At 71.2% G+C, this 40,606-nt stretch carries 30 protein-coding genes, 1 tRNA gene, 1 rRNA gene and 2 pseudogenes; 20 read left to right on the top strand and 14 right to left on the bottom strand.

The window, feature by feature from the left end; translation table 11 throughout:
* From rrf to ABZ948_RS20320, 3 genes are all read left to right on the top strand, one after another.
* Nucleotides 1–93: ribosomal RNA gene (rrf, locus tag ABZ948_RS20330) — 5S ribosomal RNA — on the top strand; the annotation flags it as partial.
* 114 nt (nt 94–207) lie between these two features.
* Nucleotides 208–870 carry a DegT/DnrJ/EryC1/StrS family aminotransferase gene (locus tag ABZ948_RS20325; RefSeq protein WP_359761416.1) on the top strand — a complete coding sequence of 221 codons (663 nt, stop codon included), beginning with the start codon at nt 208–210 and terminating at the stop codon, nt 868–870.
* A 74-nt stretch (nt 871–944) separates the two neighbouring features.
* A tRNA-Thr gene (locus tag ABZ948_RS20320) sits at nt 945–1,020 on the top strand.
* 43 nt (nt 1,021–1,063) lie between these two features.
* Here ABZ948_RS20320 and ABZ948_RS20315 read toward each other — a convergent pair.
* Nucleotides 1,064–3,817 (bottom strand): SpoIIE family protein phosphatase, encoded by a 2,754-nt coding sequence (locus tag ABZ948_RS20315; RefSeq protein WP_359761403.1) that lies wholly within the window; start codon nt 3,815–3,817, stop codon nt 1,064–1,066.
* A gap of 376 nt (nt 3,818–4,193) precedes the next feature.
* Here ABZ948_RS20315 and ABZ948_RS20310 point away from each other — a divergent pair, with 376 nt between their 5' ends.
* The 10 genes from ABZ948_RS20310 (at nt 4,194) to ABZ948_RS20265 (ending at nt 19,409) form a co-directional block, all read left to right on the top strand.
* Nucleotides 4,194–9,665 (top strand): HAMP domain-containing protein, encoded by a 5,472-nt coding sequence (locus ABZ948_RS20310; RefSeq protein WP_359761401.1) that lies wholly within the window; start codon nt 4,194–4,196, stop codon nt 9,663–9,665.
* Nucleotides 9,666–9,972: 307 nt separating this feature from the next.
* The gene (locus ABZ948_RS20305; RefSeq protein ID WP_359761399.1) at nt 9,973–10,653 is read left to right on the top strand and encodes a response regulator; all 681 of its coding nucleotides are present in this window, start codon (nt 9,973–9,975) and stop codon (nt 10,651–10,653) included.
* Between the two features lie 126 nt (nt 10,654–10,779).
* The gene (locus ABZ948_RS20300; protein WP_359761397.1) at nt 10,780–13,521 is read left to right on the top strand and encodes a DNA translocase FtsK; all 2,742 of its coding nucleotides are present in this window, start codon (nt 10,780–10,782) and stop codon (nt 13,519–13,521) included.
* Nucleotides 13,522–13,786: 265 nt separating this feature from the next.
* The gene (locus ABZ948_RS20295; protein ID WP_359761395.1) at nt 13,787–14,635 is read left to right on the top strand and encodes a helix-turn-helix domain-containing protein; all 849 of its coding nucleotides are present in this window, start codon (nt 13,787–13,789) and stop codon (nt 14,633–14,635) included.
* Between the two features lie 93 nt (nt 14,636–14,728).
* Nucleotides 14,729–16,207 carry a 30S ribosomal protein S12 methylthiotransferase RimO gene (rimO, locus tag ABZ948_RS20290; RefSeq protein WP_359761393.1) on the top strand — a complete coding sequence of 493 codons (1,479 nt, stop codon included), beginning with the start codon at nt 14,729–14,731 and terminating at the stop codon, nt 16,205–16,207.
* Entirely contained in the window at nt 16,204–17,130 is a 927-nt protein-coding gene (pgsA, locus tag ABZ948_RS20285; protein ID WP_359761391.1) for a CDP-diacylglycerol--glycerol-3-phosphate 3-phosphatidyltransferase, read from the top strand. Before rimO ends, pgsA begins: the two co-directional genes overlap by 4 nt.
* Nucleotides 17,127–17,672, top strand: coding sequence for a CinA family protein (locus tag ABZ948_RS20280; protein WP_359761389.1), 546 nt, complete (start codon nt 17,127–17,129; stop codon nt 17,670–17,672). Before pgsA ends, ABZ948_RS20280 begins: the two co-directional genes overlap by 4 nt.
* 109 nt (nt 17,673–17,781) lie before the next feature.
* Nucleotides 17,782–18,162, top strand: coding sequence for a helix-turn-helix domain-containing protein (locus ABZ948_RS20275; protein WP_003993396.1), 381 nt, complete (start codon nt 17,782–17,784; stop codon nt 18,160–18,162).
* A gap of 223 nt (nt 18,163–18,385) precedes the next feature.
* Nucleotides 18,386–18,856, top strand: a complete 471-nt coding sequence (locus ABZ948_RS20270; protein ID WP_359761387.1) for a Dps family protein — start codon at nt 18,386–18,388, stop codon at nt 18,854–18,856.
* Between the two features lie 268 nt (nt 18,857–19,124).
* Nucleotides 19,125–19,409 carry a hypothetical protein gene (locus ABZ948_RS20265; RefSeq protein ID WP_359761414.1) on the top strand — a complete coding sequence of 95 codons (285 nt, stop codon included), beginning with the start codon at nt 19,125–19,127 and terminating at the stop codon, nt 19,407–19,409.
* A 190-nt stretch (nt 19,410–19,599) separates the two neighbouring features.
* Here ABZ948_RS20265 and ABZ948_RS20260 read toward each other — a convergent pair whose 3' ends face one another.
* The 3 genes from ABZ948_RS20260 to ABZ948_RS20250 form a co-directional block, all read right to left on the bottom strand.
* Nucleotides 19,600–20,364, bottom strand: coding sequence for an SDR family NAD(P)-dependent oxidoreductase (locus ABZ948_RS20260; RefSeq protein WP_359761385.1), 765 nt, complete (start codon nt 20,362–20,364; stop codon nt 19,600–19,602).
* A 36-nt stretch (nt 20,365–20,400) separates the two neighbouring features.
* Nucleotides 20,401–21,228, bottom strand: coding sequence for an Fpg/Nei family DNA glycosylase (locus ABZ948_RS20255; RefSeq protein ID WP_359761383.1), 828 nt, complete (start codon nt 21,226–21,228; stop codon nt 20,401–20,403).
* Between the two features lie 92 nt (nt 21,229–21,320).
* On the bottom strand, nt 21,321–26,300 hold the full coding sequence (locus ABZ948_RS20250) for an ATP-dependent helicase (RefSeq protein ID WP_359761382.1): 4,980 nt from the start codon (nt 26,298–26,300) through the stop codon (nt 21,321–21,323).
* 135 nt (nt 26,301–26,435) lie between these two features.
* Here ABZ948_RS20250 and ABZ948_RS20245 point away from each other — a divergent pair.
* The 3 genes and pseudogenes from ABZ948_RS20245 to ABZ948_RS20235 all read left to right on the top strand — a co-directional run.
* A pseudogene (locus tag ABZ948_RS20245) lies at nt 26,436–27,263 on the top strand (AraC family transcriptional regulator); the annotation flags it as partial.
* Nucleotides 27,264–27,289: 26 nt separating this feature from the next.
* Nucleotides 27,290–28,010: pseudogene (locus ABZ948_RS20240) on the top strand (AzlC family ABC transporter permease).
* Complete coding sequence (locus ABZ948_RS20235) at nt 28,010–28,318, top strand: AzlD domain-containing protein (protein WP_359761379.1); 309 nt, start codon at nt 28,010–28,012, stop codon at nt 28,316–28,318. The pseudogene ABZ948_RS20240 and the gene ABZ948_RS20235 overlap by 1 nt, the downstream one beginning before the upstream one ends.
* On the opposite strand, the gene ABZ948_RS20230 is transcribed toward ABZ948_RS20235, so the two are convergent.
* A complete protein-coding gene (locus ABZ948_RS20230; RefSeq protein WP_359761378.1) occupies nt 28,319–29,263 on the bottom strand; it encodes a hypothetical protein in 945 nt (314 codons plus the stop codon). It abuts the gene before it with no gap.
* Between the two features lie 80 nt (nt 29,264–29,343).
* Here ABZ948_RS20230 and ABZ948_RS20225 point away from each other — a divergent pair, with 80 nt between their 5' ends.
* Complete coding sequence (locus ABZ948_RS20225) at nt 29,344–29,538, top strand: DUF3046 domain-containing protein (RefSeq protein WP_359761376.1); 195 nt, start codon at nt 29,344–29,346, stop codon at nt 29,536–29,538.
* Nucleotides 29,539–29,708: 170 nt separating this feature from the next.
* Complete coding sequence (locus ABZ948_RS20220) at nt 29,709–31,046, top strand: AI-2E family transporter (protein ID WP_359761374.1); 1,338 nt, start codon at nt 29,709–29,711, stop codon at nt 31,044–31,046.
* Between the two features lie 23 nt (nt 31,047–31,069).
* Here ABZ948_RS20220 and ABZ948_RS20215 read toward each other — a convergent pair whose 3' ends face one another.
* Complete coding sequence (locus ABZ948_RS20215; protein ID WP_359761372.1) at nt 31,070–31,624, bottom strand: hypothetical protein; 555 nt, start codon at nt 31,622–31,624, stop codon at nt 31,070–31,072.
* 334 nt (nt 31,625–31,958) lie between these two features.
* Between ABZ948_RS20215 and recA the strand changes: the two genes are divergently transcribed.
* On the top strand, nt 31,959–33,083 hold the full coding sequence (gene recA / locus ABZ948_RS20210) for a recombinase RecA (protein WP_359761370.1): 1,125 nt from the start codon (nt 31,959–31,961) through the stop codon (nt 33,081–33,083).
* A gap of 3 nt (nt 33,084–33,086) precedes the next feature.
* Nucleotides 33,087–33,917 (top strand): recombination regulator RecX, encoded by an 831-nt coding sequence (gene recX / locus ABZ948_RS20205; RefSeq protein ID WP_359761368.1) that lies wholly within the window; start codon nt 33,087–33,089, stop codon nt 33,915–33,917.
* Between the two features lie 66 nt (nt 33,918–33,983).
* Here recX and ABZ948_RS20200 read toward each other — a convergent pair whose 3' ends face one another.
* The 8 genes from ABZ948_RS20200 to ABZ948_RS20165 all read right to left on the bottom strand — a co-directional run bounded on the left by ABZ948_RS20200 (nt 33,984) and on the right by ABZ948_RS20165 (nt 40,516).
* On the bottom strand, nt 33,984–34,400 hold the full coding sequence (locus tag ABZ948_RS20200; RefSeq protein WP_359761366.1) for a rhodanese-like domain-containing protein: 417 nt from the start codon (nt 34,398–34,400) through the stop codon (nt 33,984–33,986).
* Nucleotides 34,397–34,945 (bottom strand): cupin domain-containing protein, encoded by a 549-nt coding sequence (locus ABZ948_RS20195; protein ID WP_359761364.1) that lies wholly within the window; start codon nt 34,943–34,945, stop codon nt 34,397–34,399. Before ABZ948_RS20195 ends, ABZ948_RS20200 begins: the two co-directional genes overlap by 4 nt.
* A gap of 100 nt (nt 34,946–35,045) precedes the next feature.
* Nucleotides 35,046–35,117, bottom strand: coding sequence for a putative leader peptide (locus tag ABZ948_RS20190; RefSeq protein WP_310851512.1), 72 nt, complete (start codon nt 35,115–35,117; stop codon nt 35,046–35,048).
* A gap of 107 nt (nt 35,118–35,224) precedes the next feature.
* Nucleotides 35,225–36,832, bottom strand: coding sequence for an FAD-dependent monooxygenase (locus ABZ948_RS20185; protein WP_359761362.1), 1,608 nt, complete (start codon nt 36,830–36,832; stop codon nt 35,225–35,227).
* Nucleotides 36,833–37,109: 277 nt separating this feature from the next.
* Nucleotides 37,110–38,018 carry an amino acid ABC transporter permease gene (locus ABZ948_RS20180; RefSeq protein WP_359761360.1) on the bottom strand — a complete coding sequence of 303 codons (909 nt, stop codon included), beginning with the start codon at nt 38,016–38,018 and terminating at the stop codon, nt 37,110–37,112.
* On the bottom strand, nt 38,015–38,692 hold the full coding sequence (locus ABZ948_RS20175; protein ID WP_359761358.1) for an amino acid ABC transporter permease: 678 nt from the start codon (nt 38,690–38,692) through the stop codon (nt 38,015–38,017). The genes ABZ948_RS20180 and ABZ948_RS20175 overlap by 4 nt, the downstream gene beginning before the upstream one ends.
* 128 nt (nt 38,693–38,820) lie before the next feature.
* The gene (locus ABZ948_RS20170; protein WP_359761356.1) at nt 38,821–39,666 is read right to left on the bottom strand and encodes a glutamate ABC transporter substrate-binding protein; all 846 of its coding nucleotides are present in this window, start codon (nt 39,664–39,666) and stop codon (nt 38,821–38,823) included.
* Between the two features lie 73 nt (nt 39,667–39,739).
* A complete protein-coding gene (locus ABZ948_RS20165) occupies nt 39,740–40,516 on the bottom strand; it encodes an amino acid ABC transporter ATP-binding protein (RefSeq protein ID WP_359761354.1) in 777 nt (258 codons plus the stop codon).
* Nucleotides 40,517–40,606: the final 90 nt, after the last annotated feature.

The following is a 40,606-nucleotide window of genomic DNA, read 5'->3' as shown; positions in this document are numbered from 1 at the left end:
ACGCCCGGTTACATTCCGAACCCGGAAGCTAAGCCTTACAGCGCCGATGGTACTGCAGGGGGGACCCTGTGGGAGAGTAGGACGCCGCCGAACAATCATTGACAGGGTTGGACCTGGAACTTCGGTTCCGGGTCCAACCCTTTTTTGTTGTGCGTCACTTGAAGTTCACGTTGCGCAACCAGCATCCACAGCATGGGTACTGCTGCCATGCTCAGGGCTGCCGGTGTCGGACTCGGTGACGAGGTTGTCGTGCCGGCCTTCGGGAACGTCGAAGTCGCCGAGGCCGTCGCCACGGCCGGGGCGCTGCCGGTGTTCGCCGACATAGATCCCCTCACCTACTGCCTTGATCCCGCTGCCGTGGAAGCGGCCGTAACTCCGCGCACCGCGGCCGTGGTTGTCGTACACCGCTTCGGGCGGCTCGCCGACATCGCGCGGCTGCACGGGGTGGGACAGCGGCACGGACTGCTCGTACTGGAACAGGGCGAGTCCGAGGCGCCGTACGACGAGATAGCCCAGCGCCGGGAACGGGCCGCCTATCTCGATGCGAAGCTGCGCGGTGTGCGGACACCCGACGACGGTGACGGGCACACCTACCAGCAGTACGTCGTGCGGGTCCCGGGCAACGGGCGGCCCGACCGGGACGCCTTCGCACGGGCCGTACGAGGCAGGGGAGTCGAAGCGCGGGTGCCGGTGAAGACCCCGGTGCACCGGCTGCCCGAATTCCGGCGCTGTGTGGCCCTTCCGGAGACGGAACGAGCTGCCGACGAAACGCTCGCGCTGCCGGTGGACGCCGGCCTCACCAAGCGGGACATGCAGCGGATCGTGTCCGCCTGCAATGCCCTCGGAGGGCTTCTCCAGCCCGCCTTCTGACGTGGTTGGGAGCACGGGTCTGTTCGGGGTATGATCTATTCCGTTGCCGCGCGGGAAACCCCGCAAAGCGACAGGCCCCTATAGCTCAGTCGGCAGAGCGTCTCCATGGTAAGGAGAAGGTCAACGGTTCGATTCCGTTTGGGGGCTCCAGCAAAAAAGGCCCCACCCTCGCGGGTGGGGCCTTTTGCATGCCCTAGTCCTTGTGGAGACCCGGGACGCGCATTGCCAGGATCGCCATGTCGTCCGACGGGGCGTCCGACGCGAAACGCTCCACCGCGCGCATGATGCGGGCCGCGACCGCGCCGGCCGTAAGACCCGTGCAGGTCGTGAGGACATCAGCGAGACCGTCGTCGCCCAGCATGCGGGCGCCCTCACGGCGTTCGGTGACGCCGTCCGTGACGCACAGCAGGACATCGCCCGGGTCGAGCGTGACCGTCTGCTCGTACAGCTCCAGATCGTCGATGACACCGAGGAGCGGCTGCGGCTCCGCGGCCGGCTCGACCGTGCCGTCCTGGCGCAGGCGCAGGGGGAGCGGGTGGCCGGCGCAGACCACCTTCAACTCGGCGCTGCCGTCCTCCTGGGGACGCATCTCCCCGTAGAGGAGCGTGAGGAAGCGGCTGCGGGCGCCTTCGTCGAGGATGGCGGAGTTGAGGCGCTCCAGGACCGTCGGGCCGCTGAGACCCTCGCGGGCCAGCAGGCGCAGGGCGTGGCGGGCCAGGCCCGTCACCGCTGCCGCGTTCGGGCCCGTGCCGCACACGTCGCCGATGGCGAAGCCGTAAGCGCCGTCGCGGATGGGGAAGACGTCGTAGAAGTCGCCGCCGACCTCGTTGCCCTCGCCGGCCGCGCGGTAGATGACCTCGACCTCGACGCCCTCGATGTCGGGGAGCTCCGGAGGCAGGAGGCTGCGCTGGAGGGACTGGCTGATCGCCGTGCGCTCCGAATAGAGCCGGGCGTTGTCCAGGGCCAGAGCGGCCCTGCGGGACAGGTCCTCGGCCAGTTCCAGGATCTCCTGGCGGAAGTGCTCGTCGGTCGGCTTGCCCAGGGTCAGCATGCCGATGACGCGGTTGCGGGCGACCAGGGGAAGGACGACCGTCTCGCCGCCGACGGCGCCGGCCGTGGCGAGCGTCGGGCCGATGCCGGGCGTGACCTGGTGGGTCGGGCCGCCGCTCAGGCCCAGACTGCGCATGGAGCTGCGCAGGGCCGCCTGGTGGGCGACCTCGGCGGGGGCCGTCCAGACGCGGGCGCCGGGCGTCGGGACCGGGTCCGGCGGCGGGACCTTCGACAGCAGGGACTTGATGCCGTCGATGAGCTCCTCGTCCTCGTGCAGGACGTACGAGAGGTACGGCTCGGAGGCCTGGTCGGCGATCGTGTAGACGGCGCACCAGGTGGCGAGGGTCGGGACGGTCATCTGGGCCATCAGGGCCAGGGTCTGGTCGCGGTCCAGGGTGCCGGCCAGCAGGTCGGAGGCCTCGACCAGGAAGCTCAGGGAGCCGCGGCGCAGGCGTTCCAGTTCGCCCAGGCGGGCCGATTCGACGGCGAGAGCGATGCGGTCGGCGGCGAACTGCAGGCGCAGCGCCTCCTCGTTCGAGTATCTGCCCGGAGCCTCGGCGGCGACGCCGAGGGAGCCGGTGAGGCGGCCCTCGACCTTCAGCGGAACCGTCACGACCGAGCGCATGCCCGTGCCGTTCAGCAGCGGCACCGCGCCCGAGACCGCCGTCAGGTCGTCGTGGACGGCGGGCATACGGGCCGAGCCGTAGCGGCCCGGGCCCGCCTCCACGGGGACGCGGGCGAAACGCTGGCGGGCCGAGGGCAGGCCCGTGGAGGCGCGGACCTCCAGTTCCGTCTCGTCGTCCGTGGCGAGCAAGAGAAACGCCGAGTCGCCGTCGAGCATGTCGCGGGCGCGTTCGACCGTGCGCTGCAGGAGGCCGTCGAGATCGTCGGGGGCCGGGGAGCCGATGAAGACCTCGAAGGGGTCGGTGCTCTGGCCCTCGGAGCCGGTCGAGGTGTCCGAGGAGGGGACGCGCAGGGGTGTCTGAAGAACGGCCCGTTCGTGGTCGCGGACCAGGAGGCACACGGTTGACGGTTCGCCGCCGGTGTCGCGGACCCGCAGGTGGGAGGCGTAGACGGGGGTCACGCGGCCGTTGGCGTCGCGGATGCCGTAGCTGCCCTCCCAGCGGGAGAGGCGGAGGGCCTCCGCGATGCCGGTGCTGGTGCCCGGGGTGTGCGGCCAGGCCGCGAGGTCGGTCAGGGGCTTGCCGGTGACCTGCTCGGCCGGGTAGCCGAAGAGTTCCTCGGCGTCCTCGTTCCAGGCCGTGATGTGGCCGGTGCGGTCGATCTGGATGACGGCCACGCGGACCCGGCCGTCGGCGAGGGGGAGGAGGTCGGCGGGGAGGGCCGGGCCGGCCGCGCGGGTGCCCACCACGCGCGCGGGGAGGTCGAGTTGGAACCAGACCGTCTTGTGGGTGGGCGTGTACTCGACGCCCCAGCGGCCGGCGAGGGCCGCGCAGAGCTGGAGGCCGCGGCCGCCCTCGCGGTCGGGGCTGCCCATGTTGACGGCCGCGCCCTGCAGCGGGATCTCCCGCTCGGGGTAGCGGTCGGCCACCTCGATGCGCACGCCCTCGTCGCTGCGCAGGCACAGCACGTCGGCGGAGGTGCCGGCGTGGACCACGGCGTTGGTCACCAGTTCGCTGGTGAGAACGACGGCGTCGTCGACGATGTCCGCGAATCCCCAGCCCTGGAGGGTGTCGCGGACGAAGGAGCGGGCGCTCGCGACCGATCGCCCGACGGGCTCGAAACTGGCGGCCGCGCGCGCGGTGATCACAGAACTCCTCGACCGGTTCTCGACGTGCTGGGCTGCGTGGCCGACCGGCTCGCGCCGCTGATGCGGCAGGCCGCCCGTCGGCCGGGGGTCCGGGGGCTGTCCCCCCGGGATCAGTCCGGTGGTCATGTGTGCGGCCGCCCCTCCGATGCCCGCTCGTCTTCGTGCCACCGCCCAGGCCGGACGGACCGGCGCGGCTGGACAGCCGGATGCAAGGTTACTTACCTTCGCGGTCCATGCGGATGCCGGTCTGCAGTGTTTCCGTCCGGAGGGTGTGCGGACGATGTGCGAAGCTGCCGAACTGTTATGGCCTGGTTCGGCCAGGGTGAAACACTGGGCAAGCTTCTTGTGAAGGTCCGGGCCGGCTGAGTGCCGGAGGCGTGCGGCGGGCAGCAGCCCCCTGGAACCGGCCTGGTATGCAGGGCAGAGAATACGCAGTAGTAACTGGTACGCCGAGCGGTACCGCGAGCACAGAGTGACGGTCGACCCCTGCGGGAGGGACACAGTGGAGTCTGGCGCAGCGACGCGTGGCACGAAGACGCGCGCGAAAGGCGGACAGTCCCCGAGGAACCAGGGCAAAGTGCGCAACGGCACCACTGAGGTGGACACGGCAGCCCTGAACCGGCTGATGGCGGCCCTGGTGTCCATGCGGGACGGGAATTTCCGCAAGCGGCTCACGGTGTCCGGCGACGGCGTGATGGCCGAGATCGCGGCGGTCTTCAACGAGGTGGCCGACCGGAATCTGCACCTGACGGGCGAGCTGTCCCGGGTGCGGCGGATGGTGGGCCGTGAGGGCAAGCTGACCGAGCGGCTGGAGACGGGTGCCTGCGAGGGCTCCTGGGCGACCGCGATCGACAACTCGAACGCCCTGGTGGACGACCTGGTGCGGCCGGTCTCCGAGGTCGGCCGGGTGCTGTCGGCGGTGGCCGAGGGTGACCTGTCGCCGCGTATGGAGCTGCGGACGCAGGTGGCGGACGGGAACAGTCAGCCGCTGCGGGGCGAGTTCCTGAAGGTCGGGCGGACCGTCAACAATCTGGTCGACCAGCTGTCGACGTTCACCGACGAGGTCACGCGGGTGGCCAGTGAGGTGGGCACCGAGGGCAAGCTGGGCGGACAGGCCCGGGTGCGCGGTATGTCGGGTTCGTGGCGGGACCTCACGGACTCCGTCAACACGATGGCGTACCGGCTGACAGCCCAGGTGAGGGACATCGCGCTGGTGACGACGGCGGTCGCCAAGGGTGATCTGTCCCGCAAGGTCACCGTGCAGGTGGCCGGCGAGATGCTGGAGCTGAAGAACACCGTCAACACGATGGTGGACCAGCTGTCGGCGTTCTCCTCCGAGGTGACCCGAGTGGCCCGTGAGGTGGGCACCGAGGGCGCGCTGGGCGGTCAGGCGCAGGTGCCCGGGGTCGCCGGTGTGTGGAAGGAACTGACCGATTCGGTGAACACCATGGCCGGGAACCTCACGGCCCAGGTGCGCGGGATCGCCGAGGTGACGACCGCGGTCGCCAACGGTGACCTGTCCCGGAAGGTGACCGTCCCGGCGCGCGGCGAGGTCGCGCAGCTCGCCGACACGATCAACCAGATGACCGAGACGCTGCGGATCTTCGCGGACGAGGTCACCCGCGTGGCCAACGAGGTCGGCGCCGAGGGGCGGCTCGGCGGTCAGGCGAACGTGCCGGGTGCGGCGGGGACGTGGAAGGACCTCACCGATTCGGTGAACACGGTCTTCCGGAATCTGACCACTCAGGTGCGGGACATCGCCGCCGTGACGACGGCCGTGGCCAATGGTGATCTGTCGCAGAAGGTCACCGTGGACGTGGCCGGCGAGATGCTGGAGCTGAAGAACACCGTCAACACGATGGTGGACCAGCTGTCCGCCTTCGGTGCCGAAGTGACCCGTGTGGCGCGGGAGATCGGTGTCGAGGGTGAGCTGGGCGGTCAGGCGCAGGTGCCGGGCGCGGCCGGGACGTGGAAGGACCTGACGGACTCCGTCAACACGGCGTTCCGGAACCTCACCGGTCAGGTGCGGAACATCGCCCAGGTGACGACGGCGGTGGCCAACGGCGACCTCTCGCAGAAGGTCACGGTCGACGTCTCCGGCGAGATGCTCAAGCTGAAGAACACCGTTAACACGATGGTGGACCAGCTGTCGAGCTTCGCCGACCAGGTCACCCGGATGGCCCGGGACGTGGGCACGGAGGGGCGGCTCGGCGGTCAGGCGCGGGTCGACGGCGTGTCGGGCACGTGGAAGGAACTGACCGACTCCGTCAACTCGATGGCCGGCAACCTCACCTCCCAGGTGCGGAACATCGCGCAGGTGACGACGGCCGTGGCGCGGGGCGACCTGTCGCAGAAGATCGACGTGGACGCGCGCGGCGAGATCCTGGAGCTGAAGAACACCATCAACACGATGGTCGACCAGCTCTCGGCCTTCGCCGACCAGGTGACCCGGGTGGCGCGCGAGGTGGGCACGGACGGGCGGCTGGGCGGTCAGGCGCAGGTGCCCGGCGTCGCCGGTGTGTGGCGCGACCTGACCGACTCCGTGAACGGCATGGCCGGGAACCTCACCGCGCAGGTGCGCAACATCGCCCAGGTGGCGACGGCGGTGGCCCGGGGTGACCTGTCCCAGAAGATCACCGTGGACGCGCGCGGCGAGATCCTGGAGCTGAAGAACACCCTGAACACGATGGTGGACCAGCTGTCGTCGTTCGCCCAGGAGGTCACGCGAGTGGCCCGTGAGGTGGGTACGGAGGGCATCCTGGGCGGCCAGGCCGAGGTGCAGGGCGTCTCCGGCACCTGGAAGGACCTCACCCAGTCCGTGAACGGCATGGCCAACAACCTGACCATCCAGGTGCGCAACATCGCCGAGGTCACGACCGCGGTCGCCCGGGGCGATCTGTCGAAGAAGATCACCGTCGACGCCAAGGGCGAGATCCTCGAGCTCGTCACGACCGTCAACACGATGGTCGACCAGCTGTCGTCCTTCGCCGAGCAGGTGACCCGGGTGGCCCGTGAGGTGGGTACGGAGGGCATCCTGGGCGGGCAGGCGCACGTGCCGGGTGTCACGGGCATCTGGAAGGACCTGAGCGACAACGTCAACCTGATGGCGAAGAACCTCACCACTCAGGTGCGGAACATCTCGCAGGTCTCGGCGGCGGTCGCCAACGGTGACCTGACACGGCAGGTCACCATCGAGGCGCGCGGCGAGGTCGCGCAGCTCGCCGACACGATCAACACGATGGTGAAGACGCTGAGTTCGTTCGCCGAGCAGGTCACCAAGGTGGCCCGTGAGGTGGGCACGGACGGCATCCTCGGCGGCCAGGCGCACGTACCCGGTGTGGCGGGTACGTGGAAGGACCTGACCGAGTCCGTGAACCAGATGGCGTCGAACCTCACCGGTCAGGTGCGCAACATCGCCATGGTGACCACGGCCATCGCCAAGGGTGACCTGACGAAGAAGATCGACATCGATGCCCGCGGCGAGATCCTGGAGCTGAAGACGACCATCAACACGATGGTCGACCAGCTGTCGTCCTTCGCCGAGGAGGTCACCCGCGTCGCCCGCGAGGTGGGCACGGAAGGGCAGCTCGGCGGTCAGGCACGCGTGCGTGACGTCGACGGCACCTGGCGGGACCTGACCGAGTCCGTGAACGAGATGGCCGGGAACCTGACCCGGCAGGTGCGTGCCATCGCGCGCGTGGCCACCGCGGTGACCCGGGGCGACCTGAACCTGAAGATCGACGTGGACGCGTCCGGGGAGATCCAGGAGCTCCAGGACTACATCAACAAGATGATCGCCAACCTGCGCGACACCACGATCGCCAACAAGGAGCAGGACTGGCTCAAGGGCAACCTCGCCCGGATCTCCGCGCTGATGCAGGGCCGCCGCGACCTGGAGGACGTGGCCTCGCTGATCATGAGCGAGCTGACCCCGGTCGTCTCCGCGCAGCACGGGGCGTTCTTCGTGGCGATGCCGCTCGTCGACGGCGAGGACATGAGCGCCACGGACGAGAACCAGTACGAGCTGCGCATGCTCGGCAGCTACGGCTACTCGATGGGCTCCATGCCGACGTCGTTCCAGCCCGGTGAGGCGCTGGTCGGGACGGCTGCCGAGGAGAAGCGCACGATCCTCGTGGAGAACGCGCCGAGCGGCTACCTGAAGATCTCCTCGGGGCTCGGTGAGGCGCCGCCCGCGCAGGTGATCGTGCTGCCGGTGCTGTTCGAGGGCAGCGTGCTCGGCGTCATCGAGCTGGCGTCCTTCACGCCGTTCACACAGATCCAGAAGGACTTCCTCAACCAGATCGCCGAGATGATCGCGACGAGCGTCAACACCATCTCGGTCAACACCAAGACCGAGCTGCTGCTCGCGCAGTCGCAGGAGCTGACCGAGCAACTGCGCGAGCGCTCCGCCGAGTTGGAGCAGCGGCAGAAGGCCCTCCAGGCGTCCAACGCCGAACTGGAGGAGAAGGCCGAGCTGCTGGCCCAGCAGAACCGCGACATCGAGGTGAAGAACACCGAGATCGAGGAGGCGCGGCAGGTCCTGGAGGAGCGCGCCGAGCAGCTCGCGGTCTCCATGCGCTACAAGAGCGAGTTCCTCGCGAACATGTCGCACGAGCTGCGCACGCCGCTGAACTCGCTGCTGATCCTCGCCAAGCTGCTCGCCGACAACGCCGAGGGGAACCTGTCCCCGAAGCAGGTCGAGTTCGCCGAGACGATCCACGGGGCCGGTTCGGACCTGCTCCAGCTCATCAACGACATCCTCGACCTGTCGAAGGTCGAGGCGGGCAAGATGGACGTCTCACCGACGCGGATCGCGCTCGTCCAGCTCGTGGACTACGTGGAGGCCACCTTCCGGCCGCTGACCGCGGAGAAGGGCCTGGACCTGTCCGTGCGGGTCTCGCCCGAGCTGCCCGCGACGCTGCACACCGACGAGCAGCGGCTGCTGCAGGTGCTGCGGAACCTGCTGTCGAACGCGGTGAAGTTCACCGACTCGGGTTCGGTGGAGCTGGTCATCAGGCCGGCGCGGGACGACGTGCCGCAGAAGATCCGGGAGCAGCTGCTGGAGACGGGCTCACTGACCAACCCGGAGGCCGATCTGATCGCGTTCTCCGTGACGGACACCGGCATCGGTATCGCGTCCAGCAAGATGCGGGTGATCTTCGAGGCGTTCAAGCAGGCCGACGGCACGACCAGCCGCAAGTACGGCGGCACGGGCCTCGGGCTGTCCATCTCGCGGGAGATCGCCCAGCTGCTCGGCGGTGAGATCCACGCCCAGAGCGAGCCGGGCCGTGGCTCGACGTTCACGCTGTACCTGCCGCTGCACCCCAGTGAGCTGCCGCCGCAGGGCTACCAGCAGCAGCTGCCCGCCCTGGAGGCCGGTGACCTGGTGGCGTCGACGTCCGACCTGTCCGAGCTGTCGGAGGTCGAGGTCGAGACGCCGGCCGAGGTGAAGTCGTACCGCGAGACGCAGAACGGGCCGGCCGCCCTGTTCCGGCGGCGGCGCAGGATGCCCGAGCTGGAGGCGCGCCCGGCGCAGCCGGAACAGTGGGCGCCCGCGGAGCAGGAGGCGGCGCCGAAGCCGCACCGCGGTATCCGGTTCGGCGGCCAGAAGGTCCTGATCGTCGACGACGACATCCGTAACGTCTTCGCGCTGACCAGCGTCCTGGAGCAGCACGGACTGTCCGTGCTGTACGCCGAGAACGGCCGTGAGGGCATCGAGGTCCTGGAGCAGCACGACGACGTGGCGGTCGTCCTGATGGACATCATGATGCCCGAGATGGACGGGTACGCGACGACCACGGCGATCCGCAGGATGCCGCAGTTCGCCGGGCTGCCGATCATCGCGCTCACGGCGAAGGCGATGAAGGGCGACCGCGAGAAGGCGATCGAATCGGGTGCTTCCGACTACGTGACCAAGCCGGTCGACCCCGATCACCTCCTGGCGGTGATGGATCAGTGGATGCGAGGGGAATGAGGGGAACGTTGGACTCTTACGCAACCGTGCCGGGAAGGTTCGGTGTTCACACGGAGTTGCCGACTCGGTGTGCGCATAGTCGTGTAGAAGTACGAGATCTGGGGAACCTTCTGGTCTCCTGCTGCGTTTCTGCTACGTGCACAGTGACATCGCGGTGACAGGGTGTGGCGACGGGCAGGGTGCGGCTACGATGACCGGCACAAGGACGGGCGGCGCAAGGGAGTCGTCCCCTGGGGCGGCACCCACCGGTGCGACCCCAGGTCCTGCGGACAGGGGAGGCCCCACGCCGGGGCGAGGAGGGCGGGCCATGGTGCAGAAGGCCAAGATCCTCCTGGTCGATGACCGGCCGGAGAATCTGCTGGCGCTGGAGGCGATCCTCTCTGCGCTCGATCAGACGCTGGTGCGGGCATCGTCCGGGGAGGAAGCGCTCAAAGCGCTGCTCACGGACGACTTCGCGGTCATCCTGCTGGACGTCCAGATGCCGGGGATGGACGGCTTCGAGACGGCCGCGCACATCAAGCGGCGGGAGCGGACCCGGGACATCCCGATCATCTTCCTCACGGCGATCAACCACGGCCCGCACCACACCTTCCGGGGCTACGCGGCGGGCGCGGTCGACTACATCTCCAAGCCGTTCGATCCGTGGGTGCTGCGCGCGAAGGTCTCCGTCTTCGTCGAGCTGTACATGAAGAACTGCCAGCTGCGTGAGCAGGCGTCGCTGCTGCGGCTCCAGTTGGAGGGCGGCGGCAAGGAGGCGGACGGCGAGGCCAAGGAGTCGGCCGGGCTGCTCGCCGAGCTCTCCGCGCGCCTCGCGGCCGTCGAGGAGCAGGCCGAGGCGCTGACCAAGCAGCTCAACGACGAGTCGACGGACGCCGCCGCGGTGGCCACGGCGGCTCATTTGGAGCGCAAGCTCACGGGGTTGCGGCGGGCGCTGGACGCGCTGGAGCCGGGCACCGGGAGCACGTCCTCGGTGTCCACGCAGAACTGACGCGCGGGCAGGCGGGGTTGCCGCCCGTGAGCGCGCGTCAGTTTCTGGCCTCTCCCGGAGCGACACGAACGGGTGAAGCCGTAGGCACACGTGTCCCCTGTCGTCTCCACCGGTAACCTCACACCCATGGCCTCACGTCCCTCCGCAGCCAAGAAGTCGCCCGCGAAGAAGGCGGCCGCTTCCGCGAAGGCTCCGGCGAAGAAGGCCGCTGCCAAGAAGGCACCCGCGAAGAAGGCGCCCGCCAAGAAGGCCGCGGCGAAGAAACCCGCGCCCAAACCGGCACCCAGCCCGACCGGGGGCATCTACCGGCTCGTGCGCGCCGTGTGGCTCGGCGTCGCGCACGCGGTCGGTGCCGTCTTCCGCGGCATAGGGCAGGGCGCCAAGAACCTCGACCCGGCCCACCGCAAGGACGGCGTCGCCCTGCTGCTGCTCGCCATCGCGCTGATCGTCGCCGCCGGCACCTGGGCCGACCTGAAGGGCCCCGTGGGCGATCTGGTCGAGATCCTGGTGACCGGTGCCTTCGGCCGGCTCGACCTGCTCGTGCCGATACTGCTCGCCGTCATCGCCGTCCGCTTCATCCGCCATCCGGAGCAGCCCGAGGCCAACGGCCGGATCGTCATCGGCCTGTCCGCGCTCGTCATCGGCGTGCTCGGCCAGGTCCACATCGCGTGCGGGTCGCCCGCGCGTGGGGACGGCATGCAGGCCATAAGGGACGCCGGCGGGCTCATCGGCTGGGCCATGGCGACCCCGCTGTCCTACGCCATGGGCGACGTGCTCGCCGTGCCGCTGCTCGTGCTGCTGACGATCTTCGGGCTGCTGGTCGTCACGGCCACCCCGGTCAACGCCATTCCGCAGCGGCTGCGGCTGCTCGGCATGCGGCTCGGGATCGTCCGCGACCCGGCCGAGGACGAGTTCGGCCTCCCCGAGGACGACGAGCGGTACGAGGAGCAGTGGCGTGAGGCGCTGCCCGCGCGCCCGCGCGGCAGGCGTGCGCCGGCGCCCGCGGCGTACGACCCCGACAGCGCCGAGCAGGAGGCGCTCCAGAAGCGCCGTGGCCGGCCCCGGCGCTCGGCCGTGCCGCAGCCCGACATGGACCGGCCCAGGGACGCCGTGGACGTCGCCGCGGCGGCTGCCGCCGCGCTCGACGGCGCCGTGCTGCACGGGATGCCGCCCTCGCCCATCGTCGCCGACCTCACCCAGGGCGTGCGGGTGGGCGATCAGGAGCCGACCACGCCGACGCCCGTCCCGGCCGCCCGGCCCCAGCAGGACAAGGCCCAGCAGGACAAGCCGGAGCCGCAGAAGCCGAAGGCGGGCGTCCGCGACCTCACCAAGTCCCCGCCCTCCGAGCCCCGCGATCTGCCCCCGCGCGCGGAGCAGCTCCAGCTCTCCGGCGACATCACGTACTCCCTGCCCTCGCTCGACCTGCTGGAGCGCGGCGGCCCGGGCAAGGCCCGCAGCGCCGCCAACGACGCCATAGTCGCCGCGCTGACCAACGTCTTCACCGAGTTCAAGGTCGACGCCAGCGTCACCGGCTTCACCCGCGGGCCGACGGTCACGCGCTACGAGATCGAGCTCGGCCCCGCCGTGAAGGTCGAGCGGATCACCGCCCTCGCCAAGAACATCGCCTACGCCGTCGCCAGCCCGGACGTGCGGATCATCAGCCCGATCCCCGGCAAGTCCGCGGTCGGCATCGAGATCCCGAACACCGACCGGGAGATGGTCAACCTCGGTGACGTCCTGCGTCTGGCGGAGTCCGCCGAGGACGACGACCCGATGCTGGTCGCGTTCGGCAAGGACGTCGAGGGCGGCTACGTCATGCACTCGCTGGCGAAGATGCCGCACATGCTGGTCGCCGGCGCCACCGGCTCCGGAAAGTCGTCCTGCATCAACTGCCTGATCACCTCGATCATGATGCGGGCGACCCCCGAGGACGTCCGGATGATCCTCGTCGACCCCAAGCGGGTCGAGCTGACCGCCTACGAGGGCATCCCGCACCTGATCACGCCGATCATCACCAACCCCAAGCGGGCCGCCGAGGCGCTCCAGTGGGTCGTCCGCGAGATGGACCTGCGCTACGACGACCTGGCCGCCTACGGCTACCGGCACATCGACGACTTCAACCGCGCGGTGCGCGAGGGCAAGGTCAAGCCGCCCGAGGGCAGCGAGCGCGAGCTCCAGCCGTACCCGTACCTGCTGGTCATCGTGGACGAGCTGGCCGACCTGATGATGGTGGCGCCGCGGGACGTCGAGGACGCGATCGTGCGCATCACCCAGCTCGCGCGCGCGGCCGGCATCCACCTGGTGCTCGCCACGCAGCGGCCCTCGGTGGACGTCGTCACCGGTCTGATCAAGGCGAACGTGCCGTCCCGGCTCGCCTTCGCCACCTCCTCGCTGGCCGACTCGCGGGTCATCCTCGACCAGCCGGGCGCCGAGAAGCTCATCGGTAAGGGTGACGGACTGTTCCTGCCGATGGGGGCCAACAAGCCCACCCGTATGCAGGGCGCCTTCGTCACCGAGGAGGAGATCGCGGGCGTCGTCCGGCACTGCAAGGAGCAGATGACGCCCGTCTTCCGGGACGACGTCGTCGTCGGCACCAAGCAGAAGAAGGAGATCGACGAGGACATCGGCGACGACCTCGACCTGCTGTGCCAGGCGGCGGAACTGGTCGTCTCCACGCAGTTCGGTTCGACGTCCATGCTCCAGCGCAAGCTGCGCGTCGGCTTCGCCAAGGCCGGGCGGCTGATGGACCTCATGGAGTCCCGGAACATCGTCGGGCCGAGCGAGGGTTCCAAGGCACGTGACGTTCTTGTGAAGCCTGATGAGCTGGATGGCGTGCTCGCCCTGATCCGGGGGGAGTCTGAAGGGTAGGGAAGCGGGACACGGTGGTCGCCTCGCGGGGCGGTGTACGGCAACCGGGTGTCCGGATCGTGACTCACCCGTAAGGGATCATCGAGCAACCGTTTCCGTTCGGCGTACGTCAAGTTGAGGGAAGCGAAAAGCAGCGACCCCACCATCGGGATGTCGGGCCATTCCGATGGCGTACAAAGTGCCACTGCCCGGTTGCCCCACCCTTTTGTACCCCCCCTAGACTGAACCTCCAGCACAGGCGGCTACACGCTCGAAAGGCGCCCCCGTGTCCATCGGCAACTCCCCTGAAGACGAGCGTCCGTTCGAAGACGAGCGCGTCGAAGAAGACCGCGAGGAAGCCCGCCCCTCCATCGGCCGTGCCCTGCAGCAGGCTCGTATCGCCGCCGGGCTGACCGTCGACGACGTCAGTAGCGCCACCCGTGTCCGCATGAACATCGTGCACGCCATCGAGGCGGACGACTTCACCGCCTGCGGTGGGGACGTGTACGCCCGCGGACACATCAGGACCCTGGCCAAGGCCGTCCACCTCGACCCGGCCCCGCTGCTCGCCCAGTACGGCGACGAACACGGCGGGCGTCCGGCACCGACCCCGGCAGCTCCCCTCTTCGAGGCGGAACGTATCCGTCCGGAGCGGCGGGGGCCCAACTGGACCGCGGCCATGGTCGCCGCGATCGTCGCCGTCATCGGCTTCGTCGGGTTCACGATGTTCCAGGGCGGCGACGACGGCTCCGGCGAGGCCAACGTGGCCGAGGGCTCCACGCCCGGCGACTCCGCCACTCCCACCACCAAGACCAAGAAGCCCGCCGCCCCCAAGCCCGAGCCCTCGGACAGCGCCATCGCGGCCGCGCCGCAGGACAAGGTGACGGTCCAGGTGGCCGCCGCCGACGGCCGCAGCTGGATCGCCGCCCGTGACCACAACGGCCGGATGCTCTTCGACGGCGTCCTCAAGCAGGGCGACTCCAAGACCTTCCAGGACAGCTCCAAGATCCACCTGGTCCTCGGGGACGCCGGCGCGATCGACCTCTTCGTCAACGGCAAGAAGATCGAGGACGACTTCCAGCCCGGCTCCGTCGAACGCCTGACGTACACCAAGGGCGACCCCGAAGCCGGGTGACTCGTCCGAAGGGGTGCAGCACATACGGGGTTGGCCATGATCGGCCAACCCCGTCGACGTGGGGTGTCAGCGGGACGAAGTAGTCTTGAGCCCATGCCTGAACGCCGTACCGTCGCACTCGTCACCCTTGGCTGCGCCCGTAACGAGGTGGACTCGGAGGAGCTCGCAGGCCGTTTGGAGGCGGACGGCTGGCAGCTCGTGGAGGACGCCGAGGCCGCGGACGTCGCCGTCGTGAACACCTGTGGCTTCGTCGAAGCCGCCAAGAAGGACTCCGTCGACGCCCTCCTGGAAGCCAACGACCTCAAGGGACACGGCAGAACCCAGGCCGTCGTGGCGGTGGGCTGCATGGCCGAGCGGTACGGCAAGGAACTCGCCGAGGCCCTCCCCGAGGCCGACGGCGTACTCGGCTTCGACGACTACGCGAACATCTCCGACCGCCTCCAGACCATCCTGAACGGCGGCATCCACGCCGCGCACACCCCGCGCGACCGGCGCAAGCTGCTGCCGATCAGCCCCGCGGAGCGGCAGGAGTCGGCCACCGGCGTCGCGCTGCCCGGGCACGCCCCCGCCGACCTTCCGGAGGGCCTCGCTCCGGCCTCCGGCCCCCGCGCGCCCCTGCGCCGCCGGCTGGACGGCTCCCCGGTCGCCTCCGTGAAGCTCGCCTCCGGGTGTGACCGGCGCTGCTCCTTCTGCGCCATCCCGTCCTTCCGCGGCTCCTTCATCTCCCGCCGCCCGAGCGACGTGCTGAACGAGACCCGCTGGCTCGCCGAGCAGGGCGTGAAGGAGATCATGCTGGTCTCCGAGAACAACACCTCCTACGGCAAGGACCTGGGCGACATCCGCCTGCTGGAGTCGCTGCTGCCCGAGCTCGCCGAGGTCGACGGCATCGAGCGGGTGCGCGTCAGCTACCTCCAGCCGGCCGAGATGCGCCCCGGCCTCATCGACGTCCTGACGTCGACCCCGAAGGTCGCGCCCTACTTCGACCTGTCCTTCCAGCACTCCGCGCCCGGCGTGCTGCGCGCGATGCGCCGCTTCGGTGACACCGACCGGTTCCTGGAACTGCTCGACACCATCCGCAGCAAGGCGCCCGAGGCCGGCGTGCGCTCCAACTTCATCGTCGGCTTCCCCGGCGAGAGCGAGGCCGACCTCGCCGAGCTGGAGCGCTTCCTTAACGGCGCCCGGCTGGACGCCATCGGCGTCTTCGGCTACTCCGACGAGGAGGGCACCGAGGCGGCGACGTACGAGAACAAGCTCGACGAGGACGTCGTCGCCGAGCGGCTGGCCCGCGTCTCCCGGCTCGCCGAGGAGCTCGTCTCGCAGCGCGCCGAGGAGCGCGTCGGCCAGACGGTGCACGTGCTCGTCGAGTCCGTGGACGAGGACGGCGTGTACGGCCGCGCGGCGCACCAGGCGCCCGAGACGGACGGCCAGGTGCTGCTCACGAGCGGCGAGGGTCTGGGCGTCGGCCGTATGGTCGAGGCCAAGGTGGTCGGTACGGAGGGTGTCGACCTGGTGGCCGAGCCGCTGCAGAGCTCGTTCGCGTCGCCTGCGTGGAGTGAGGAGGCGGGCAGATGACCGGTGTCCCGGCATCCGCGGCGGGAGGCCCCTCCGGCGCGAGGAGGGCCGCGGCAGGCGCGGCCTCCGCGGCCTCGGGGAAGGTTCCCGGGGCGGCGGTGGGGCGTGCGGCCGCGCGGTCGGCCGAGGGCGGGGCGACCGGAGCGGGGCCCGGCGCGCCGGCCGGTGCGGGTCATGGTGGTGCGGGTCACGGCGGTGCGGCCGGTGCGGGTCACGGCGGTGCGGCCTCGGGTGAGGCCGGGGCCGGCGTGGACGAGGCCCCGGAGAGCGTCGACGACGCGCAGGGCGAGGACAGGCCGGCGCGGGGCGGGAAGCTGGCGGCGGCCGCCGTCAACCAGGCCAGTGTCTGGAACATCGCCAACCTCCTGACGATGCTCCGGCTGGTCCTCGTACCGGCCTTCGTCGCGCTGATGCTCGCCGACGGCGGATACGACCCGGCGTGGCGGTCCCTCGCCTGGGCGGCCTTCGCCATCGCCATGATCACCGACCTCTTCGACGGCCACCTGGCGCGCGCCTACAACCTGGTCACGGACTTCGGGAAGATCGCCGACCCCATCGCCGACAAGGCGATCATGGGGGCGGCGCTGATCTGCCTGTCCGCGCTCGGCGATCTGCCGTGGTGGGTGACCGGGGTCATCCTCGGGCGGGAACTGGGGATCACCCTGTTGCGTTTCCTCGTCATCCGGTACGGCGTCATCCCCGCCAGCCGCGGAGGCAAGCTCAAGACGCTCACCCAGGGCGTGGCCGTGGGCATGTACGTGCTGGCGCTGACGGGGTGGCTGGCCACCCTGAGGTGGTGGGTGATGGCCGCGGCGGTCGTACTGACCGTGGTGACCGGGCTCGACTATGTGAAACAGGCCATTGTGCTGCGCAGGCGGGGAATCGCCGAGCGCAAGGCCGCGTTGGAGGAGAAGGAAGCGTGAGTTCCACGGCCACCGACGTGGTGCGACTACTCACGGTGAAGGGCGAGACGCTCGCCGTCGCGGAGTCGCTGACCGGTGGCCTCGTTGCGGCGGAGATCACATCCGTCCCCGGGGCGTCCAAGGTCTTCCGGGGCTCGGTGACCGCCTACGCCACCGAACTGAAGCAGGAACTGCTCGGTGTCGACGCCACCCTGCTGGCGGCGCGCGGAGCGGTGGACCCGCAGGTCGCGGCGCAGATGGCGGTCGGCGTGCGCAAGGCCCTCAACACCGACTGGGGCATCGCGACCACCGGTGTGGCGGGCCCGGATCCGCAGGACGGACAGCCCGTCGGGACGGTCTTCGTGGCCGTGGACGGACCCGCCGGGGCCGATTCCGGTTCTGCCGGCGGCGGAAAAGTGGAGGGTCTGCGGTTGAACGGCGACCGCGCGGAAATTCGTAGAGAGAGTGTACGGAGCGTACTCGCACTGCTCCTGGAGGAGCTTGCGAGCGAACAGACTGGGAATGAGCGGGCACAGGATACGGAACGGAACGGGGGGTTTTGATGTTTGCAGCCCTGAGTGAACACGACATCGCTCCCCGCACGGCCGCGGCGCAAGGCGGTACGGTGGGGCGTAATGGATGCGGCTACGCGGTCCGAGGAGGGAGCCACCGATGATTCTGCTCCGTCGCCTGCTGGGTGACGTGCTGCGTCGGCAGCGCCAGCGCCAGGGCCGTACTCTGCGCGAAGTCTCCTCGTCCGCCCGAGTCTCACTCGGCTATCTCTCCGAGGTGGAGCGGGGGCAGAAGGAGGCTTCCTCCGAGCTGCTCTCCGCCATCTGCGACGCGCTGGACGTACGGATGTCCGAGCTCATGCGGGAAGTGAGCGACGAACTCGCCCTCGCCGAGCTGGCCCAGTCCGCTGCGGCCACCCCCAGCGAGCCTGTGCCCACGCCGGTTCGGCCGATGCTGGGCTCCGTTTCGGTGACCGGTGTGCCACCGGAACGGGTGACCATCAAGGCGCCCGCCGAGGCGGTGGACGTCGTCGCCGCGTGAGCGTTCGCGCGTGCGCGGCATGAACGAACGGTGCTGATCGGGCGCCGAGACGTGGTGAGGCCCCGGCCGGGGTTCTCTGGGAGATCCGGAGGGATATCGGTCGGGGTTTTCGCTTGCCTGGGGGCCGCCTGACCCCGACGTGCCCGGTTTGTGTGCGTTTGCCGGTGGGGCGTGCGGCCGTCATCGTTGAGGGGATGGCGGGGGGCAGTCCACGGAGGTGCGGATGTACGTCGTGAAGAGCCCGTTGTCGGACGCGAGCCTGAAGACCGTCTCCGAGGCGCTGCAGGGTGCCCTCGTCGACCTGGTCGACCTCGCCCTCGTGGCGAAGCAGATCCACTGGAACGTGGTGGGGCCGCGCTTCCGTTCCGTGCACCTCCAGCTCGACGAGGTCGTCGACACCGCGCGGCAGTACTCCGACACGGTGGCGGAGCGCGCCGCCGCGCTCGGGATCCCGCCCGACGGGCGGGCCGCGACGGTGGCCGTCGGCAGCGGTATCGGTGTGACGCCCGAGGGCTGGGTCGACGACACGACCGCCGTGGGGACGCTCGTCGAGGCGCTGGGCGCGGTGATCGCGCGGATGCGGGAGCGGGTGGAGGCGACCGGTGAGCCGGATCCGGTGAGCCAGGACATCTTCATCGGGATCACCGCGGACCTGGAGAAGCATCACTGGATGTTCCAGGCCGAGAACGGGTGACCGGAGCGGGTGCGGCGGCCTGCGTGGCAGTGGGAGCTGCGGCCTCTGTGGGGGCAGCGGGCGCGGCGGCCTCTGTGGAGGCGGCGGCCTGCGTGGCAGTGGGCGCGGGGCCGGGCGGGGGTGTCGCCGCTCGGCGGGGAGGGGTGCGCGGTGCGCCTGTGTGCCCGTGGTGCGCCCTGTCCGGGGGGTCGGGCGGCCGAATAGCGTCGGGCCGGAGGTGGCGGCCATGGCGGGGATAGAGCGCCGCCGGGGGGTCTGGCGCTGGGGGATGCGCGGGGGCCTGCTCGGGCTGGGGGCGCTGTGGTGGTGGGCCGTGCTCCGGCTGGCGGTGGCGCCCGGTGCGGGGGTGCTGGAGGCGGCCGTCGCGGCCGGTGGGTGGGGGCTGAGTGTGTTGCCGGTGCATTGTGTGCCGAAGGGGCGGGCGCGGGGGGTTGTCGGCTCGGGGTGGTGGCGGAGGTTCTGGGGAGTGGGGGGTCGGGGTGTGGTGTCGCGGGGGTGGGGTGGGGTGTTCCGTCGGGAGGGTGTGGTGTCACGGCGGGGCGGGGTGCGGTGACGCGGCGGGGATGAGGGGTTGTGGGGGCCGTCGATGGCGTGGCTCGTGGGCCGGCAGAGGGCTGGGCTCAGGGCAATCGGACGGCGGCTGTATCGGACGGCTGGCCCGGCGGCGTCGGCCGGGCCGTGGGGGTGTGTGCCGTCGCTGGTCGCGCGGTGGGGCGGTGGTCGGCTCATCGGTGAGGCCGGGGCTACCACGGCATCGCCACGCCCCCGTTCGGGCGGAGGATCTGACCCGTTGTGAAGGCCGAGGCGTCGGAGGCCAGGTGCAGGACCGCGTGGGCGATGTCCTCGGGCTCGCCGACCCGGCCCAGGGGTGACATGCGGGCCATGGCGGACTCCGTGCGCGTCTGGGCCTCGCTGTCGTGGCGGTCGGTCATCGGCGTACGGATCCAGCCCGGTGCGACCGCGTTGACGCGGATGCCGTGCCGGCCGACCTCGGTCGCGAGAGTCTTCGTCAGCTGGACGACCGCCGCCTTGGCCGCGCCGTAGCAGAGCAGTCCGGGGCCGCCTGTGTCGACGGCGCCCGAGGCCATGGTGACGATGCTGCCCCGGGTGCCGCGGGCGATCATCAGTCGGGCCGCCTCCTGGCAGGCGTAGAGCACGCCCTTGAAATTCACGTTCAGTACCCGCTCGAGGTCCTCGTCCCGGGTCTCCAGTACCGGGCTGCTGTGCATGACGCCGGCGATCGCGGCCAGGACCTCCAGGCGTGCGCAGGAGGTGATGGCCTGCCGCAGCCGGGAGCGGTCGGTGACGTCGAGGACGTGGGTGCGGGCGGTGCCGCCGGCGGCCTTGATCGCGGTCGCCGTCTCGCGCAGGCCCTCGGCGTCGCGGTCCGCGCAGTGCACGGTCGCGCCCGCCTCGGCGAGCAGGAGCGCCGAGGCCCGGCCGATGCCGCTCGCGGCGCCGGTGACGAACGCGGTCCGGCCGGTGAGGTCGTACGCCGTGACGGGCATACCGGGACCGTACGAGCGTTTCTGACGGCCCGTCAATTAGTGGGACCGGGTCCGGATGCGTCCGGTCGGCGCGGGGGCGGGGCCGGGCTGGCAGGCGGGGCACCAGTAGGTGGGGCGTTCGCGGGAGCCGTCGCCCTGGTCAGCCACCCGGACGGAGGTGCCGCAGCGCAGGCAGGGGCGGGGTGCCCGGCCGTACACGAAGAGGTCCTGGCCGCGGCGGCCTGTCGTGCTGCGGATCGGGCGGTCGCGGTTGGTCTCCAGCAGCTTCTTGGCGAGCGCGGGCAGCTTCGCGGCGCGCTCGGCGGGCAGGTCGCCCGCGGGGAGCCAGGGGGTGACGCCCAGGAGGAAGCACAGCTCGCTCTTGTAGACGTTGCCGATGCCGGCGAGGTTGCGCTGGTCGAGCAGGGCCTCGCCGAGGGGGCGGGCCGGGTCCTGGAGGAGGTTGGCGAGGGCCCGGTCGGGGTCCCAGTCGGGGCCGAGGAGGTCGGGACCGAGGTGGCCGACCGCGCGGTGCTCGTCGGTGGTGCGCAGGAGTTCCAGAACGGGGAGTCGGTAGCCGACGGCCGTGCGGTCGGTGTTGCCGAGGATCGCGCGGATCTGGTGGCCGGGTCCGCCGGTCCAGCGCCGGCCGTTGTCGTAGACCTTCCAGGAGCCGTCCATCCGCAGGTGGGAGTGGAGGGTCAGGCCGCCCTCGACGCGGGTCAGGAGGTGCTTGCCTCGCGGGGTGACGTCGAGGACGACACGGCCCGTGAGGTCGGCCGTGGCGAAGCGGGGCACCCGGAGGTCGCTGCGGGTCAGCACCTTGCCCGCGAGGGCGCTGTGCAGCCGTCTCGCGGTCTGCCAGACCGTGTCTCCTTCGGGCATACGTCAAGGGTGGCACGGGCACTGAGCGGGTGCCGGGGTGCCGGGGTGCCGGGGTGCCGGTGGGCGCCGGGGCGCCGATGGACCGTGGGCCGTCAGGCGCGCAGGCGGAGTCCTCGGGGTGTCGCGATGAAGCCCGCTCCTTCCAGGAGGGTGCCGATGGGGGAGGTCAGGGCCTGGGCGCCGTTGACGCGCTCCACCGTGACCGTGCCGAGGGAGCCCGCTCGGGCGGCTGCCGCGAGTGCCTCCGCGGCAGCGGTCAGGCGGGGGTCGCCGGCGGGGTCGCCGTCCGGGTCGGCGGCCCAGGCGAGCAGGGTCTTGCCGCCGCGCTCCATGTAGAGCGTCAGCTTGCCGTCGACCAGCACCACCAGGGAGCCCGCCTTGCGGCCCGGCTTGTGCCCGGCGCCGGTCGGGGGCTCGGGCCAGGCCAGGGCAGCGCCGTACGCGTTCGCCGGGTCGGCGGCGGCGAGGACGACGGCGCGGGCGGTGGCGTCCGGGCGGTTGCGGCGGCCCGGGAATCCGTCGTACCCCGGGCGTCCGCCGTTCTGCCAGGGTGGGGTCCCCTGCGGGGCGCGGTCACGGGGCGAGACCCACTCGTCCGGGGACGGCTCGGGGGTGCGGAAGGCGTTCTGGGTGCGGCCGCCCTGGTCGAAGAAGCCGTCGCGGGCGAGGCCCTGGTCGAGGAAGCCGTCGTGGCCCTGGTTGGGGAAGCCGTCGTGGCCCGGGTCGTCGGTGTGGTCGGTGGAGGGGGTCGAGTCGTACGGGTCGGCGAAGTCGTGGGCCGTGAAGGGGTCCGGGTCCCGGCCCGGAGGGGGACCGGGCAGGGCCTCGCCCCGGTCGCGGGCGTTGGACACCGCGCGCAGGCGGTCCACGGCGCCGTCCATCGCGAACTGCGCCGCGCCCAGGCCCTCCACCACGTAGCCGCGGCGGGCCTGGCCGCTCTCCTCGAAGGCGGACAGGACGCGGTACGTCGCCGAGAAGCCGCCCTCGACGCCCTCCGCCGCGACCGCGCCCCTGGTGACCACGCCGTGCCGGTCGAGGAGAGTGCGGGCCAGGGCGTGCGCCCGGACCGTGGGGTCCGGCTCGTGGGCCGGGAGCAGGGACCAGCGGCCGGCGACGGTCGGCGGTCCTGAGCGGGACGCCGGGCGGGCCGCGGCCGTCAGGGAGCCGTAGCGGCCGCGCGGGACCGTGCGCTTGGCGCGGTGGGCCGTGGAACCCGCCGTACGGCCCGAGCCGAGCAGGGAGCGCATGGGAGAGAGCGTGTCGTTCGTCAGGCGGCCGGACCAGGCGAGGTCCCACAGGGCGTCGGCCAGCTGGGGATCCGTGGCGTCGGGGTGGGTGGTGGCGCGGACCTGGTCGGCGATCTGACGGAAGAACAGGCCGTAGCCCCCGGAGAGCGCGTCGAGAACGGACTGGTGGAGGGCCGTCAGCTCCAGGGGGTGCGGGGGCGGCAGGAGCAGGGGGGCCGCGTCCGCCACGTAGAGGGAGACCCAGCCGTCCTTGCCGGGGAGGGAGCCGGCCCCGGCCCAGACCACCTCTCCGGCGGCGGTGAGCTCGTCCAGCATCGCGGGCGTGTAGTTCACGACCCGGGAGGGCAGGACCAGCTTCTCCAGGGCGGAGGCCGGCACGGACGCGCCCTGCAGCTGCTCGATGGCGCGCACCAGCCCGTCGATGCCGCGCAGGGAGTGCCCCTTGCCGATGTGCTGCCACTGGGGGAGGAACTGGGCGAGCGCGGCCGGCGGCACCGGCTCCAGCTCGTGCCGCAGGGCCGCGAGGGAGCGGCGGCGCAGTCGGCGCAGCACCGCCGCGTCGCACCACTCCTGGCCGATCCCGGACGGGTGGAACTCGCCCTGGACGATCCGGCCGGCCGCGGCGAGCCGCTGGAGGGCGCCCTCGGTGACGGCGACGCCCAGGCCGAAGCGGGCCGCCGCCGTGGCCGACGTGAACGGTCCGTGCGTGCGGGCGTAGCGCGCGAGGAGGTCGCCGAGGGGGTCCTTGACCGGCTCGGTGAAGGCCTCCGGGACGCCGACGGGCAGTGCCGTGCCCAGGGCGTCGCGCAGGCGGCCCGCGTCCTCGATCGCCGCCCAGTGGTCGGCACCGGCGATGCGGACCCGGATGGCGCGGCGGGCACCGGCCAGCTCTTGGGCCCACTGCGGCTCGGCGCCCCGCTCGGCCAGCTCCGCGTCCGTGAGCGGGCCGAGGAGGCGGAGGAGGTCGGCGACCCCCTCGGCGTCCTTGACGCGGCGGTCGTCCGTGAGCCACTGGAGCTCGCGCTCCAGCTCCGTCAGCACGTCCGCGTCGAGCAGTTCGCGCAGCTCCGCCTGGCCCAGCAGCTCGGCGAGCAGCCGGGAGTCCAGGGACAGGGCGGCGGCGCGGCGTTCGGCGAGCGGGGAGTCGCCCTCGTACAGGAACTGGGCGACGTAGCCGAAGAGGAGGGAGCGCGCGAAGGGGGAGGGCTCGGGCGTGGTGACCTCGACGAGGCGCACCTTGCGGGACTCCAGGTCGCCCATCAGCTCCACGAGCCCGGGGACGTCGAAGACGTCCTGGAGGCACTCGCGGACCGCCTCCAGGACGATCGGGAACGAGCCGAACTCGCTGGCCACCTGGAGCAGCTGGGAGGCGCGCTGGCGCTGCTGCCACAGCGGGGTGCGCTTGCCCGGGTTGCGGCGCGGCAGCAGCAGCGCGCGGGCGGCGCACTCGCGGAAGCGGGAGGCGAACAGGGCCGAGCTGCCCACCTGGTCGGTGACGACCTGGTCGACCTCGCCCTTGTCGAAGACGACGTCGGCGGCGCCCACGGGGGCCTGCTCGGCGTCGTACTCCCGGCCCATCCTGACCGGGTCCTGGTCCAGTAGGTCCAGGCCCATCAGGTCGGCGTCCGGCAGGCGCAGGACGATGCCGTCGTCGGCGTGCATGACCTGCGCGTCCATGCCGTACCGCTCGGAGAGCTTGGCGCCGAGGGCGAGGGCCCAGGGGGCGTGCACCTGCGCGCCGAAGGGGGAGTGGACGACCACGCGCCAGTCGCCCAGCTCGTCGCGGAAGCGCTCCACGACGATCGTCCGGTCGTCCGGGACGTGGCCGCAGGCCTCGCGCTGTTCGTCCAGGTACGACAGGACGTTGTCCGCCGCCCAGGCGTCCAGTCCGGCGGCGAGCAGACGCAGCCGGGCGTCGTCCTTGGACAGTGAGCCGACCTCACGCAGGAACGCGCCGACCGCCCGGCCCAGTTCGAGCGGGCGGCCCAGCTGGTCGCCCTTCCAGAAGGGCAGCCGACCCGGCACGCCAGGGGCGGGGGAGACCAGGACGCGGTCGCGGGTGATGTCCTCGATGCGCCAGGAGCTCGTGCCCAGCGTGAAGACGTCGCCGACGCGGGACTCGTAGACCATCTCCTCGTCGAGCTCGCCGACCCGGCCGCCGCCCTTCTTCGGGTCGGCGCCCGCGAGGAAGACGCCGAACAGGCCGCGGTCGGGGATCGTGCCGCCGGAGGTGACGGCGAGGCGCTGGGCGCCTGGGCGGCCGGTGATCTCACCGGTGACGCGGTCCCACACCACGCGCGGGCGCAGCTCCGCGAACGCGTCCGACGGGTAGCGGCCGGCGAGCATGTCGAGGACCGCCGTGAAGGCCGACTCGGGCAGCGAGGCGAAGGGGGCGGCCCGGCGGACGGCGGCGAGGAGGTCGTCGAACTGCCAGGTGCCCATCGCCGTCATCGCGACGAGCTGCTGGGCCAGGACGTCCAAGGGGTTGGCCGGGACCCTCAGGGACTCGATGGCACCGGTGCGCATCCGCTCGGTGACCACCGCCGCCTGGACGAGGTCGCCACGGTACTTCGGGAACACCACGCCGGTGGAGACCGCGCCCACCTGGTGGCCCGCCCGCCCCACGCGCTGGAGACCGGAGGCCACCGAGGGGGGTGATTCCACCTGCACCACGAGGTCCACCGCGCCCATGTCGATGCCCAGTTCGAGACTGGACGTGGCCACGACCGCGGGCAGGCGGCCCGCTTTGAGGTCCTCCTCGACCAGGGCACGCTGCTCCTTGGACACCGAGCCGTGGTGGGCCCGGGCGATGACCTGAGGCGCGCCCTGGGAACCGCCCGAGCCGCCCATCATCTCGGCGGGGGAGTGGTGCTCCTCCAGGGGCTCGCCCGTGGCCCGCTCGTACGCGATCTCGTTCAGGCGGTTGCACAGGCGCTCCGCGAGGCGCCGGGAGTTGGCGAAGACGATCGTGGAGCGGTGGGACTGGACCAGGTCGGTGATCCGCTCCTCGACATGCGGCCAGATCGACGGCCGCTCGGCGCCCTCCGAGCCGTCCGACACCGGGGAGCCGCCCAGCTCGCCCAGGTCCTCGACCGGGACCACCACGGAGAGGTCGAACTCCTTGCCCGACTCCGGCTGGACGATCTCCACCTTGCGGCGGGGGGAGAGGAAGCGGGCGACCTCGTCGACCGGGCGGACCGTCGCCGACAGGCCGATGCGGCGGGCCGGCTTCGGCAGGAGGTCGTCCAGCCGCTCCAGGGAGAGCGCGAGGTGGGCGCCGCGCTTGGTGCCGGCGACCGCGTGCACCTCGTCCAGGATCACCGTCTCGATGCCGGTCAGCGCCTCGCGCGTGGCCGACGTCAGCATCAGGAACAGCGACTCGGGGGTCGTGATCAGGATGTCCGGCGGGCGCGTCGACAGGGCGCGGCGCTCGGCGGCGGGGGTGTCGCCCGAGCGGATGCCCACCCTGACCTCGGGCTCGGGCAGGCCCATCCGCACGGACTCCTGGCGGATGCCGGTCAGGGGGCTGCGGAGGTTGCGCTCGACGTCCACCGCCAGGGCCTTCAGGGGAGACACGTACAGCACCCGGCAGCGCTTCTTGGAGTCGGCCGGGGGAGGGGTCGAGGCCAGCTGGTCCAGGGCGGCGAGGAAGGCGGCCAGGGTCTTGCCGGAACCGGTGGGGGCGACGACCAGCACGTCCGAGCCCTCGTGGATGGCCCGCCACGCGCCCGCCTGGGCCGTGGTGGGCGCGGGGAAGGCACCCGTGAACCAGGCGCGGGTCGCGGGGGAGAAGCCGTCCAGGGCTCGGTGCGCGTTGCTGGGCATGCGTCCATCGTGCACCCCGGCACTGACAACGGCGGGCCGCCGCGTGTCCGCCGGCCGTTTCGGCGGGGGCGGGGCCGTGTTCGACGAGGGCGGGGCCGGGCCCGCGGGAGTGTCGCCGCCGCGGACAATGGTCCTGTGAGCGAGCGAGCGCGGCATTGGCGGTACGACGAGCTGCCCGGGGTCGATCTGCTGCGGGCTCGGTACGTGCGGAAGACGTTCGTGCGGCACACCCACGAGAACTTCGTGATCGCCGCCATCGCCGACGGGGTGGAGGTGTTCCACCACGGCGGAGGCGATCAGTACGCGGGGGCCGGGGCCCTCGCGCTGGTCAACCCGGACACCCCGCACACCGGGCGGGCCGGGGTGCCCGAGGGGTGGCGGTACGGGGCCGTGTACCCGTCGGCGGACGTGGTGGCGGAGATCGCCGCCGAGACGACGGCTCTGCGCGGGACGCCCGGGTTCGTCAGCCCGGTGCTGGACGACCCGTATGCCGTCGGTCTGGTGCACCAGGTGCTGCGGGCCGCCGACGAGGGCAACGCGCTGGCCGCTGACACGCTGCTCAGGGTCGCCGTGACCAGGTTGCTGCGGTTGAACGGGGGACCGCTGCCGCAGCGCAGGGTGCGGACGGCCGGTGCCCGGATCGCGGCACGCGCGCGTGGTGTGCTGGAGGAGCGGATGGCGCGGCCGCCGACCCTGGAGCAATTGGCGGCTGACCTCGGGACCAGCCCGTTCGCCCTGCTGCGGGCCTTCCGCGACGCCTACGGGATGCCGCCGCACACGTGGCTCACGGACGCGCGGGTCCGCAGGGCGCGGCGCCTGCTGGACGCGGGCACGGCCCCCTCGGAGGTGGCCGTGACCGTGGGGTTCACCGACCAGCCCCATCTCAACCGGCACTTCAGCCGGATCATCGGAGTCCCTCCGGGGGCCTACCAGCGGGAGCGCAAGAACGTACAAGACCCGCCGTAGGGGCCGGCCGTAGGTTGCGGTGCGTGGCAGAACCGACAGCACTCACAGACACAGCACCAGGCGGGAAGCCGGACAGCGCGGTCGTGCGGGACGCTCTGGGCGTCGGGGTCGCCGTGGGGCTGTCCGGGTTCGCCTTCGGAGTGACCTCGGCCGGCAGCGGCCTCTCGCTGCTCCAGACCTGCGTCCTCAGTCTCCTGGTGTTCACCGGGGCGTCCCAGTTCGCCCTGGTGGGGGCTCTCGCGGCCGGGAGCGGCCCGTTCACGGCCGCCGCCGGGGCCTTCTTCCTGGGCGTGCGGAACGCCTTCTACGGCTTGCGTCTGTCGCAGTTGCTGGCCCTCCCGCGCGCGGTGCGGCCGTTCGCCGCCCAGTGGGTGATCGACGAGACGGCCGCCGTCGCGCTCGCCCAGCCCACCCGGCGCGGTGCCCGGCTCGGCTTCCTGGTGACCGGGCTGAGCCTGTACGTGCTCTGGAACGTCACCACGCTGCTCGGCGCCCTGGGCGCCGGTGCCCATCGGGGACACCGACGCGTGGGGGCTGGACGCCGCGGGGCCCGCGGTGTTCCTGGCGCTGCTCGCGCCGATGCTCAAGAGCGTCGCCGAGCGGGCCGTCGCCGGGGTCGCCGTGCTGCTGGGGCTCGGGCTGCTGCCCGTACTGCCCGCCGGGGTGCCGGTGCTGACGGCCGCGCTGGCGGCGCCGATCGTGCTGTGGGCGGACGGCCGGCGCAGGGGACGGGAGGACTCGTGATGAACGTCTGGATCGCGATCGGTGTGACCGTCCTCGGGTGCTACGCCGTGAAGCTGGCCGGGCTGCTGGTGCCCGCGGGAGCCCTGGAGCGCCCCGTCGTCAAGCGTCTCGCCGCGCTGCTGCCCGTCGCGCTGCTCGCGGCCCTCACCGCCCAGCAGACCTTCGCCGACGGGCAGACGCTGGTGCTGGACGCCCGGGCCGCCGGGCTCGCGGCAGCGGCCCTGGCACTGGTGCTGCGCGCGCCGTTCCTGCTCGTCGTCGCGGCGGCCGTGGTGGTGACCGCGGGCGTGCGCGCCCTGGGAGCCTGATCAGCCGATGGCCCGCCCGTACGCGCGCAGGGCGTGCAGGGCCTCGATCGTCACGATCGGACGGGCCTCCAGCGCGGGTGCCGGGGCCCACTGGCGCCAGCGCACCGGCCAGCCGCCGTCCTCCCCCTGCTGGGCCGCGAGGTGGTCCAGGGAACGGGCCATCTCGTCGTCCGTGAACCACGCGCGCGCCAGCGACCGCGGTGTCCTCGCGTAGTCGTACGGGAAGTGGTGCTCGCCCGGGGCGTACCCCGGGGAGACCGGATACGCGTCCAGGTTCTCCGGGTCCAGGGCCGCCAGACCCTGTGCCCGTACCAGGCGGCCCAGGCGGTCGGCGGCCGCCTCCGCGCGCGTGCGGTCGGGGGCGGAGTCCAGGAACGCCACGGCGGCCTCGATCTCGTACGGGTGCGACTTCTCCAGGGACTCGACCGCCTGCCAGCAGAAGTCCGTGGCCCGGAACAGCCAGGCGTGCCACACCTCGTTGCGGTGCAGCAGCCCGACCACCGGGCCGGTGGCCAGCAGGTCGCTGGGCGGGTCGTCCACGACCGGCACGAAGGGGGCCGTCGGATAGGCGCGCTGGCTGGGGTGGATCGCCGGGAGCGCGCCGTCCGCCGTGGAGACGGACGTCAGATAGCGGCACATGCGCTCCACGCGCTGGCCGGCGCAGCGTCCGACGGCGTCCAGGACGCGCAGGGCGTGGGCGGTGTGCAGCGGCTGGCTGACCGGGCCGCGCAGATCGGGCTCCAGGGCGTGGCCGTACCCGCCGTCGTCGTTGCGGTAGGCGTCCAGGGCGGTTTCCACCGGATCGGCGGCGCCGCCCCGGAAGTGATGGGCGAAGAGGCGTTGCTCCAGCACGCGCGCGGTGAGCCAGACGAAGCGTTCGGCGCGCGCCACGGGGGTGTGCGGCGGGGGCGTCGGGGGGAGTGCGGTAGCTCCTGTTTCGGCCATGGGTCAGACCGTAGGACGGAAAAGGGCGCCGGCAGGCGGTCCCGGCTCAGGCCCACCCCCAGGGGCGGGATACTGGGGTCATGCGGTTGACGGTCTTCTGGCAGCGGATGGCGGAGCACTTCGGTGCGGGCTACGCCGACACCTTCGCGCGCGACCACGTGATGTCGGAGCTCGGCGGACGTACCGTGCACGAGGCGCTGGCGGCCGGCTGGGACGCCAAGGACGTCTGGCACGTGGTCTGCGCGGTGATGGACGTGCCCAGGGAGAAGCGCTGACCGCTGCCGGCCGACCTCGCTGACGGCTGGCCCTTCCAGGAGACCGTCGGTCCTTCTAGGAGACCGTCGGCCGTCTTGGCAGACCACCGGCCGGTCACGAAGATCGCCGGCCGGTCACGAAGATCGCAGGCGGGCAGACGGCTGTCGGTGGCGTGGGCCAGACTTGGTGCGTGGCACCCTCTGACGAGACCGGGCAGGCAGCCCAGCAGTCCCCCTTCGGTACGACCCCGCCCGCCCGTCCCCCGGTCGGCGGGGCCGCCGGGCCGAACGGCCGCATGCCGCGCTGGCTGCCGCGCGCCATGGTGCTCGCCCTCACTCTCGTCGCCGTGTTCCAGCTGGGCAGCTGGGCCTTCCACCAGCTCACCGGCCTGCTGATCAACATCCTCATCGCGTTCTTCCTGGCGCTCGCCATCGAACCCGCGGTGAGCTGGATGGCCTCGCGCGGCATGCGCCGAGGGCTGGCCACGTTCATCGTCTTCATCGGCGTGATGATCGTGGCGGCCGGCTTCGTCACGTTGCTCGGTTCCATCCTCGCGGACCAGATCATCAAGATGATCGAGGGCTTCCCCGAGTACCTCGACTCCGTCATCAACTGGATCAACACGCACTTCAAGACCGACCTGAAGCGCGTGGACATCCAGGAGGGGCTGCTCCGTTCCGACTGGCTGCGCAACTACGTGCAGAACAGCGCCACGGGCGTGCTGGACGTGTCCGCCCAGGTCATCGGCGGTCTCTTCCAGCTCCTGACGATCGCGCTGTTCTCGTTCTACTTCGCCGCCGACGGCCCGCGACTGCGCCGCGCGCTCTGCTCCGTCCTGCCGCCCGCCCGGCAGGCCGAGGTGCTGCGCGCGTGGGAGATCGCGGTGAACAAGACCGGCGGCTACATCTACTCCCGCGGCCTGATGGCGCTGATCTCCGGCATAGCGCACTTCGTCCTGCTGCAGGTCCTGGACGTGCCCTACGCGCCCGTGCTCGCCGTGTGGGTGGGCCTGGTGTCGCAGTTCATCCCCACCATCGGCACGTACCTCGCGGGCGCCCTGCCCATGCTGATCGCGTTCACGGTGAACCCCTGGTACGCGCTGTGGGTGCTGATCTTCGTGGTGATCTACCAGCAGTTCGAGAACTACGTGCTGCAGCCCAAGCTGACCTCCAAGACCGTCGACATCCACCCCGCGGTCGCCTTCGGCTCGGTCATCGCGGGCACCGCGCTCCTCGGTGCCGTCGGCGCGCTGATCGCCATCCCCGCCATCGCCACGCTCCAGGCCTTCCTGGGGGCGTACGTGAAGCGGTACGACGTCACGGACGACCCACGGGTGCACGGCCATCGCCGCCGCGGGGAGGGGCCGGGCGTGATCACACGCGCGAGGCTGCTCTGGGCCCGGCGGCCGGGGGCGGAGCAGCCAGGTGCGGAGCGGCCAGGGGCGGAGCGGCCAGGGGCCGAGCGGCCCAAGGGCCCCGGCTCAGGCGAGAGGCCCGAGGCCCCGGGCTCCGGCGAGAGCTCCTCCTGAAGGGCTGGGAGCCACCCGGCCCCTCACGGTGTCGCGGCCCGCAGGAGGCTCGCGCGCTCGTCGGGCCCGAGGAATCCCTCGGGCAGCGTCCTGCCGTCCAGCAGACCGTGCACCAGGTCGGCATGGTCGGCGAACACGGCCCGGCACTGTGCGCGTTCCGGGTGGTCACGGTCGCTGCCGAAGACCCGGACCGCCCGCTCGCCGCCGCCGTCCACGGGCAGTGAGAACTCCGCGACGACGAGCAGGAGCTCGACCAGCCCGGTCCGCGCCGGTTCCTTCGGACCGGCCGCCAGACGGAGCAGGAACGGCAGGGCCGCCGGCATGGCGGGGCCCATGTGGAAGACACCGTCCATCAGGACGTTGCCGAGCACCCGCTCGGCCTCCGGAGCCGCGGCCGGATCGAGCAGTGCGCGCAGCAGGGCCGGGACCGCGGCGGGACAGCCGGGGAACTCCGTCCAGGCGACGTCCTCGCACCCGCGCAGCGCGGGGTGGGCCCGGCCGGCCCGCGGTGCCCGCGGGAACTCCTCGAGGAACCGTGCGACGGCGGCCTCCTTGGCCGCCGCGTCGATCTGGCACATCCGTCCCGCCCTCCCCGAATCGGGCCTCGGCTGTCGGGGCACGGTACTCCGGCAGGGGTACGGTGCGGTCCGTGCCGGGAGGGCTGCGTGGTCCGTGCCGGAAGCTGCCGCGTGGTCCGTGCCGGAAGGGCCGCGTGGTGCGCTTGACACGAAAATCGAACATCCATTCTTATGGAGTCTCCGGTGAGGCTCAACGAAGGGCGTTTCGACGTACTTTGGGTGGAGAAGTGCCCGAGTTATCCACAGGCCGGACGGGCGTCGGGGCGCATTGTCAGTGGCAGGCGTTAGCGTCTTTGACGTGAAGCGATCGACTCAAGCAAATCGGGTGGAACCCATGGCAGGAACCGACCGCGAGAAGGCCCTGGATGCCGCGCTCGCACAGATTGAACGGCAATTCGGCAAGGGCGCGGTCATGCGCATGGGCGAGCGGTCCAAGGAGCCCATCGAGGTCATCCCGACCGGGTCCACCGCCCTGGACGTGGCCCTCGGCGTGGGCGGCCTGCCGCGCGGCCGCGTCGTGGAGATCTACGGACCGGAGTCCTCCGGTAAGACCACCCTCACCCTGCACGCGGTGGCGAACGCGCAGAAGGCCGGAGGCCAGGTCGCCTTCGTCGACGCGGAGCACGCCCTCGACCCCGAGTACGCGAAGAAGCTCGGCGTCGACATCGACTACCTCATCCTCTCCCAGCCGGACAACGGCGAGCAGGCCCTGGAGATCGTGGACATGCTGGTCCGCTCCGGCGCCCTCGACCTCATCGTCATCGACTCCGTCGCCGCGCTCGTCCCGCGCGCGGAGATCGAGGGCGAGATGGGCGACAGCCACGTGGGTCTGCAGGCCCGCCTGATGAGCCAGGCCCTGCGGAAGATCACCAGCGCGCTCAACCAGTCCAAGACCACCGCGATCTTCATCAACCAGCTCCGCGAGAAGATCGGCGTGATGTTCGGCTCCCCGGAGACCACGACCGGTGGCCGGGCGCTGAAGTTCTACGCCTCGGTGCGCATCGACATCCGCCGCATCGAGACCCTGAAGGACGGCACCGAGGCGGTCGGCAACCGCACCCGCTGCAAGGTCGTCAAGAACAAGGTCGCGCCGCCCTTCAAGCAGGCCGAGTTCGACATCCTCTACGGCCAGGGCATCAGCCGCGAGGGCGGCCTCATCGACATGGGCGTGGAGCACGGCTTCGTCCGCAAGGCCGGCGCCTGGTACACGTACGAGGGCGACCAGCTCGGCCAGGGCAAGGAGAACGCGCGCAACTTCCTGAAGGACAACCCCGACCTGGCCAACGAGATCGAGAAGAAGATCAAGGAGAAGCTGGGCGTCGGCGTGCGCCCCGAGGAGCCGGCCGCCGAGCCGGGCGCGGACGCCTCGGTCTCCGCCACGCCGGACGACGCGAAGACGGTGCCCGCTCCGGCGGCGGCCAAGGCGGCCAAGACCAAGGCCGCTGCCGCCAAGAGCTGACCCGTGACACGGCGAACCGACTGGGCGGAGTACGAGTACACCGCCTCCGGTGCCCCACGGGGGAGGGGCACCGGAGGCGATGCGGGCTCGGCCGTGGACCGGGAAGTCACGCACGGGGCGGACGGGCACGAGGAGGACGGGGACGGGGAGGCGCCCTTCGGGGGCGAGCAGCGGTACCTGAGCGGCTCACGGGGGGACGGCTCACGGAGCGGCTCCCGTGCCGGCGGGGCGCGTCGTGGGCGCGGGCGGCGCCGACGCGGCTTCGGTGAGGCGTCCGACGCCGAGGACGGAGGTGACCTCTCCTCGTCGAGGGCCGAGCAGGGGGCACCTCCAGGGGACCCGGTCGAGCAGGCTCGGGCGATCTGCCTGCGCCTGCTCACCGGGACCCCGCGGACCCGCAAGCAGCTCGCCGACGCCCTGCGCAAGCGGCAGATCCCGGACGACGCCGCCGAGGAGGTGCTGTCGCGCTTCGAAGAGGTCGGCCTCATCAACGACAGCGCCTTCGCGGACGCCTGGGTGGAGTCACGCCACCACGGCCGAGGGCTGGCCCGGCGCGCGCTCGCCCGGGAACTGCGCACCAAGGGCGTGGACTCGACCCTCATCGACGAGGCCGTCTCCCAGCTCGACTCCGAGCAGGAAGAGGCGACCGCGCGTGAACTCGTCGCGCGCAAGCTCCGCTCCACCCGAGGGCTCGACCGCGACAAGCGGCTCCGCCGTCTGGCCGGCATGCTCGCCCGCAAGGGCTACCCCGAGGGCATGGCCCTGCGCGTGGTCCGGCAGGCACTGGAGGAGGAGGGCGAGGACACGGACTTCCTGGCGGACGAGGGATTCTGAGCCGGAGGCCGACGCCGAGCGGCGGCGGCTGCCGGCTGCGTCCGACTCGTCACACAGACCTCCGGTTCACTCCACCGGAAGCCCCGCACCACGCCAGGCCTGGAACCCTCCGACCAGATCCGTGGCCCGGTGCAGCCCCAGCTGCTGCAGGGACTGGACGGCCAGGCTGGAGGCGTACCCCTCGTTGCAGATCACGACGATGCGCAGGTCGTGGCTCGTCGCCTCGGGGAGGCGGTGGCTGCCCCGGGGATCGAGCCGCCACTCGAGCTCGTTGCGCTCGACGACGAGGGCGCCGGGGATGAGACCGTCCCGTTCGCGCAGGGCGGCGTAACGGATGTCCACCAGCAGCGCGTCACCGGCCCGGGCGGCCTCGTAGGCCTCCCGCGGCTCGATCCGCTCGTAGCCCGCGCGTATGCGCTCCAGCAACTCGTCGATCCCGACGGGAGGTTGGACCTCGCCGTTCGCCGGCACAGGAGTACTCACTGCCAGTCCTCCGGTCGCTCCACCTGCTCGAGGCGCAGGATCGGCCCGCTGCGGCTGTAGCGGCGGATCTGCGGCAGGGGCGGGTAGTAGGCGTGGACGGAGATCGCGTGCCGGTCGGAGGACTCGTTGAGGACCTCGTGGACGTGGTGGCGTCCGAAGGAGCGGCCCTGACCGGCCGGCAGCCGGCGTTCCCGGTCGACGCCGTCGGTGAGTTCCAGGGTCTTCCAGCCGTCGGTGGGCAGCCGCGCGGCGAGCGCGTTCTCCTTTAGTTCGCCCGCCGCGGTCAGGAAGGCGCCGACGGAGTCGGCGTGGTCGTGCCAGCCGGTGCCCGTGCCGGGCGGCCAGCCGATCAGCCAGGCCTCGCTGCCGCCGGGACCGTCCAGCCGCACCCAGGTGCGGCCTTCCGGGTCGAGCGGCAGGGAGGCGATCAGCTCGCTGTCGGCGGCCGTGCGCCGGACGAAGTCGAAGAGGTCGGTCTGCGTGGGAGCCGAACGGGCCGAGGAGGCAGAGGGGGCAGAGGGGGGCGCAGAAGGGGATACAGACACGGGTGCCGTCCTGAGGGTCCTGATGAGGGTTCGCGAAAGAGGCGCGGCAGCCGGCGCGAAGAGAGCGCGGCGCGCGCACAGGAGGAGGAAGGATGCGAGGTCAGCAGGACGGACGACACACACAGCCCGCATACCGGAGGAGGTCCATATGGACCCTCCGCCACAGGCGCACACAGGTGTCGGTCACGCACTGGAGTACACCATGACCATCCGGGCCGGTCAACTCACTGTCACCATGCGGACGCACGGTGACAGTGAGCACGTCACCCGGTGCCGACGTCAGCGTGAGCCCGCCGAAGCACCGGCTTCCGCCTGCGCCTTCACGGGCCCGCCGACCGTGGCCTGCGCCGCCGCGTACAGGTCTTCCGGACGCACTCCGCCCAGGGCGGTGACGAGGTGCCCGTCGGGGCGGACCAGGAGCACCGTGTGCGCGGCGGCGCCCGGGTAGCTCTCGGCGACCAGCAGTTCGGCGGGGTGCGGCAGCGCCGCGACGGCCGCCGCGAGCCTCGGCATGATGCCCGCCCTGGCCCAGTGCTTGCGCTCCCACACGCCCGTGCCCGGCGCGATCAGCACCACGAGCAGGGCGCCGCGGCCGAGCCGGTCCCGCAGCCGCACGAAGGTGCCGTCCTCCGCGGTGACGCGGACGTCCGTCACCGGCGCTCCGCGCGGCGTGTCGACGGGAACCTCCCCTTCGAGGCGTTGGGGCGCGAGCGGCGAATCGGCGTACGCCCCCGGCGCACCCAGCTGGCCATGCCCCAAGTGACCGTCCGTGAGGAGCGCGTCATGGCCCCGGGACGAGCCGGGGACGTAGGAGCGCAGGCCCCCACCGCCGCGCAGCAGCGGCAGTGCCTGGTCGGCGGCGCGCAGCCGGGCGGCGACGACCGCCCGGCGTTCGGTCTGGTAGCTGTCGAGGAGCGCCTCGTGCGGACCGTGGTGCCAGGCCAGGGCCAGTTTCCAGGCGAGGTTGTCTGCGTCCAGCAGCCCCTCGTCCAGCCCGTGCGTGCCCAGCGCCCCGAGCAGGTGGGCCGCGTCCCCGGCGAGGAAGACGCGGTCGGCGCGCCAGCGGCGGGCCAGACGGTGGTGGACCGTGTGGACGCCGGTGTCCAGCAGCTCGTAGGGCGGGGTCGTACCGCCCGACCAGCCGGCCAGGGTCTCCCGGATGCGGGTCAGCAGGAGCTCAGGGGTGACCAGGTCCTTGCCGGGCGGCAGCAGCCAGTCCAGGCGCCAGACCCCGTCCGGCAGGGGGCGTGCGGTGACCTCGCCGGCCGACGGGCCCGACATGCGCCAGGGCGGCATGCGGTGCAGCAACGCCTCGTTGTGCCAGGGCAGTTCCGTACGCAGGGCCGCGACGGCGTGGCGTTCCACCGCCGTACGGCCCGGGAAGCGGATGTCCTGGAGCTTGCGCACCGTGGAACGGGGGCCGTCGCAGCCGACCAGGTAACTGCCGCGCCAGTACGTCCCTTTGGGGCCACGGGTGTGGGCCGTGACGCCCGAGGACTCCTGTTCGATGCCGTCGAGGCGGCTGTCCACAGCGATCTTGACGAGCCGTTCGTGCGCGAGGGCGGAACGCAGGATGCCCGTCAGGGCGTGCTGGGCGATGTGCAGCGGGATCGGCTCGCTGCCGTCGAAAAAGACCTCGCGCATCACCTGCTTGCGCCGTACCGACCGCCATCCGGCCCATTGGGCACCGACCTCGTCCAGGGGCACCCCGGTCAGGCGTTCCATGAGGGCGGCGGTGTCCTCGCGCAGCACGACCGTGCGCGCCGCACGGGGTTCGTCCTTGCCCGGCCCCTCGTCGAGGACGACGCACGGCACCTCCTGACGCGCCAGCGCCAGGGCGAGCGTGAGCCCGACGGGCCCCGCTCCGACGATGATCACCGGGTCCACGGCGCGGCGCCCCCTGCCCGCGGTGATGTCCTGAGAGACGTAGGTGAACAGGAAGTTGGAGCAGGGTGCACGATCACAGAACGTATGCAACCCATTGCCGGTGCTTGCGTCAAGTGACCGGCGGTCGGTGGCGATCATGCCACTGCCCCAAGGGTAGCCGGGCGGCGCGCCTGTCACGTGATGGGGAGTCAGGATTGGCTCAGGACGGCTCATGGCTCGGCACGACTGTGGCCCGCCGGGGATCCGGCGGGCCACAGTCGCAGCGGTTGTCGAGTGGTCAGATCCTGCCCTCGCCACCCGTGCCGAAGGTGTCGCCCACCTCAGCCGCGTTCACGTCGTCGACCTTGTCGGCGCCGAGAACAGCTCCCGTGCTCCGCTTGCTGCGACGCAGCCTGCCCTCCAGCCAGGAGGCGAAGGACGTGAGGATGAAGTTCAGCACGATGAAGATGACCGCCACCACGATGAAGCTGGGGATGACGTTCGCGTAGTTGGCCGCCAGGGTGCTCCGCGTGTTGAGGAGCTCGGTGAATCCGAGCATCACGCCGCCCAGCGCGGTGTCCTTCACGATGACGACCAGCTGGCTGACGATGGCCGGCAGCATGGCGGTGACGGCCTGCGGCAGCAGGATGCTGGTCATCGTCTGGCTCTTGCGCAGGCCGATCGCCATCGCCGCCTCCGACTGCCCCTTGGGCAGGGAGAGGATGCCCGCGCGCACGACCTCGGCGAGGACCGACGCGTTGTAGAGCACCAGGCCCGTGACGACCGCGTACAGGGGCCGCTCATCGCTGGGGATGCCCGTGGAGCGGACGTAGAACTCGTTGGCGAACAGCATCAGCAGCAGCACCGGGATGGCCCGGAAGAACTCGACCACGGCGCCGGCCGGAATGCGTACCCAGCGGTGGTCGGACATGCGTGCGATGCCGAGGACGGCGCCCAGCGGGAGGGCGATGACCATCGAGAGCGCTGCGGCCTTCAATGTGTCTGCCAGGCCCGGCAGCAGGTATGTCGTCCAGGCCTCCGACGTGATGAACGGCTTCCAAAGGGACCCCTGCAGCTGGCCCTTGTCGTCCAGTGTCTGCCAGACCCACCACAGGAGCAGGGCGAGCAGAACGAAGAAGACCACTGAGAGGAGCAGGTTGCGCCGCTTGGCCTTCGGGCCGGGGGCGTCGTAAAGAACGGACGTCATCGCTTCACCGCCAGTCGCTTGCTCAGCCAGCCGAGGAACAGGCCGGTGGGCAGAGTCAGTACCACGAACCCGAAGGCGAAGACCGCGCCGATGAGCAGCGTCTGTGCCTCGTTCTCGATCATTTCCTTCATCAGGAGGGCGGCCTCTCCCACGCCGATCGCGGCCGCCACGGTGGTGTTCTTGGTCAGTGCGATGAGCACGTTGGCCAGCGGTCCGATGACGGAGCGGAACGCCTGCGGCAGCACCACGAGCCTCAACACCTGGCTGAAGCTGAGCCCGATGGCCCGTGCTGCCTCCGCCTGACCGACGGGCACGGTGTTGATGCCGGAACGGATGGCCTCGCAGACGAAGGCAGCCGTATAGGCAATGAGACCGAGGAGAGCCAGTCGGAAGTTCTTGAGCGCGAAGTCGTCGGCCGCGCCCATCGTCACGCCGAAGATGTCGGCGAGGCCGAGCGACGTGAAGACGATGATGACGGTCAGCGGGATGTTCCGGACGATGTTCACGTAGGCAGTGCCGAAACCGCGCATCAGCGGAACGGGGCTGACCCGCATGGCCGCCAGGAGGGTGCCCCAGATCAGGGAACCGATGGCCGAGAAGACGGTGAGCTGAATGGTGACCCAGAAAGCGCCCAGCACGGACGGGTCGTCATATTTTGAAAGAAAGTCGAACACGATCTCCCGCGCTTCCGGGTGGGTGGCGTAGGTGGCGGACGTGGCGCGCCGCCGTCAGAGAAGTGATGGCGGCGCGCCTGCGGATCCCCGCAGGGACTGCGGGGATCCTGCGTCGGCGGAGTCCCGCGTTACTGGACGATCTGGCCGATCTTCGGGGCGGGCTCGTTCTTGTAGTTCGCCGGGCCGAAGTTCTCCTTGACGGCCTTCTCCCAGGAACCGTCGCTGACCATCTTCTCGAGGGCGGTGTTGATCTTGTCGAGGGTCGCCTTGTCGCCCTTCTTGACGCCGATGCCGTAGTTCTCGTTGCTGAGCTTCAGGCCGGCCAGCTTGAACTGGCCCTTGTACTGGTCCTGCGCGGCGTAGCCCGCGAGGATCGAGTCGTCCGTGGTCAGGGCGTCGACAGAGCCGCTCTGCAGGGCCGCGAGGCACTCCGAGTAGCCGCCGCGCTGCTCCAGCTGGGCCTTCGGCGCAAAGTCGTTCTTGACGTTCTGGGCCGAGGTGGACCCGGTGACCGAGCACAGCTTCTTGTCGTTCAGGTCCGTGGCCTTGGTGATGTCCGAGTCCTTCTTCACCAGCAGGTCCTGGTGGGCCAGCAGGTACGGACCGGCGAAATCGACCTTCTGCTTGCGCTCGTCGGTGATCGAGTAGGTGGCCGCGATCATCTTGACGTCACCGCGGGACAGCGCGTTCTCGCGGTCGGCGCTCTTGGTCTCGACCCACTCGATCTGGTCGGGCTCGTAGCCCAGTTCCTTGGCAACGTACGTCGCCACGTCCACGTCGAAGCCGGAGAAGGAACCGTCGGGCTCCTTCAGGCCCAGACCGGGCTGGTCGTACTTGATGCCGATCTTGATCTTGTCGCCGCCGCCGGAGCCGGAGCCGTTCGAGTCGCCGCCGTTGTCGCCCCCACAGGCAGTGGCAGTGAGAGCGAGGACGAGAGCGGTGGCGGCCGCAGCGGAGACCTTGCGGAGCTTCATGGGGAACATCCTTTGCCGTGAAGAGAAACCGTCGTTGCGGGTGACGCGGAGCGTCGCGGGCGCGACGCGCGCCTCAGTGATGCAGGATCTTCGAAAGGAAGTCCTTGGCACGGTCGCTGCGCGGATTGCTGAAGAACTGGTCGGGCGCAGCCTCCTCGACGATCCGGCCGTCCGCCATGAACACCACGCGGTTTGCGGCCGATCGTGCGAAACCCATCTCATGGGTGACGACGATCATCGTCATGCCGTCGCGGGCGAGCTGCTGCATGACCTCCAGCACCTCGTTGATCATCTCGGGGTCGAGCGCGGAGGTCGGCTCGTCGAAGAGCATCACCTTCGGCTCCATGGCCAGCGCCCGCGCGATCGCCACGCGCTGCTGCTGGCCGCCGGAGAGCTGTGCCGGGTACTTCTCGGCCTGCGCGCCCACGCCGACCCGGTCGAGCAGGGCCCGGGCCCGCTCCTCGGCCGCCTTCTTGTCCTTCTTGCGGACCTTGATCTGGCCGAGCATCACGTTCTCGAGCACGGTCTTGTGCGCGAAGAGGTTGAAGGACTGGAAGACCATCCCGACGTCGGCCCGCAGCCGGGCCAGCTCCCTGCCCTCGGCGGGCAGCGGCTTGCCGTCGATCGTGATCGAGCCGGAGTCGATCGTCTCCAGGCGGTTGATGGTGCGGCACAGGGTGGACTTGCCGGACCCGGAGGGTCCGATGACCACGACGACTTCCCCGCGGGCGATCGTCAGGTCGATGTCCTGGAGTACGTGCAACGCGCCGAAGTGCTTGTTGACGCTCTTCAGGACGACCAGTTCGCCGGTCGCGGCCACATCTTCCTTGGCCACCGATACTTCGGTCATCGCTCTCAGGCTCCGTCCTCCTCGGTTTCGGAGGACAGTAGTAACCCTCTACGACCTGCGTCATTACATCTGAGGGGAATCTGAGCATCA

The sequence above is a fragment of the Streptomyces olindensis genome (assembly GCF_040645895.1).
Classification (GTDB): Bacteria; Actinomycetota; Actinomycetes; order Streptomycetales; family Streptomycetaceae; genus Streptomyces; species Streptomyces olindensis.
Note: the sequence above shows the minus strand (reverse complement) of the source record. Positions and strands in the feature narration are given on the sequence as shown.

Excerpts from the sequence above, each read along its gene's own strand:
- ABZ948_RS20225 (WP_359761376.1), top strand. The coding sequence starts at position 29,344 with ATGCGGTTGACGGTCTTCTGGCAGCGGATGGCGGAGCACTTCGGTGCG.
- recA (WP_359761370.1), top strand. The coding sequence starts at position 31,959 with ATGGCAGGAACCGACCGCGAGAAGGCCCTGGATGCCGCGCTCGCACAG.
- ABZ948_RS20170 (WP_359761356.1), bottom strand. The coding sequence starts at position 39,666 with ATGAAGCTCCGCAAGGTCTCCGCTGCGGCCGCCACCGCTCTCGTCCTC.
- pgsA (WP_359761391.1), top strand. The coding sequence starts at position 16,204 with ATGACCGGTGTCCCGGCATCCGCGGCGGGAGGCCCCTCCGGCGCGAGG.
- ABZ948_RS20325 (WP_359761416.1), top strand. The coding sequence starts at position 208 with ATGCTCAGGGCTGCCGGTGTCGGACTCGGTGACGAGGTTGTCGTGCCG.
- ABZ948_RS20260 (WP_359761385.1), bottom strand. The coding sequence starts at position 20,364 with ATGCCCGTCACGGCGTACGACCTCACCGGCCGGACCGCGTTCGTCACC.
- ABZ948_RS20215 (WP_359761372.1), bottom strand. The coding sequence starts at position 31,624 with ATGTGCCAGATCGACGCGGCGGCCAAGGAGGCCGCCGTCGCACGGTTC.
- ABZ948_RS20265 (WP_359761414.1), top strand. The coding sequence starts at position 19,125 with ATGCGCGGGGGCCTGCTCGGGCTGGGGGCGCTGTGGTGGTGGGCCGTG.
- ABZ948_RS20180 (WP_359761360.1), bottom strand. The coding sequence starts at position 38,018 with ATGACGTCCGTTCTTTACGACGCCCCCGGCCCGAAGGCCAAGCGGCGC.
- ABZ948_RS20250 (WP_359761382.1), bottom strand. The coding sequence starts at position 26,300 with ATGCCCAGCAACGCGCACCGAGCCCTGGACGGCTTCTCCCCCGCGACC.
- ABZ948_RS20270 (WP_359761387.1), top strand. The coding sequence starts at position 18,386 with ATGTACGTCGTGAAGAGCCCGTTGTCGGACGCGAGCCTGAAGACCGTC.
- ABZ948_RS20255 (WP_359761383.1), bottom strand. The coding sequence starts at position 21,228 with ATGCCCGAAGGAGACACGGTCTGGCAGACCGCGAGACGGCTGCACAGC.
- ABZ948_RS20230 (WP_359761378.1), bottom strand. The coding sequence starts at position 29,263 with ATGGCCGAAACAGGAGCTACCGCACTCCCCCCGACGCCCCCGCCGCAC.
- ABZ948_RS20165 (WP_359761354.1), bottom strand. The coding sequence starts at position 40,516 with ATGACCGAAGTATCGGTGGCCAAGGAAGATGTGGCCGCGACCGGCGAA.
- ABZ948_RS20305 (WP_359761399.1), top strand. The coding sequence starts at position 9,973 with ATGGTGCAGAAGGCCAAGATCCTCCTGGTCGATGACCGGCCGGAGAAT.
- rimO (WP_359761393.1), top strand. The coding sequence starts at position 14,729 with ATGCCTGAACGCCGTACCGTCGCACTCGTCACCCTTGGCTGCGCCCGT.
- ABZ948_RS20235 (WP_359761379.1), top strand. The coding sequence starts at position 28,010 with ATGAACGTCTGGATCGCGATCGGTGTGACCGTCCTCGGGTGCTACGCC.
- ABZ948_RS20300 (WP_359761397.1), top strand. The coding sequence starts at position 10,780 with ATGGCCTCACGTCCCTCCGCAGCCAAGAAGTCGCCCGCGAAGAAGGCG.
- ABZ948_RS20275 (WP_003993396.1), top strand. The coding sequence starts at position 17,782 with ATGATTCTGCTCCGTCGCCTGCTGGGTGACGTGCTGCGTCGGCAGCGC.
- ABZ948_RS20315 (WP_359761403.1), bottom strand. The coding sequence starts at position 3,817 with ATGACCACCGGACTGATCCCGGGGGGACAGCCCCCGGACCCCCGGCCG.